Origin of the sequence: Streptococcus downei MFe28 (assembly GCF_900459175.1) — a bacterium.
GTDB lineage: Bacteria > Bacillota > Bacilli > Lactobacillales > Streptococcaceae > Streptococcus > Streptococcus downei.
This window is the reverse complement of the sequence record NZ_UHFA01000002.1, coordinates 1,496,719-1,554,389: the sequence shown is the minus strand read 5'-3', so window position 1 is coordinate 1,554,389 and position 57,671 is coordinate 1,496,719. Positions and strand designations below refer to the sequence as shown.

The following is a 57,671-nucleotide window of genomic DNA, read 5'->3' as shown; positions in this document are numbered from 1 at the left end:
TTTGTTGTAGCTGTAACGTGGTTTGGCCTTTTGGTCATCTTCGGTCGTGAAGTACATCTTCTTGCCGTCAATGGTTTGCCAACCAGTTACTCGCTTGCCATCTTGACCACAGTAGTACCAATCGTGGTCGGTTGCCAGAATATCAAAGTCGTACTCTTGTTGATTAGCGAAGCGATTAGTCCAGAGATCGCCTGTATCTTGGTCGAAGTAGTAGGTAGCACCATTATCGGTGATTTCATGTCCCTTAACTTGGCTACCATCTTCATTAAAGTAAAGCTTTTGCCCGTTGATGGTTTGCCAACCAGTTACATTTTGCTTATTGGCATCGGCATAGTACCATTTGCCGTCTTTCTCATAGAAGCTGTTTGCTTGGAGGCCGTTATCAGCTTCGGTAGCTGTCGCTTGGTCTTTAGAACCCTCTTGAGTTTGATTGGCAGCATCGGCTTGAGCGTTGTCCGTCGATGGATTGGCTTCTGATTTTTGAGCGTCTTGACTCTGGTTGTTTTGATTGGCTTGGTCAGCTTGTCCTTGGTCGCCAGCAGAACTGTCTTGATTTAGAGTGACTTCAGGAGTTTCTTGAGTCGTCTTTTGTTCAGCAGCAGGAGTTTGGTCTTGACTCGGTGTTTGAGCGGTTGCTTGTTCTGCAGAAGCTTGTGTATTTACTTCTTGATTAGCGACCTTATCAGACTGATTGTCTGTTTGAGTAGTGGTTGTTTGTTCTTGCGGGTTTGCCACTTGGTCAGCTTGAGTCTGAGCCCCGACTGCAAATAGGACTGTAGCTGCCGTAGCTGTGACTGCAATTGTTACCCAGCGTTTTTTGACCTTATGGAGTTTGTAATGTTTCTTCTCTTGCATATTAAAACCTCCTTTGTTTTGTAGTGGTATGCAATAATGAAAATTCCTTTGAAATAGGGCTTTCCACCTACAGAGAGATTGTCTGTTTTGGCAGACACCTCTATTCTAACACACTCTTAAGTTAAAATTAAAATTTACCTTAATTCGATGACAAAACGTAAAAATGCAGATAATTAGCAGACGATTGGAACTAAATTGAAAATTCAATTGGAAAAGGGTAAAATAATGGCAGAGTCTTAAATGGAGAAAGCGATGGCAATTAAAACGAAAAAACTGGCAGTAATGCCCCAGAATACAAGGATAATGGCGGTCTTTCTTGGATCGGTAGGCGGTTGTCTGGATGTCTTTTCTCACATGCGCTTTGGCACCCTGATTGCAACCCAAACTGGGAATATCCTACTTTTAATTGCCGACTGGGGGGATAGCCTGCCTCGGACAGTTGCCAGTATCCTGTCCCTGATATTTTTTACGATTGGTTTTTTGCTGGCTATTCTTTTTAAGGAGAGGGCTAAGAATGCCTACTGGCGGACTTTCGGTGTCTTGCCGCTAGCCCTAGTAACTTTTCTTTATCCCTTCTTTCCTAGTCAGGAGTTTATTTGGGTTCCTCTCTTAGCGGCTTCTACCGGTGCTATGATGTTGACCTTTACAGGAACCAAGGTTCAAGACCATGCTTATGTCATTATGATGACCTCAGGCAATTATCGCAAGATGGTGACAGCCTGGTTCAACCTCCTGCGAGGCAAGGGAAATCACCGTCAAACCAAAAGACGAGCATTGAACTACAGCATCGTCGTGGGAAGTTTTGTTGCTGGTGCCGTAATAACGGGGATTTTGACCCATTTAGTTGGAGACTATGCCATCTGGTGTGTCACCTTAGTATTGCTGGCTATCATGGTCGTTTATACGACTCTTATCAAGGCCTACCATCTGGAAGACAGTAATATTTAATAGGAGATAATTGCGAAATAAGAGCCAAATGAATATGAGTGGCTCTTATTTTTGAAATACAGTAAGTGCATAATTTGACCGTCTGAAACGTAAGGATGACTATTAGAGGCACTAAGAATACAATCAGCCCAATCCTCGATAAGTTTGTACCCAAAGAATGAAGCAGCTGAAGTTCGGGTAGCGATGAAGGAGGAATCACCGCAAAATCCTTGAAAAGACTGAATTGGAATTGTTCTCGGGTTTTGAGGGAGCAAGTCAAGCCCATAAGTTTTTGTTATAATAAGAAGTAACTTAATAAAAAATAGACTTGAGATTGAAAGAGAATTTATGAACATTCAACAATTGCGTTACGTTGTGGCCATCGCCAATAGCGGAACCTTCAGAGAAGCAGCTTCTAAACTTTTTGTCAGCCAACCTAGTCTATCGGTTGCTATCAAGGATTTGGAGGAGGAGCTGGGATTCCAGATTTTTACACGGACAACGACGGGAACAGTCCTGACCAGCCAGGGCTCTGTCTTTTATGAAAAGGCCTTGGTTTTGGTTCGGGGCTTCGATTCTTTTGAGAAGCAGTACACCAAGCCAGACGATGATCACTATCAATTTTCCATCGCCAGTCAACACTATGATTTTCTCCCTCCGCTGATGACCACCTTTTCGGAAAGGTATCCAGATTATCAGGATTTTCGAATTTTTGAATCCACGACGGTTCAGATATTGGACGAAGTCGGTCAGGGACACAGCGACCTAGGAATTATTTACCTCAATCGACAAAATAACAAGGGTATCCAGCAAAAGATGTCAAAATTGGGTCTGGAGTTGGTTGAATTGATTCCTTTTAAAACTCATATTTATCTGCGCAAAAATCACCCTCTGGCTAGTAAGGAAAGCTTGACCATGGATGACCTAGCAGGCCTACCGACTGTGCGCTTTACCCAAGATAAAGACGAGTACCCTTATTATTCGGAAAACTTTGTCGACACCAGCGACAGCTCCTTGATCTACAATGTGACCGACCGGGCAACCCTAAATGGGATTTTAGAGCGGACGGATGCCTATGCGACAGGCTCGGGATTCCTAGATAGTCGAAGCGTTAATGGCATTACGGTCATTCCCTTAGAAGATCACCTAGATAATAGGATGGTCTATGTCAAGCGAGTGGACACGAATCTTTCGACCTGTGCCCTTAAATTTATTGAGGTCATAACAGAGTATTTCAGTCGTTTCAAGCCCTGAGTAGTCAACTAAATACCATAAGTGATTTGAAGTCGGGGCAGGCTCTTGCGGATTCAGTTCCCAAGGCTTTTTTGTCCCCTAACAATTTTTATGAGGAAATCTATGCGAAAAATTATCATCCCTCTAGCTGTTTTGCTCCTGGTGGTCTTGGACCAATGGAGTAAATTCTGGGCGGTTGGCCATATTCCGAAGAACGGCAGTCAAAAGTTTTTGCCTAGAATTTTTAGTTTAACCTATGTCCGCAATTACGGGGCGGCTTTTTCCATCTTGCAGAATCAACAGTGGTTCTTCACCCTGATAACCATTCTCGTGGTTGGCCTAGCCATTTGGTATCTTTACAAGCATCTTACGGGATCCTTTTGGCTACTAGCCTCACTAAGTCTAATTATTTCAGGTGGTTTGGGAAATTTCATTGATCGCTTACGTTTGGGTTATGTTGTCGACATGGTTCACTTGGACTTTATGGACTTTGCTATTTTTAATCTGGCAGATTCCTGCCTCAGTGTCGGTGTATTTCTTTTGATTATTGCCTTTTGGAGAGAGGAGCAAGATGGAAGTCATCATTAAAGAAGAAGGTCTGCGGCTGGATAAGGCCTTGGCTGATTTGAGCAACTTGTCTCGTTCCCAAGCTAATCAAGCCATCAAGGATGGTAGCGTTCTGGTCAATGGTCAGCCCAAGAAGGCCAAGTATAGTGTCAAGGCTGGTGATGTTATTAGCTTTGAAGAGCCTGAGGAAGAAGTTTTAGATTATCAGGCTGAGAATCTTCCCCTAGAAATTGTCTATGAGGACCAGGACCTAGCGGTTGTTAATAAGCTCCAGGGGATGGTGGTCCATCCTTCTGTTGGGCACAGCTCTGGCACCCTCGTCAATGCCCTTCTTTATCATATTAAGGATTTATCCACCATCAACGGTGTTGTTCGTCCAGGTATTGTCCATCGGATTGACAAGGACACCTCAGGTCTGCTGATGGTTGCCAAGAATGACCAGGCTCATCAAGCCTTAGCTGATGAGCTTAAGGCTAAGAAGTCCCTGCGGAAATATCTGGCCATCGTTCATGGCAATCTCCCCAATGACCGAGGTAAAATTGAGGCTCCCATTGGGCGCTCGGAAAAAGATCGCAAGAAACAGGCTGTGACAGCCAAGGGTAGACCAGCCGTCACCCATTTTCATGTCTTGGAGCGTTTCGGAAATTATAGCCTCCTTGAACTGAGGCTGGAGACTGGTCGGACCCACCAAATTCGGGTACACATGGCCTATATCGGTCACCCATTAGCTGGCGACCCCCTCTACGGACCTCGTAAGACTCTGAAAGGCCATGGCCAATTCCTACACGCCCAGACCTTGGGCTTCACGCATCCAAGAACAGGCCAAGTCCTAGAATTTTCCGTCCAACCTCCAGCTATTTTCCAAGAGACCTTGGAGAAGCTACGGGCAAGAAAGGTCTAGTTGTGGGCTGGCTTTTACCTTGAACGAAACAGATAACTAGTTGGACTTGAGTCCGATAGGAGTTTTAAGATGAGTTTATTCTTGGTGTCAGCCTAAGTCAGACTAAGTCTGTTATGCGTTTCAGGCTGAGCCTTGTGTCTTACTAGACTTTTTGCTATAATACCTCTAATGAATAAAGTCCTTTAAAACTGTCCAGAGAGGCAGGCAAGGAGACACAAAGAAGCAGTAGAAGTTTTCAGGCAAGCGATTGGCTCTGGCTAGTTTTAGCAAGTCAAGAAAATGTTAGAGAGCTCCTGTATCAAGCCTGGGCTATGAGAGTATAGCTAGGTTAATTGGTCTAATCTCCTTGCGTTTGCAGGGAGATTTTTTGTTCAAAAATTATTTTATAAGGAAGGATTTCTTATGAAAACTAAAGAAGTCGTCGATGACGTAACCATGAAGCGGGCCATTACCCGCATCACCTATGAGATTATTGAGCGCAATAAGAGCTTGGATAATCTGGTTCTTGCTGGCATCAAGACTCGTGGCGTTTACATTGCTCGTCGGATTCAAGAACGCCTCAAACAAATTGAGGGCATTGACGTGCCAACGGGTGAGTTGGATACCAAGCCTTTTCGAGACGATGTCAAGGCTCAAGGCGATACAACCAGCATGCCTGTTGACGTGACCGACAAGGATGTCATCTTGGTGGACGATGTCCTCTATACCGGTCGGACCATCCGAGCTGCTATTGATAATTTGGTCAGCCTGGGGCGACCTGCCAGAGTTAGCCTTGCTGTTTTAGTCGACCGAGGTCATCGGGAATTGCCCATTCGGGCCGATTATGTCGGCAAGAATATTCCAACCAGTTCTGAAGAAGCTATCACGGTGGAAATGGTTGAAGTGGATGGTAGTGATCGGGTTATTATCAGTGACCCTAGCTAATCGAACGAAGTCCTTTAAGTCTCAAGACCCTTAGTAACTTAGTAAGGAAGCAGTTGTGGAAGAAATAAAATACGATATTAGTGATGTCCCCAAGCCTGGGCTCCTCTTAGGCTTGTCTTTCCAGCATCTCTTTGCCATGTTTGGCTCGACGGTTCTGGTTCCCATTCTAGTTGGTATTGACCCTGCCATTGCCCTCTTTTCTAGTGGGCTGGGGACCCTGGCTCATCTGACGGTGACCAAGTATAAGATTCCAGCCTATATGGGCTCTAGCTTTGCTTATATTGCCACCATGCAGACGCTCTTGAAGACAGATGGTATGCCGGCGGTGGCCCAAGGTGCCATCTCGGGCGGTCTAGTCTATCTCCTAGTTGCTCTCATTGTTAAGTTTGCTGGTAAGGACTGGATTGACAAGGTTTTGCCTCCAATTGTGGTCGGGCCTATTATCATGGTTATCGGTCTCAGTCTAGCGACTTCAGCCGTTAACAACGCCATGTTGGTCAATGAAAAATACAGCATTAGTAGCCTGGCGGTCTCTATGGTGACCCTCTTTTCGGTTATCCTCTTTAGCATATACGGCAAGAAGATTATATCTGTCATCCCGATTTTACTTGGTTTGATTGTCGGTTATCTCTTTGCTCTAGGATTAGGTGCGTTAACAGGTCAAAACCTAGTTGATTTTTCAGGGATTGCTAAGGCTTCTTGGTTGGATATACCCGACTTTCATATTTTCCTGTCAGATGGCCATTTCAAGTTTTACCCCAGTGCGATTTTGACTATGGCTCCCATTGCCTTCGTTACCATGACCGAGCACTTCGGCCATGTTATGGTTCTAAACAGTCTGACAGGACGTGATTTCTTTAAAGATCCTGGCTTGGAAAGGACCCTGAGTGGGGATGGTTTGGCTCAGATTATCGCTGGTTTCTTTGGAGCACCTCCGGTGACTTCCTATGGAGAAAATATCGGCGTTATGGCTCTCAATAAGATTTTCTCTGTCTATGTTATTGCAGGAGCTGCGGTCATTGCTGTCATCATGAGTTTTGTTGGTAAGGTCTCGGCCCTCCTCCAATCTATTCCAGCTTCCGTTCTAGGCGGAGTATCCATCTCCCTCTTCGGGGTTATTGCTTCTAGTGGTTTGAAAATATTGGTTGAAAACCAAGTGGACTTTGATAAAAAGAAAAATCTTTTCATTGCTAGTGTTATTTTAGTATCGGGTATCGGTGGACTTATGTTGCAAATCGCCGGCCTACAAATTACCAGCGTGGCCTTTTCGACCTTGCTGGGTATTATCCTCTATCAAATTCTTCCAGAAAAGGACTAAAGATTATGGTAGTAACAAATGGTATGGTTTCCCTCAAACATCTGGTGACCATGGAAACTCTCTCCAATGAAGAAGTGCTGGGCTTGATTAAGCGAGGCATCGCCTTCAAGCAGGGCCAGGCCAACTTTCACTTGGTTCGGCAGTACTTTGCGGCTAATCTCTTCTTTGAAAGTTCAACTAGGACCCACAAATCCTTTGAAGTGGCTGAGAAGAAGTTGGGCCTGGATGTTATCGACTTTGATGCCAAGACCAGCTCGGTCAATAAAGGTGAGACCCTCTATGATACGATTTTGACCATGTCGGCCTTGGGCGTTGACATCTGTGTGGTTCGCCACTCCAAGGATGACTATTATAAGGAATTGATTGACAGCCGAACCATTCAGACCTCCATTGTCAACGGAGGAGACGGCTCAGGTCAACACCCTAGTCAGTGTCTGCTGGATCTGATGACCATCTACCAGGAGTTTGGCAGTTTTGAAAATCTCAAGGTAGCCATTGCTGGTGACATCACCCACTCAAGGGTGGCCAAGTCCAATATGCAGATTTTAAAACGCCTGGGTGCTCAGCTCTATTTCTGTGGCCCCCAAGAATGGTACTCCCATGAGTTCGATGTCTATGGCCAATACGTTGACCTGGATGACATCGTTGATCAGGTGGATGTCATGATGTTCTTGCGCGTTCAGCATGAACGCCATGATGGAAAAGAAAGCTTTTCTAAGGAGAGCTACCATGAACTCTATGGCTTAACCCAGGAGCGCTACCAGCGATTGAAAGACACGGCCATCATCATGCACCCGGCCCCGGTCAATCGCGATGTGGAAATCAAGGATGAGTTGGTTGAAGCACCCAAGTCCCGTATTGTTGCCCAGATGCAAAATGGGGTTTATGTCCGGATGGCGATTATTGAGGCCATCTTGAACGGCAAAGTTTAGCCAAGAAATTCTCAGCCCTTGTCCAATTCTAACTTCAGAGCAGAAAGGAGAAAACAAGGGAATACCGTATTTCGATTGAATGGAATACGGACTAGAGACTGAGCCAAAAAGATAGTTTTTCCTAGAACCTGATGGTTCTGCGGTAAAACTCTTATTTTGGCGGTGTCTCTTAGACGCCCTTTATATCTTAATTTATGACAAAAAGATTATTAATTTTAGAAGATGGCACGATTTTTGAAGGTCGGGCCTTCGGTGCTGGTATTGACGTGACCGGTGAGATTGTTTTTAATACTGGCATGACGGGTTACCAGGAATCCATTACCGACCAGTCTTACAATGGTCAGATTTTGACCTTCACCTATCCCTTGGTGGGAAATTATGGCATCAATCGCGATGACTATGAGTCAATCAGCCCGACCTGTAAGGGTGTCGTCGTAGCTGAGAATACCAGACGGGCCAGCAACTGGCGCAATCAAATGTCTCTGGATGAATTTCTCAAATCCAAGAATATCCCTGGTATCTCTGGCATTGATACAAGGGCCTTGACCAAGATTATCCGTCAACACGGAACCATGAAGGCAACCCTGGCTAATGAGGGCGATAGTATTGAACACTTACAAGACCAGCTCAGGGCCACCGTTTTGCCAACCAATAATATTGAGCAGGTCTCAACCAAGGCGGCCTATCCGGCACCCGGTGTTGGTAAGAATATCGTCCTAGTAGATTTCGGTCTCAAACATTCCATCCTGCGGGAATTTTCTAAACGCAGTTGCAATGTGACCGTTGTGCCTTATAATACGACGGCTGAGGAAATTCTCAACCTCAATCCAGACGGGGTCATGCTCTCCAATGGACCTGGTAATCCTGAGGATGTGCCTGAGGCGCTAGATATGATTCGGGGTGTCCAAGGTAAGATTCCTATCTTTGGCATCTGTATGGGCCACCAACTCTTTAGTCTCGCCAACGGTGCCAAGACCTATAAGATGAAATTCGGCCACCGTGGCTTTAACCATGCGGTTAGAGAAATTGCGACGGGACGGGTTGATTTTACCAGTCAGAACCATGGTTATGCGGTTGACCGCGATAGCCTCCCTGATAGTCTCATGGTCACTCACGAAGAAATCAACGACAAGTCCATTGAGGGTGTTCGCCATCGCCATTACCCAGCCTTCTCGGTTCAATTTCACCCAGATGCTGCACCTGGTCCCCACGATGCTAGCTATCTCTTTGACGAATTCTTAGAGTTAATCGATGCTCATAAATTGGAGCAGGCCAAGTCTAACTAGGTCCTACAAATGGCCAATTGGCTTGTTAAGTAGAAAGTGTGTGGGCCAGCAGTTGCGATGACCCCCACACGTCTAATCCCTTTTCTATTTGAGAAAGGTCTGAGCAGGTCTGTCGCTCTTAAAACGAATCTTCAGACCAGGCTAACCACTACAGAAGCCCCCACTAGATTTTTCATGGAAAACTATTGTCCCGATGAAAAATCGTCGGAGAAACCTATTTATACTCAATAAAAATCAAAAATAGCCAAGGCAAGGAGCAATGACATCAAGTCACTAAAGTGACTGATGTCAAACGGCAATCGCTATGGAGATTGCCTAGCTCCCTTACTAACCTCACAAAGTTAGTGAAATCGACCAACTTTGCTCCGCATCGCATGGACTGCAGGTAGCTCAAAAGGTCTGGGAGACCTTTTGAGGTTGGAAATAGGGAAAGTTTTGCTTTCCTCAGCAGGTACGGCAAAGTGAGTTAACGATGGATAGTTTTGATTTTTGAAGAGTATTAATGCCGTCCTGTGAGATGGCAAAGAAGAAAGGAGCAGCATACAAAGCGTGTTCATGAATTTGAACACAGGCTAAAATCCTAGTAAAAAAGATAGATTTCCTAGTGTCTGCAGACACTGCGTCAATCTCCTATTTTTATACGGATTTTTAACGCCTTTTGTATCATAAATTTATGCCGAAACGTACTGATATTAAGAAAATTATGGTTATTGGGTCTGGTCCTATTATTATTGGCCAGGCTGCAGAGTTTGACTACGCTGGGACCCAGGCTTGTCTGGCCCTGCGTGAAGAAGGCTACGAAGTGGTCTTGGTCAATTCCAACCCTGCGACCATCATGACCGATAAAGAAATTGCGGACAAGGTCTATATTGAGCCTATCACCATTGAGTTTGTGACTCGGATTTTGCGTAAGGAAAGGCCAGATGCCCTCCTACCAACCCTCGGTGGTCAAACGGGGCTCAACATGGCCATGGAATTATCCAAGGCTGGTATTTTGGATGAGTTGGGGGTCGAATTGCTGGGGACCAAACTTTCAGCCATTGACCAGGCTGAAGACCGTGATCTTTTCAAACAACTGATGGAGGATTTGGAGCAACCGATTCCTGAATCTCAAATCGTTAATACCGTTCAAGAAGCCCTGAATTTTGCGGCTGAGATTGGTTATCCCGTTATCGTTCGCCCAGCCTTTACTTTGGGCGGTACCGGTGGCGGTATGTGTGCTAACAAAGAGGAGTTGCAAGAAATTGCTGAGAATGGCCTCAAGCTTTCGCCAGTTACCCAATGTTTGATTGAACGCTCCATCGCTGGTTTCAAGGAAATTGAATACGAGGTTATGCGCGATAGTGCTGACAATGCCCTGGTGGTCTGTAACATGGAAAACTTTGACCCTGTCGGCATTCACACAGGGGATTCCATTGTTTTTGCCCCAACGCAAACCTTGTCCGATATTGAAAATCAGATGCTACGGGATGCCAGCCTGAAAATTATTCGGGCCCTGAAAATCGAAGGGGGCTGTAATGTGCAGCTGGCCCTGGATCCTCACAGTTTTAAATACTATGTTATCGAAGTCAATCCTCGGGTTTCTCGTTCATCGGCTTTAGCCTCTAAGGCAACCGGTTATCCAATCGCCAAGTTGGCGGCTAAGATTGCAGTCGGCCTGACCCTGGACGAAATGATTAACCCAGTCACAGGCACAACCTATGCCATGTTTGAGCCTGCTCTGGACTATGTGGTTGCCAAGATTCCTCGTTTTCCTTTTGATAAATTTGAGCATGGGGAACGCCGTTTGGGAACCCAGATGAAGGCGACAGGGGAAGTTATGGCCATCGGTCGTAACATTGAAGAGAGTCTCCTAAAGGCCTGCCGCTCCTTAGAAATTGGTGTCCACCACAATGAAATGCCCGAACTAGCAGAAGCTAGCGACGACCAACTTTTTGAGAAGATTGTCAAGGCCCAGGATGACCGCCTCTTCTATATTTCTGAGGCTATCCGTCGTGGTTTCACTATTGACGAAATTGCTGACCTGACGAAGATTGACCTCTTCTTCCTAGATAAGCTACTTCATATCTTTGAAATTGAAGAAGCCCTCAAGGACAAGGTCAATGACCTAGAAGTCCTCAAGGAGGCTAAACGCTTTGGTTTTGGCGACCGCAAGATTGCCCAAGTTTGGGGCATGACGGCTGATCAGGTTCGGCAAATTCGTCTGGATAACAAAATCGTCCCTGTCTACAAGATGGTTGATACCTGTGCAGCTGAATTTGAGTCAGCGACCCCTTATTTCTATTCAACCTATGCCTTTGAAAATGAATCGATCAAGTCTGACAAGGAATCGGTTATCGTTCTCGGTTCGGGACCTATTCGCATTGGCCAAGGGGTAGAGTTTGACTATGCGACCGTGCACTCAGTCAAGGCGCTTCAAGCAGCGGGTTATGAAGCCATCATCATGAATTCCAACCCAGAGACCGTATCGACCGACTTCTCTGTCTCGGATAAACTCTATTTTGAACCTCTGACCTTTGAAGATGTCATGAATGTCATCGACCTGGAGCAACCTAAAGGAGTTATCGTCCAATTTGGTGGTCAAACCGCTATCAATCTAGCTGACCCTCTGTCAAAAGCTGGTGTTAAAATTCTGGGGACCCAAGTCGCCGACCTAGACCGAGCAGAAGACCGAGACCTCTTTGAGCAAGCCCTGCAGGACTTGGATATTCCTCAACCACCTGGCCACACAGCAACCAATGAAGAAGAAGCAGTAGCCTCAGCTAGACAAATTGGCTTCCCTGTCTTGGTTCGCCCTTCCTATGTCCTCGGTGGTCGGGCCATGGAAATCGTTGAAAATGAAGCTGACCTGCGTTCCTATATGCGGACAGCTGTTAAGGCCAGTCCTGACCACCCTGTCTTGGTTGACTCCTACTTGGTTGGTCGCGAATGTGAAGTCGATGCTATTTCCGATGGTAAGGATGTCCTAATTCCTGGAATTATGGAACATATCGAGCGGGCAGGGGTTCACTCCGGTGACTCTATGGCGGTCTACCCACCGCAAACCCTCTCGCAAGAGATTATTGATACCATTACGGATTACACCAAGCGACTGGCTATCGGTCTTAAGTGCTATGGTATGATGAATATCCAATTTGTCATCCACGATGACAAGGTTTATGTCATCGAAGTAAACCCTCGGGCTAGTCGGACCGTGCCTTTCTTATCCAAGGTGACGGACATTCCAATGGCTCAGGTAGCCACCAAACTCATTTTGGGACAAAGTCTGGCAGATTTGGGTTACCAAGATGGCCTTTATCCTGTAAGTGATCGCGTCCATGTCAAGGCGCCTGTCTTCTCCTTTACCAAATTAGCCAAGGTGGACAGCCTCCTAGGTCCTGAAATGAAATCGACAGGTGAAGTCATGGGCTCTGACAAGACCTTGGAAAAAGCTCTCTATAAGGCTTTTGAGGCAAGCTATCTCCACCTGCCAACCTTTGGTAATGTTATCTTTACCATTGCCGATGATACCAAGCAAGAAGCCTTAGAATTGGCCAAGCGCTTCGATGCTATCGGCTATGGTATCTATGCGACCGCAGGTACCGCTAACTACTTCAAGGAGCAAGGTCTAGACTCTGTCTTGGTCAATAAGCTGGGCGAAGATGATAGCAACGACATTCCAGCCTTAGTTCGCTCAGGCCTTGTCCAAGCTATTGTCAATACTGTTGGCACCAAACGAACGGCTGACGAAGACGGCCAAACCATTCGAAGCTCAGCCATCGAGGCAGGAATTCCCCTCTTTACAGCTCTAGATACGGCAGATGCCATGGTTAGAGTATTGGAAAGCAGAAGCTTCACGACTCAAGCGATTTAACAAGCACTGATTTTAAAAATCATTAGAGGACTGGGACTAAGAGTAACCAGCTAGATTAAAAAGAGCGGTTCACATTGAGTGGACCTCTCTTTTTGCTTAGGTTAGGATGAACTTTTTTAGTTTGAAATAGGCTGAGAATTTGCCTTCTAGTCTTGTCGATGACGAATGAAGGAAAATTAGAATTTCAAAATCTTCTAATAAAAGTCGCTTCAGGACATATTTTCGACCGTTCACGACTTTTTCGTGCACAAAATGAAATTTAGGGTATACTAAGGTCGTTGGATGCAATCGGTGTTGCCGTTTAAAGTTTTTTGATTGGTGATTGGTTTGACGGCCACCCTTACTCCTTCTTATTTAGGATACCTGGGGCTTTTGCTACTTTAGCCCTGGATCTAATTTTACTCCCAAATGGAAAAAGGGAGGGGCGCTTCAAAGAGAGGACCCTCCTTTTCTTTTGCTAGTGGATTTTAGAGATATAAAGGTTAGGAGGAAAAATTTTGAAAAAATGTTACAGATTTCTTGTGACTAGCTTTATTAGCCTTGCCTTGATTATTTACCTGGGTTTCCTTGGTTTCCTTTTGGCTCTTGCCTTATGGAAAATTGCATTTTTAGGTCTCATCAGTCTTATCTCGCACTATTCCATTTACCGATATACCTATCACCTAATTCCCGATAGAGACTTAAGTTTGCAAGAAACATTACAAGGATTTTATGAACATTTTAGAAAGAAATCAACCCTGTTTTCTTTTGGACTGATGTTGGGCTTGACGGCTTGTGGCTATTGGTGGCATGTGTCAATCAGCACGACCTATTTCTTTATCAGTGCCTCCAATGGTGGTCCGTGTAAGAGCAACTAGCCTTTTTAATAATTTAATCCCTCTAATCTTATTTAATAAAATTAACAAAAATAAGTAATTGATATGTTATTTTGCAGTGGTAAATTATTAACCATGACTAAGGGCGGATGCTAAGTGCTCAAGCAGGAGATTTGCTGGATGCCCCCCGTCTTACGATTTGAAAAGTTTGATAACCTCTAGAGCGATGGAGAAAAGTGATGAAAGCGAGTTATAAAGGAAAATTAATTGATGTTTGGCGCATTAGCCAGACAGCCCCCTATCCTAACTGGGTCATAGATGCCTTCAAGAAGCAGTGCCTAACCTGGCTAGATAAGCAGAACTTACAGGTTCTGATTCCAGCCTTAGACCCCAACTGGGCCAGTGATAGCCATTTCTATGGCTACGGCATGTATGCGACTGCTCAAGTTGGCGATGTCATTGACCATACCAATGGACGGATTATTACGGCTGAGCGCTTTGACAAGGCTTATCGTACTATTGGCGATTGGTAATGAGTCTTGGAGGAGTGGGGCTTTTGCGAGCCTAATCGGACAAGAGGCAGGCAATTTTTGAAATTTTAAAGTAGAAAAGGGGAAACTGAGTAGCAACTTGCTCAGTTTTTTTTTGCTTGTCTTGAACCGTTCAGGACGAATTTAGGACCTTTCACGACTTTGACCATCTTTGTGGCCTCTTTCTTGCTATAATTGACTAAAGCGACTTTTAAGTCAAGCTATGGTGTTCAAGTGAGTTTTTACTAGCCCTATGGAAGTTTTCTTGTGACTTTTGCAACAGATTTCTTTAAATCATGTGGCTGAAAAGAAAGGAGTAGTTCGTATGAAACTATCACAAATTTCCAATAAGACTTTGCAAGGATTGAGAATTCTCGTTTCGGTATTGACCTTGATTCCCTTGTATTTTGCCCTTAAATTTGAGGATTTTCCAGGTCTGCCTAAATGGTCGGTCTATGTCTTTTGGTTCCTGTTCTTCTTAGGCTTCATCTTTACCTATATTCTCAGAAGAGAAAGTGAGCGCAGGCCAAGAGTGGTGAAGGAAAAGAATCAATTTTGGGCTCAGGTCGCATTTACCCTTCTAACTTCCCTTCTTTTTCTAGCGACTGTTTACGGGGCCCTAGTAACGACTGATAGTTTGAGTCGCATCATCAGGTTCATTGGTGCAGGCATCTTTCTACTTATGACCATCCTCTTAGCTTGGGGTCTGGTCTACCTTAAGAAAAAAGACAGAGAAAGATAGTTTTAGCTATCAAGCTCAGTGCCTTCTAGCCTTGTCAAGACCTATTTGTCAGGGTTTGGCTAAAAATCGTAGGATTTCATCAGAATACCTCAAAATAGTATAGGTCAATAGCCTTTAATCATGTTATACTCTAATCAAATAGAAGGGAGCGCAGGATGATTAAGGTGATTGCAACCGATATGGATGGAACCTTTCTAAGGGATGATAAGACTTTTGATGAAGAGCGATTCAAGAGGATCCTGTCAGTCCTAGAGAAAGAAGTTATTAAGTTCGTTATCGCTAGTGGCAATCAGTATCGGCAGCTAAGACTTAATTTCCCTGCCTATGATGGTCAGTTTGCCTATGCGGCGGAAAATGGGGCTCACATCATCTCGCAAGGACAGACCCTCTTTGAACATTTTATCGACCGGCGGACGGTCCTGGCTTGTCTAGATTTTCTCCAGACAAACTACCCTCAGTCCCTGCATACCGTGGCAGGTAAGGAGTCAGCTTATATGTTGAAGGATTCTGATCCTGAGCTGGTTTCTTTGCTTAAACACTACCTGCCTAAGATTGAGCTCTTAGAAAATTTTGCTGAGCTTCCCTAGGATGATGCCTTCTTCAAGCTAACTAGCCTGGTTCCCGAGGAGGAGACCCAGACAATCATGGCGCGGATTTCACAAGAGTTTGCCAGCTATGGGCTGACGGGGACCTCTAGTGGCTTTGGCTGCATTGATATTATTCAAAAAGGCATCCACAAGGGCAAGGGCCTTAGTCAACTCCTTGATTATTGGGGTTGCAAGCCTGAGCACTTGATGACCTTTGGTGACGGGGGGAATGATATTGAAATGCTGGAGCTATCAGGTCATCCCTATGTTATGGCTAATGCTCCAGAGTCCCTGAAGTCTTTGGGGAAGGAGGCTCCCTCTAATAATGAGGACGGCGTCTTTGTGATAATCGAAAACTACCTCAACTCTTAAAAATTTGACTGGCCTTATCTTGATCTTGCTTCTCACCAGGGCAGGGTCTAGAGAGGATGAGCTCTAGTCTTCATGGAGACATATGAAGCAGGTCTACTTGGCTTCAAAGGGCCAGCGAGTTTTGGCATCATACCTACCACAATTAACTCTAAAAAAGAAGGAGAACATTATGAAAATCGAGCACCTAGCCATTTATGTTAACGATCTCGAAGGAGCTAAGGAATTTTTTCAAAGCTATTTTCAAGCTTCGGCCAACCAACTCTACCATAACCAAAAGACAGGTTTTAAATCCTATTTCTTGAGTTTTGAAGATGGTGCCAGACTGGAAATTATGACCAAACCTGATACCGTGGATCTGGAAAAGGAGACTAATCGGACAGGCCTGGCTCATTTTGCCATGAGTTTGGGAAGCAAGGAAGCAGTTGATGCTCTGACCAAGCGTCTGGATGCTGACGGTTATAAGTGCATCAATGGTCCAAGGATCACCGGTGATGGCTATTATGAATCTGTCGTTCTGGGCTTTGAAAATAATACCATCGAATTGACGGTCTAACTGCTAACTGGCTTTCATTATTATCTTACTATTAGTTTAATCTTTGGCTGGTGCATGTGCATCAGCTTTTTTTGTCTTATCGTCGGATAGTACAAGTTCCTAGGAGGATTCTACAAGAAAAGGCTTTCTGAAAATTTTATAATATTAGTATGACTAGTGTATAATAGAAAGGAGTAGGGCTGGGCCCTAAAGTAATTATGACAAAAGCATTTCCGAAAGATTTTTTATGGGGTGGGGCAACAGCTGCCAATCAATTTGAAGGAGGTTGGAATTTGGATGGGCGTGGTCCAGCAACCTCTGATACAGCTAGGGCAGTTGCACCAGAAGAGCGCAAGACCATGGGTGGGGAATTTACCACGCCCATGAACCAAGAATGCTTGGATTTCGCCCTCAATGATAAGGAGGACATTGCCTTCTACGCAGAAATGGGCTTCAAGACCTTCCGTCTCTCTATTGCCTGGTCGCGGATTTTCCCTAAGGGTGACGAGGAGCTGCCTAACGAGGCTGGTTTGGCCTTTTACGATAAGGTTTTTGACGAGCTCAAAAAATATGGTATTGAGCCTCTTGTAACCCTCTCCCACTATGAATTTCCCATCGGCCTGGTAAAGAAGTACGGGGGCTGGAAAAATCGCAAGGTCATTGATTGTTTCGTCCATTACGCTGAGACTGTCTTCAAACGCTATCAGAACAAAGTTAAATACTGGCTAACCTTCAATGAAATCAACATCATCGGCATGACCGGCTACCTTTCAGGTGGTCTCCTCTTTGAAGATGGCAAACTCCACCTGCAAGACATGTATCAGGCGGCCCACCATCAATTCTTAGCATCGGCTCTGGCTACCAAGCTAGCTCATGAAATCAATTCTGACTTCAAGGTCGGCTGTATGCTAGCTCGGATGCAGGCCTACCCAGCTACCTGCAATCCTGAGGATGTCATGGAAGAAATTAAGAAAGACCACGAAAATCTTTTCTTCTCAGATGTTCAAGTGAGGGGAAATACCCAAGCTATGCTAAACGCTTCTTCAGGGAAAATCATATTCAACTGGAAATAGCAGATGGAGACCTAGAGATACTGGAAAAGTATCCAGTCGATTTCATGTCCTTCTCTTACTACATGAGCTCCATTGCTCGCAAGCAAAAGTCCGACCAAGAAACAGGTGGCAATCTCATCTTATCAGAGCCCAATCCTTATCTGGAAGCTTCTGACTGGGGCTGGCAGATTGACCCAGTCGGTCTACGCATCACCCTCAACAATCTCTATGACCGCTATCAGGTTCCACTCATGGTGGTTGAAAATGGTCTGGGAGCTCTAGACAAGGTTGAAGCAGACGGTTCCGTTCATGATGACTATCGGATTAGCTACCTCAAGTCTCATGTCCAACAGATGTACGAAGCCATAGAGGACGGGGTTAATTTGATCGGCTATACCTGGTGGGGCTGTACGGATTTGGTTTCTGCCTCAACCTCAGAAATGTCTAAGCGCTATGGCTTTGTCTATGTAGACGCTGACGACCAAGGAAATGGTTCTTTTGATCGATCACGCAAGGATTCCTTCTATTTTTATAAGGAACTCATTGCTAGTCAAGGGGCCAATGTGCTCAATGATTGAGGGGGAAGGAATGAAGAAGTTTTACCTTTTGAGGCACTGCCAAACCCTCTTTAATCGTCAGGGCCGAATCCAAGGCTGTAGTGATTCTCCTTTGACGCAAAAAGGAATCCAACAGGCCAAGGAATCTAGAGATTGGTTTAAGATTAAGGGCGTGGACCGCCAGGCTATCTACGCCTCAACCCAGGAAAGGGCAAGCGATACGGCACGTCTAGTTGCTGAACATAATGTGATTAAGCCAATCAAGGGGATCAAGGAGATGAATTTTGGGATTTTTGAGGCCCAACCCGAAAAAATCCTGCCCAAGTTTCGTCTAGGTGCTCGTTCTTTTGAGGATTTGCTGGTACCTTACGGGGGCGAAGATATTCTTGAGGTCGGTAAGCGGGTCCATCGGGCTATTCTGACGGTAGCGGAGGAAGATCCTGCCCAAGACATCATCATGGTTAACCACGGAGCCGCCCTCTGGGGTCTGATTCAGTATTTGGATATCGCCTTCCCAGAAGGCCTGGGCTTTGGTAACTGCAATATCTGTCATTACGACTATGAAAACGGTAGTCTCATACTAAAAAGGGTCATTGACCCCCTCAAGTAGAAAGAAGTGATACTATGAAGACGCTCTATCTCATGCGTCACGGTCAAACCCGTTTTAATGTCCAAAAACGGATTCAAGGGGCGTCGGATTCACCCTTGACCGAGCTGGGCATTGAGCAAGCTAGAAAAGCTAGACAATTTTTTGCAGACCAAAAGATTAGCTTTGATGCGGTCTATGCCTCAACTCAGGAAAGGGCCGGTGATACCGCCCAAATTGTCAGTGGCAGAAGTGACATCATTCGGCTCAAAGGACTCAAGGAGATGGATTTTGGCTCCTATGAGGCCCAACCTGAATACCTCAATCCGCCTCTACACAAGGATGGAACCGGCTACCGGGATGCCTTCGTCTTCTTCGGTGGTGAGGATACCATGGCAGTTCGTCGGCGGATGGTTGAAACGGTGACCAATCTGATGGAAGGCTTGGAAGAAGGGAGCCAGGTTCTGGCGGTCAGCCATGGGGCAGCTATTGCCCAATTTTTCCGAGGAGCCTTAGAAGAGGCCCCCGATGTGCGTGGGATGAGCAACTGCGCCATCCTCAAATTTACCTATGACCAGGGCCAATTTGACATGCACTATATTTATAATCCAACCCAAAATGAATATATTTATCGAAAATAGTTGAATAGCATCTTGGGGGGACTCTAAGTGAGCCTAAAATTTCTTAGAATGCTTAGAGCTTTTAAAAGACTAGAATTTGGCGACAAGATTTTCAGGCATTCTCATAAATCCCTAGGATAGTATCAAAACTTCTAAGGATAAATGAGGTTTGTGGTCTTCTAGTAGCCTATAATAAAGACAAGAAATAAAGAAGAACGAGGAGTATTGACATGACAAAATTACCAGCATTTCCAGATGGTTTTCTCTGGGGCGGGGCGACCGCTGCCAACCAATGTGAAGGGGCCTACAATGTTGATGGACGTGGCCTAGCTAATGTTGACGTGGTGCCAGTCGGTCCTGACCGTTTTCCAATCATCGCCGGCCAACGCAAGATGTTTGATTTTGAGGACGGTTATTTCTATCCAGCCAAGGAATCCATTGATTTTTACCACCACTACAAGGAGGACATTGCCCTCTTTGCGGAAATGGGCTTCAAGACCTACCGTATGTCCATTGCCTGGTCGCGGATTTTTCCTAAGGGTGATGAAGCAGAACCCAATGAAAAGGGTCTGACCTTTTACGAGGATGTTTTCAAGGAATGTCATAAGTACGGCATCGAACCTCTGGTAACCATCACCCACTTTGATTGTCCTATGTACTTGATTGAGCACTACGGTGGTTGGCGCAATCGCAAGCTGATTGATTTTTATGGCAATCTCTGTCAGGTTATCTTCAATCGCTACAAGGGTCTAGTCAAATACTGGTTGACCTTCAATGAAATCAATATGATTCTCCACGCCCCATTTATGGGAGCGGGTATCTGCTTTGAAGAAGGCGAAAACCAAGAAGAAGTCAAGTATCAGGCCGTTCATCACGAGTTGGTAGCCTCAGCCTTGGCAACCAAGATTGCCCACCAAGTTGACCCTGAAAATAAGGTCGGTTGTATGTTGGCGGCAGGTCAATACTATCCTAATACGCCTAATCCAGCTGATTACTGGCAGGCTATGCAGGATGACCGAGAAGCTTATTCGCTTATTGATGTTCAAGCCCGTGGTTACTATCCAAACTATGTACTTAAGAAATTCCAAAGGGATAAGCTGGACATTAAGATGACTGAGGAAGATTTGGAACTCTTGAAAGATCACACGGTCGATTTCATTTCCTTCTCTTATTATTCTAGCCGAGTGGCTTCAGCTGACCCAAGTTTGACCGACACGACCTCTGGCAATATCTTTGCCTCTCTTAAGAATCCTTATCTCAAGGCTTCCGAATGGGGTTGGCAAATTGACCCATTGGGTCTGCGCATTACCCTCAATACTATCTGGGATCGTTATCAAAAACCTCTTTTTATTGTGGAAAATGGTCTGGGGGCAGTTGACGAGCCTGACCAAGATGGCTATGTTGCCGATGATTATCGGATTGACTATCTGCGCGAACACATCAAGACCATGAATGCGGCTATCAATGAAGATGGTGTTGAGCTTTGGGGTTACACCACCTGGGGCTGTATCGACCTCGTTTCAGCTGGAACAGGTGAGATGAAGAAGCGCTACGGCTTCATCTATGTCGACCGCGACAACCAAGGAAATGGCACCCTCAAGCGCTCCAAGAAAAAATCTTTTGACTGGTATAAGCAGGTCATCGCTTCTAATGGGACGGATGTTGACTAGGAGCAGTCAGTAGGACAAGTAAGAGCCAAACTCTGAGCCTTTTTATACTTAGTAGGGAAAATAGCTATCTTATCTTGGCATAAAATTTAAAGAGCCAGCAATCATCTAACTGCCTGCAGATATCTTTAAAAATCTTAGTCAAAGTATTCGCCAAAAAGGACTTTGTGAATCTTGTTGCAAGGTCCTTTTTGTGCTATGCTGTAGCTATCAATATAGCCATAAAGGAGAGGCCGACATGTCTAGTGGAAAAATAGGAGTCTTATTGCTGAATTTGGGGACACCGGATGCACCTACCCCAAAAGCTATCCGAGCTTTCTTGCGTCCCTTCTTATCTGATCATCGGGTTATTGATTTGAATCCTTGGGTCTGGTTGACAGCCCTTAATGCCTTTATCTTGCCCAGACGGCCTCATAAAATTCGCCACCTCTACGAAAATATTTGGACCAAGGACGGCTCGCCCCTGCGGGTCATTTCCCAAAAGCAGGAGGAAGCTCTTCAAGCTTATCTGGATAAGGATGGGCTCGATACCCTAGTCAAGGTGGCCATGGTTTATGGCAAGCCTAATATGTCTCAGGCCCTAGACCAGATGATGGCGGCTCATATCAGCAAACTTATTATTTTACCCCTCTTTCCCCAGTATAGTTCGACGACAACGGCAACTGGCCTTGATGCTTTCGCCCGCTATATCTATCACAAGAAGGGTCTACCTCCTTTCCAACTCATTCATAATTATCATGATGATCTGGCCTATATTCAGGCCTTGGCCGATAGCATCATCCTTCAAGAGGGGGAGAAACTGGTCTTTTCCTTCCATGGTATTCCAGCCCGTTATGCTAAAGAAGGCGATTATTATCCTGAACAATGTCAAAGGACAGCTAGCTTGGTTGCGCAAAAGCTGGGCCTAGCAAAAGAGGACTGGTATCTGGCCTATCAGTCTCGCTTTGGTCGGGAGGTCTGGCTAAAGCCTTACACCGATGAATTGGTGAGCTCTTTACCTAAGGAGGGAGTTAAGAAGCTAGCCGTCATCTGTCCTGGCTTTGCGGCAGACTGCCTGGAAACCCTTGAAGAAATAGAAATCACCAATAAGAAGAATTTCTTAGAAAATGGCGGCCAAAGTTACCGCTATATCCCAGCGCTCAATGACAGGCCAGACCACATAGCCCTATTAGCCGACTTGGTCAAAGAAAGATTATAAGTGGAGAAGGATGGAGGTGGCCAAAGGGCAAAGGAATCTGTTGATATAACAGTGAAGTATGCCCCCTCAAAAAAGGATTGACATAGCATAAGAAAAGTCATATTTTTCTTTTCCCAAAGGGTGCTGTGCTATAATTTTCTTATGAAAACATTAGAAGAGATTTATAATCAGCATGCTGAAATGCCCTACATTTGGCCTAAGTATGAGGAAGAGTTAAGACGAAAACCTATTCCTAAGCGCAATATGGAGAGAACTAAAGAAGGACTTCTACCGGGGCACATTATCCTCCTCTGGCGGATTAATTTTGGCACCTATACGACCCAAAGTCCCCTGCACAAGTATTTCTATACGACTTATGGCATCAATGCTCAGAAGGAACTGGATTGGTTGATTGAGCAGGGCTATATCCGTCTCATGACAGACCAAGAATCCCTGATTTATTTGCGGGCTGGTCAAGTAAAAGATTTTCTCAAGGCTAAGGATGTCAAGGGGCTGCCCAAGATGAAGCGACCAGATTTGGACCAAAAGATGGCAGAGGTCTATAGCGAAGAAAATTTAGCGCCCCTCTTTGATCTGCGGGGTTATGTCCTGACCGAGAAGGGACAGGAGACCTTGGCAGCTCATCCCGAAATTGTTGAGCGTCATCCACAAAAGAAGTTCTAAGCTTAAGCTCAGAAGGCCCTGTCGCTTAGATTTGACTAGTCCTATCGACTTTAATTAATTTGCCGAGAATGCCCCTGTGGCATTTTTTACTGGGTATTTTTGCTCTTGGCTGACTTTCGGCCCTGTAGTTTTTTCTAGAATGACCGTTTGTTGACTGTCTGTGACTGGGAAATATTAAACCAGACAGGTCATAAAAACACGTCAGACTGGTTTAAAGCCCTTTGAAGCTAGGGCGAAGTATGCTATAATAAGCTAGTTAAAAGATTCAAATTAGGAGAAGAAATAATGGAATTAACACGTGATCAAGTATTCGTCAATCAATATCACTACGATGCCCGCAACCTAGAGTGGGAGAAGCAAAACGGTGAACCCAAGACCAATGTCGAAGTCACCTTCCAACTGGTCAGCAAGGATGAGGCTAAAAATGAAACGCATTTAGTCGCTGTCCTTCAGTTTCAAATTGTTCGTGAAGAATTTGTTATCGCAGGGGTTATCTCACAAATGGTCCATGTCCACAACCGCCTGGTCAATGAGCCTAAAGAATTTTCTCAAGAAGAAGTTCAAAGCTTAGCTGGACCACTCTTAGAGACTCTGCAAAGGATGACCTACGAAGTTTCAGAAATTGCCCTTGATCGTCCAGGTATCACTCTGGAATTCTAAGATGAAATTAGCTGTTATCACAGATTCTTCGGTCTATTTGCCCCAGTCTTATCATGGCCATCCCGACCTCTATGTGCTGGATATTCCCATTATGATTAGTGGGGAAACCTATGTGGAAGGTAAGAATCTGACCATTGAGGAGTTTTATCCTAAGATGGCTCAGGCTAGTACCTTACCCAAGACTAGTCAGCCCAGCATTGCTGATTTGGACGATACCCTAACCAATCTAGAAAAGGGTGGCTATACCCACGTCTTGGGAATTTTTCTCTCTAGTGGCATTTCAGGCTTTTGGCAAAATATCCAATATCTGATTGAAGAACACAGCCAGCTAACCCTGGCTTTTCCTGATAGTAAGATCACCTCTAGTCCTATGGGCTATATGGTGACAAGAGTTTTGGATAGTGCTCAGGCGGGTCAAAGTTTTGACCAGATACTGTCCCAGGTTGAGGCCATGATTGCAGGTACCGAAGCCTATATCATGGTGGACGACCTCAATCATCTGGTCAAGGGGGGTCGTCTCTCCAATAGCGCTGCCCTCTTGGGTAATCTCCTCAACATCAAGCCTATCATGTATTTCAATGATGGCGTGATTGAAGTTTTTGAGAAGGTGCGCACAGAAAAGAAGGCCCTCAAACGTCTGATTGGGATTTTAGATCAGAGAGCTAGTCAAGGCTCCTACAAGACCTGGATTATTGAAGCCAACGCCCAAACAAAGGCGGAGCGTTTCCGGCAGGAGCTCTTGGCTAGTGGATTTGAGGGGGATTTGGACATCGTTCCTTTCTGTGGTGTCATTTCGACCCACCTAGGTGAAGGCGCTATTGCCGTCGGTTTCACACCAAAGCTGGATGGCAAGTAGGCAAAGCGCCATTCGTGATTGTTGTTAGGGACTTGATTAGCATAGTCAATTTAGGAGGAAACACAAATGAGTATTAAAGTAATTGTTGCAGGATTTAAGGGTCGGATGGGCTCAACAGCTGTCGATATGGTCAAGGGAGATGCGGAATTAGAATTGGCAGGTCTCCTAGACCCCTTTGCTACTGAAAAAGACCTTGACGGTGTGCCAGTCTTCAACAAGAAGGAAGACCTCCTTGGACTTGATGCCCAGGTCTGGGTTGACTTTACCATGCCCAAGGTGGCCTATGAAAATACTCGTTTTGCTCTAGAGAATGGCTTTGCGCCTGTTGTCGGAACAACTGGTTTTACGCCCGAACAAATCACAGAATTGACCGAGCTTTCCCGCCAGAAAAAAATTGGTGGTCTGATTGCTCCAAACTTTGCTATCGGAGCTATCCTCCTTATGGAATTTGCGGCCAAGGCTGCTAAGTATTTCCCAGATTTGGAAATCATTGAACTCCATCACGATAAGAAGAAGGATGCGCCAAGCGGAACAGCTATTAAGACAGCTGAGTTGATTCAAAAAGTGCGTGCTACCAAAAAACAAGGGGCTCCTGATGAAGAGGAAACACTTGCCGGTGCTCGTGGTGCTGACTTTGATGGTTTTCGTATCCACTCTGTTCGTCTGCCAGGTCTGGTTGCCCACCAAGAGGTCATTTTCGGGGCTGAAGGCCAGGGCTTGACCCTTCGTCATGATTCCTATGACCGTGTCTCCTTTATGAGTGGGGTTAATCTAGGGATTAAAGAAGTCGTCAAGCGAGAGGAACTCGTTTATGGGTTGGAAGAATTGCTATGAGATTGAAAGAGTTGCCTTCTGAGTTTCAGGAGGCTTTGCCAGTCTTAGAGAAGATAAAGGCCGCTGGTTTTGAGGCCTATTTTGTTGGTGGCTCGGTCAGGGATGCCCTCCTAAATCGTCCCATCCATGATGTGGATATCGCGACCAGCTCCTATCCTCAAGAGACCAAGGCTATTTTTGAGCGAACGGTGGATATCGGCATTGAACATGGCACCGTTCTCGTCTTGGAAAATGGTAGGGAATACGAAGTGACCACCTTTCGGACCGAGGATGTCTATGTTGATTTCCGTAGACCCAAGAGTGTTTCCTTTGTTCGCTCCCTGGAAGAAGACCTCAAACGTCGGGATTTCACGGTCAATGCCTTTGCTCTAGCTAAGGATGCCCAGGTGATCGATCTTTTTGATGGCCTAAAAGATTTGGAGGCTCAGGTTCTTCGGGCGGTCGGAAAGGCCCAGGAACGCTTTAGTGAAGATGCCTTGCGAATTATGCGGGGCCTGCGTTTTGCGGCTAGTCTGGATTTTGCCATTGAAGACCAGACTTTTGTTGCCATGAAGACCTATGCCCCGCTCTTGGAAAAGATTTCCGTTGAGCGCTCTTTTATTGAATTTGACAAGCTTCTCACAGCGCCTCATTGGAAAAAAGGACTAGAGGCTCTGATTGAGATTCAAGCCTACGACTATCTTCCTGATTTATCTAAGACAGAAGTGGGACTAAGGAGTCTCTTGACTGACTTTAAGGATGATTTTCTCTTTAAAACAAGTGAGCAGGCCTGGGCAGCCCTCTGTCTATCCCTCAATATTAAGGATTGCAGGTCCTTCCTCAAGAAGTGGAAGACCTCCAGTCACTTCCAAAAGACAGTCAGTGACCTAGTTGCCATCTATAGGCTACGCATGAATCAAGGCCACGACAAGCAGAGTATATACCGCTATGGTAAAGAACTAGCTCATCTGGCAGAAAATCTGCGGCAGGGCCAAGGCAAGGCCGTTGACTTTGACAGGATTGACCACTTGGATGCTAGTCTCTTGATTCATCATAAAAAGGACATTGTCGTAAATGGTGGCATCCTCATCAGCCAGTTGGGTCTAAAACCAGGACCAGCCTTAGGAGAGATATTAGACCAGATTGAAACCGCCATCGTTGAGGGCGACTTGGCCAATGAGAAAGAAGCAATTCTGGCCTTTGTCAGAGATAAGGTCATGTAAGTCCAGAAGTAAGCAACATAAATATGATTATGTAAACTATAAGAATTTATTCTCTAAAACTGACAAAATAGTTTGATACCAATTGATGCTAGCCGATTTGTTTTTAGGAAACCCTCGGTTTATTTTAAAGATTGTTAACTATCCGGAATTTCTAGTCCCAAGGAGGAAATATGAGTGATTTTATTGTTGAAGGATTGACCAAGTCGGTTGGCGATAAGACCGTTTTTAAAAATATTTCCTTCATTATCCATGAGTTGGATCGCATCGGTCTGATTGGAGTGAATGGGACAGGTAAGACGACCCTCTTGGACGTCTTGGCAGATAAGATTGGTTTTGATGGGGATGTCTCCCCTTTTTTAAAGGCCAGAGATTATAAAATTGCCTATCTGACCCAAGAGCCAGATTTTGATGATAGCAAGACGGTTCTTGATACTGTTCTTTCTTCTGATTTGAAGGAAATGGCCCTGATTCGTCAGTACGAGGAGCTTATGCTCCATTATGATGAGAACAATCAGGCCAAGTTAGAGCAGGTTATGGATCAGATGAACAGTCTGGATGCCTGGACCATTGAGAGCGAAGTCAAGACAGTTCTAAGTAAGCTTGGGATTTCTGATTTGACCCAGAAAGTTAGCCAGCTCTCAGGTGGACTTAGACGTCGGGTGCAATTGGCTCAAGTCTTGTTGGGGGATGCTGACCTCTTGCTTCTGGATGAGCCCACCAATCATCTGGACATTGAGACCATCGCCTGGCTGACCAATTTTCTCAAGAACTCCAAGAAGACCGTTTTCTTTATCACCCATGACCGCTATTTCTTGGATAATGTGGCCACTCGGATTTTTGAATTGGACCAAGCCCAACTGACCGAGTATCAGGGGAATTATCAAGATTATGTCCGCCTCAAGGCAGAAAAAGATGAGCGAGAAGCAGCCAGCCTCCACAAAAAGCGCCAACTCTATAAGCAGGAATTGGCCTGGATGCGAACTCAACCCCAGGCTCGGGCGACCAAGCAACAGGCTAGGATCAATCGTTTCAAGGAGCTCAGGGGTCAAGTCCAAACTGGCCAATACGACCAACGATTTGGAAATCAATTTCCAGACCAGCCGAATTGGCAAGAAGGTCCTGAATTTTAAGGATGTTTCCTTTACCTATCCTGGCAAGCCTATTTTGCAAGATTTTAACCTCTTGGTGCAAAATAAGGACCGCATCGGCGTTGTTGGTGATAATGGGGTTGGAAAATCGACCCTACTTAATCTCATCAATGGTGATTTGCAACCAGACTCAGGCCAATTAGAAATTGGTGAGACCGTCAGAATTGGCTACTTTTCCCAGCAAATCAAGGACATGGATGAGAGCAAACGGGTCATCAATTACCTACAGGAGGTAGCGGATGAGGTCAAGACGACCGTAGGGACGACCAGTATTACAGAGCTACTGGAACAGTTTCTTTTCCCCCGTTCTAGTCATGGAACTCAAATTGCCAAGCTCTCGGGCGGTGAGAAGAAGCGACTCTACCTGCTCAAGATTCTGATTGAAAAGCCTAATGTTCTCCTTTTGGACGAGCCGACCAACGACCTGGATATTGTGACCCTGACTGTCCTAGAGAATTTCCTCCAAGGCTTCGGTGGTGCTGTTATCACCGTCAGTCACGACCGTTATTTCCTCGACAAGGTGGCCAATAAAATTTTGGCCTTTGAAAATGGTGGTGTTCGGGAATTTTTCGGCAATTATACCGACTATTTGGATGAACAAGAATTCTTGAAAAATCAAGCCAGTCAAGTTAGTCAGAAATCTGAAAAGACAGATCAGGAAGTTTCCCAAGAAGAGCTAGCCAGCTCCTCAAAGAAACGCATGTCCTGGCAGGAAAAGCAGGAGTGGGCTACGATTGAAGATGATATTGCCAATTTAGAGGAAAAGATTGCCTCAGTTGAAGTTGATATGCAAAATTACGGAAGTGACTTCACCAAGCTGGCTGAGCTGCAAAAAGAACTGGACCAACTCAATCAGGACCTGCTGGAAAAGTATGAGCGGTTCGAGTGTTTGAGTGAGTTGGAGAACTAATACTCTTCGAAAATCAAAATTTTCCGTCGTTACCTCACCTTGCCGTACTTACTGAGGAAAGCAAGGCTTTCTGCATCTCCAACCTCAAAAGGTCTCCCAGACCTTTTGAGCTGTCTTCAGTTTGTGAGGTTAGTAAGGAAGCTAGGCAATCGCTATAGAGATTGCCGTTAGCTATCAAGCCACTAAAGTGGCTGATAGCTTTGCTCCTTACCTCGGGTCTTTCGATTTTCATTGAGTATATATAAAATTAGTATGGCAATACTGACTGGGTGATATTATATCCCATGCCCTTGAATTCAAGTTGTTTTGCGACAGTCAGATAGTAGAGCCGACAATGCTCTATTATCCGACTTATTTCTTGCTCATTTTCTTAAGTTATCGAAAGGAAACCAAACTTTTTATGAACCTTATTTGGTCTTATTTTAAAAAGTATCCCAAGTGGTTGGTTTATGACCTCTTTGGGGCCCTCTTATTTGTCGTGGTCAATCTAGGCCTGCCGACGATTCTGGCACGGATGATTGACCAGGCCATCAATCCCAAGGACAAGCAAGCCTTGACCTTCTGGGCTTTGATCATGCTGGCGGTGGTCATTGCCGGGATTATTGGTCGGGTAACCCTGGCCTATGCGACTGGGAAACTGTCCACCAATATGGTCCGAGACCTGCGGCGGGACATGTATGCCAAGTTGCAAGATTATTCCCATGAAGAATATGAGAAAATTGGTGTCTCTTCCTTGGTGACAAGGATGACTAATGATGCCTTTGTTCTCATGCAGTTCACGGAAATGAGTCTGCGCATGGGAGTGGTAACCCCGCTCATGATGGCTTTTTCTGTAGTCATGATTTTAGTGACCAGTCCATCTCTGGCCTGGCTCGTGGCTCTCTTTATGCCTTTTTTGATTGCGACCATTGCCTATGTAGCTTTTAAAACTAGGCCTTTGTCGGAACGCCAGCAAAAGACCTTGGATAAGATTAACCAGTATGTTCGAGAAAATCTGACTGGTCTGCGGGTCATTCGGGCCTTTGCTAGAGAATCTTTCCAAGAGGAACGTTTTGACGAGAAAAATCAGACCTATGCTAGTATTTCAACTCGACTTTTCACTTTGACTGGTCTGACTGAACCCATGTTTATCCAGATTATTGTGGCTATGATTGTGGCTATTGTCTGGTTTGCTCTAGAACCCTTGAATAAGGGAAGCCTGCAAATCGGGGACTTAGTGGCCTTCATTGAATACAGCTTCCATGCCCTCTTTTCCTTCCTGATTTTCGCCAACCTCTTTAATATGTACCCCCGCATGGTCGTTTCCAGTCGGCGAATTAATGCGGTCATGGACATGCCCCTCTCAATTTCGCAAAATCCTGACGGGGTGACCGAAACCGCCAGCAGAGGCTATCTGGAATTTGACCATGTCACCTTCGCCTACCCAGGTGAAACTGAAAGTCCCGTCCTTCATGATATTTCTTTTAAGGCGGGACCTGGTCAAACAACGGCTTTTATCGGTTCGACGGGTTCGGGGAAATCCTCCTTGGTCAGCCTGATTCCTCGTTTCTACGACGTCACTCTGGGTAAGATTTTAGTCGATGGGGTTGATGTGCGAGACTACAATCTCAAGGCCCTGAGACAGAAGGTCGGCTTTGTCCCCCAAAAGGCTCTGCTTTTTACCGGCTCCATTGAGGAAAATCTCAAGTATGGTAAGAGTGATGCTGACCTTGAGGAATTGGACCAGGCAGCAACGGTAGCCCAGGCCAAGGAATTTATCGACAGCCGTGAAGAAGGATATGCCACCCACCTAGCCGAAGGTGGTAGCAACCTTTCTGGTGGTCAAAAACAACGTCTGGCCATCGCCCGTGCCGTTGTCAAAAAGCCTGATATTTATATTTTTGACGATTCCTTCTCAGCTCTGGACTACAGGACGGATGCTCAACTGCGAAAACGCCTCAAGGAAGTCACTCAGGATGCCACAGTTTTGATTGTTGCCCAGCGGGTGGGAACCATCATGGATGCTGACCAAATTATTGTCCTTGACGAAGGCCAAATCGTCGGTCGAGGCACCCACGAGGAACTCATGCAGACCAACGACATTTATCGCCAAATTGCTGACTCCCAGCTTAAGTCTGGCAAACTCTTAGAAGAAGAATAGAAGGGAGGAACTTATGTCAAAAAATGTCTTTGTCCGTCTGTGGGACTATCTCAAACATTATCAAGCCACCCTCTATCTAGCAGTTTTTCTCAAGATTGTTGCTGCGGTTGCCGGCGTTCTCGAGCCCTTTATCTTGGGGCTCATGGTGACCGAGCTGACTTCCAGTCTTTTAGCAGGTCGGCCTATCAATGGTGAGAAGATTCTCTTTCTGATTGCCATTTATGTCATTCGGGGTTTGCTCTCAGAAATCGGTAGTTACGGTTCCAACTACTTTATGACTCGGACAGTTCAACGTTCCATCCATGATTTGCGGCACGACCTCAGTCATAAAATCAACAAGATTCCTGTCTCTTACTTTGATAAGCATAAATTTGGCGACATGCTGGGGCGTTTTACCAGCGACGTTGAGACTGTCTCCAACGCCCTGCAACAATCCTTCCTGCAGGTTATCAACGCAGTCTTGACCCTAGTCATGGTCATAGCCATGGTTCTCTATCTTAACCTTCAGTTGGGACTCTTTGTCATTGCGACCATCCCTATTACCTATTTTTCCGCCTCTTATTTGCTAAAAAAGTCCCAGCCTTATTTCAAACGCCAGGCTGATGTTCTGGGGAATATGAATGGTTTTGTTCAGGAAAATCTGACCGGCTTCAATGTCATCAAGCTTTACGGTCGAGAAGAAGCTTCCGCCAAGGAATTCAATGGTATTCTGGATGAGCTCCAAGAAGTCGGTTTTAAGGCCAGCTTTATCTCAGGTATTATGATGCCGGTTCTCAATGCCATTTCGGATTCCTCTTACTTGATTATTGCCATCTGGGGTGGCCTCAAGGTTATCGCTGGTAAATTGACCATCGGTAATCTGCAGGCCTTTGTCCAATACCTCTGGCAGATAGGTCAACCCATCCAGACCCTGACCCAATTGGCTTCCATGCTCCAGTCAGCCCGCTCCTCCTTAGAACGGATTTTTGCTGTGCTAGATGAGGAGAATGAAGTGGCAGAAGTCACTGAGCACCTTTTTCATGACCTGACCGGACAAGTTTCCTTCAATCATGTGGATTTCCAATATGTGGAAGGCAAGCCTCTGATTAAGGACTTCAATCTGGATGTCCAGCCTGGTCAAATGATTGCCATTGTTGGTCCAACGGGTGCCGGTAAGACCACCCTCATCAATCTACTCATGCGTTTCTATGATGTGACCAAGGGAGCCATCACGGTAGATGGTCATGATATTCGTCACCTTTCTAGACAGGAATATCGTCAGCAATTTGGCATGGTTCTCCAGGATGCCTGGCTTTATGAAGGGACCATCAAGGATAACCTCCGTTTTGCCAAATTGGATGCGACAGATGAGGAAATTATTGCTGCAGCCAAGGCAGCCAATGTCGACCACTTTATCCGCACCCTACCTGGTGGCTATAATATGGAGATGAACCAAGAATCTAGTAATGTCTCTTTGGGGCAAAAGCAACTCCTCACCATTGCCAGAGCCCTCTTAGCAGATCCTAAGATTCTGATTTTGGATGAGGCTACCTCATCGGTTGATACACGTTTGGAAATTCTCATTCAAAAGGCCATGAGTCGTCTTATGGAAGGCCGGACCAGCTTTGTCATCGCCCACCGCCTCTCCACTATACAAGAGGCCGATAAGATTCTGGTCCTCAAGGATGGCCAGATTATTGAGCAAGGCACTCACGACAGCCTCCTAGCCGACAAAGGTTTCTACCACGACCTCTATATGAGTCAATTCAGCGACCAAGCTGGCTAATACTATCAAAAAACAGCGTTCCAATACGAAGCGCTGTTTTTTGATACCTGCTGATTGCCATATACTCAATAAAAATCGAAAGATCCGAGGAAGGGAGCAATGACATCAAGTCACTAAAGTAACTGATGTCGCAGTAGGTGTCTGCTATCTTTGCGCCACTTTGTGGCACAGCAGACAGCTAGTCACCTTTGCTGGGGTAAGACGACGAAGATTTTGGCATCTGTCAAAGCCCTTCTGTCTTACTCCCAAACGGCAATCTCCATAGCGATTGCCTAGCTTCCTTACTAACCTCACAAAGTTGGTGAAATCGACCAACTTTGCTCCGCATCGCACGAACTGAAGACAGCTCAAAAGGTCTGGGAGACCTTTTGAGGTTGGAAATAGGGAAAACTTCGCTTTCCACAGTAAGTACGACAAGGTGAGTTAACGATACGACACGAGGTAGAAACTGTCGTTGCCACAGTTTCTACAGAGTTAGTCAGGGATATAGAAAACTACAGTCGTAGTTTTCGTAGTTTTCGTAGTCACTCTAATGAGAAATTATAGAGTGACTTTATCCGTGGGATAGTTTTGATTTTTGAAGAGTATTAGTCTACATTCAAACTAAAGAAGATGGATAGCAGAATCGATCCGACAAAAAGGAAAACGAGGGCGACCAAGAAGCCGATGACGCTGGCAGAAAATAGTGGTGTTCCAAGTAGGACTAGTCCAAAGATGATGGTCAGGATTGCTGAGGAGATGTGCAAGGAACTGCTTGGAAACCTTAGCTTGCGCAATTGAAGACCTGTCAAAAGTCGCAGGATTCCTGAGAAGAGAACCCAGTAGGCGATGATGGTCATAAAGGCGATTGCTAACGAAAAAACTGAGCTAATCAGCAAGATGAAGCCTATGACTATGGAAAAAATACTCTGAATCAGTTGCCAGAAACTGCGGTTGTCTCGGTGATTGATATACTCAAGAAAATTTGAAATCCCACTAACGAAAATGACCAGAGCAATAATCCAAGCAATCGTTGCCACGCTGGTCAAAGGATGAGCAAAGAGGAAGAAGGCGTAGAGGATGGATAATATTCCTCCCGCCAAGGGAAACCATTTCATAATAATACCTCACATTTCTACTGTCATTATACTGTAGAAGGAGACCAAAAGCAAAAATCTTTCCCCAAAATCAGGGGTAAAAACCAAACAATCATCGAAAATTTGTCGCTTTTTCAATCTTTTTACTAAAAAATGCAAAAAATATTTGACAAAATATTCAGAAAATTTATAATAGAGACTGTAATTAAAAATTACTAATTATGTCATATCGGAGGTAAGATGAATGACAAGTGGAAAAGCATATGTTGATAGCGTTTTTGAAAAAGTAAAAGAACAAAACCGTCATGAACCTGAGTTCTTGCAAGCGGTAGAAGAAGTTTTCCAATCCTTGGTACCTGTCTTTGATAAGTATCCTAAGTATGTGGAAGAAAACCTTTTGGAACGTCTGGTTGAACCAGAACATATCGTTTCCTTCCGTGTTCCATGGGTTGATGATAAGGGACAAGTGCAAGTCAACCGTGGCTTCCGTGTTCAATTCTCATCTGCCATTGGCCCTTACAAGGGTGGTCTTCGTTTCCACCCATCTGTAAACCAATCCATTATTAAATTCCTTGGATTTGAACAAATCTTTAAAAACTCTTTGACTGGCCAACCCATCGGTGGTGGTAAAGGGGGCTCTAACTTCGATCCTAAAGGTAAGTCAGATAACGAAATCATGCGTTTCTGCCAAAGCTTCATGACAGAATTGTCTAAGCATATTGGGGCAGATACCGATGTTCCTGCAGGGGATATTGGTGTCGGCGGTCGTGAAATCGGCTACCTCTATGGTCAATACAAACGCCTGCGCAACGAATACACTGGTGTCTTGACTGGTAAGGGCTTGACTTGGGGTGGTTCTTTGGCTCGTACCGAAGCTACTGGTTATGGTGCAGTCTACTTTGCTGAACAAATGCTCAAGGACCGTGGCGAAACCTTCAAGGGTAAAACTGCTGTCGTTTCAGGTGCTGGTAATGTCGCTATCTATGCCGTTGAAAAATTGGAAGCTCTCGGAGCAAAAGCTGTGACCGTTTCTGATTCATCAGGTTTCGTTTACGATCCAGATGGTATCGATGTTGCTCTCTTGAAAGAAATCAAGGAAGTAAAACGCCAACGCATTGTTAAGTACGCTGAAGCTCGTCCAAATGCAACCTTCACCCCTGCAGGTGGCGAAAAGACTGTCTGGTCTATTAAGGCTGACTTGGCCTTCCCATGTGCCACCCAAAATGAATTGGATGAAACCGATGCTGAAACCCTTGTAGCTAATGGTGTTCTAGCTGTTTCTGAAGGGGCTAACATGCCTTCTACCTTGGGAGCAATCGATGTCTTCCTTAAGGATGGTGTTGCCTTTGGTCCTGCTAAGGCTGCCAATGCCGGTGGTGTTGCAGTATCTGCCCTTGAAATGGCTCAAAATAGCCAACGCACCGCATGGAGCTTTGAAGAAGTTGATGGCAAGCTCTATGATATCATGAAGAATATCTACGAAAATGCTGCCAGCGCGGCTAAGGAATTTGGTCAAGAAGGCAACCTTGTCGTTGGTGCCAATATCGCCGGTTTCCTTAAAGTAGCAGATGCTATGTCAGCACAAGGAATTGTTTAGCCGATAGCCGTTGCACCTTTAGGTGCTTACGGATATCGCTACATTGCGATAAAATCAATTTTGATCCTCTCAATAAAATATAAGAAGGAAGTCCAAGCGGGCTTCCTTTTGCGTTACGGAATAATTTTCCTCAGGGGATTTACTTTGATTTATTGCGGAAGGCAAAGTAGCCAATCGTCCAAAAAGCAAGTCCGAAAGCAGCAAAGACAGCAAATACTAGGAGAACATCACTGAAGCTGCGGATAGGAAACCAGCCACTAACCAAGACAGTCGGCAGGACAAAAATAACCATAACGGTAAAATGGACAAGGCTGCGCTTTCTCAGGGACCAGGAATTGATATCATAAATATTCCAAGCACCGCCGATGGCAGCCGAAATAATACCAGCACAGAAAATTTCCCAGGCTAGTTTAGGATTATGGTTAAAATATACAATGCTAAATGAACAGATAGTAAACAGAAGGAAAATAATTATGACACGAATAATGGTTGGTTTGAGATACTTTTGAAATTCCTTGTTCATAGCAACCCCTCCTTTAATCCTATTATATACCTTGACACTTGATAGCACCAGTGACAAAAGTCATTGTCCTCATTTTAGGATAAGATTTTTAATCAAGGATTGATGAGCCTAGGTTCTATACTGTCTGAAAGAGCCTATTGCATCTTACCCGATAAATATGCAACTTAAGTAACTTTGGAGTTGTGCTCAATAATTTTCTGTTATAATAATCGCAAAGGAGAAGCGCAGTGAAGTTACGATTAGAGCAAATGTCTGATGGCGAGGAGGAAGTACTTGTTCGTTATCGGCAGATGACCCCCAAAATTCAAGCTATCTGCGACTTGGTAGAAGAGGGCCGACCGAAAATCCTAGTCAGTCATCAAAGGGAGAATAGCTACCTTTTTCTGGATGATATTTTGTATTTTGAAAGTGTTGATGGCAAGACCTTCGCTTACACGCAGGCTGCTGTCCATGAGGTCGGACGGACTTTAAAGGATTTATCAGCAAGCTATGCCAATAATGGCTTCTTTCGAGCGTCTAAATCTCTCTTGGTCAATATCTATCATATTGCGAGCTTTAAAAGTCAGTCTTTTGGTCGAATAGAGGCGCTCTTAGATAATGACGAAGTCGTGGTTATTTCCAGAAAATATGCTGGCCAGCTGAGGCAGGTCTTAGAGGAGGGCGTTCAAGATGAAAGTTAAATGGTTGAAATTTTTAAGTCGAGAGATTGCCCTTGAATATAAAACAGGTATTTATTGTCTCTATCTGTATTTCTTCTATGCTTGCCGTCAACTCTTACGAGAGGGTGGTAATCTTAGCATTTTAACCCTTTTTCAGATGGCTTTTGTGGCTTATTTTGTCACCCTGTTACAGTTCTACCTTTTTGAAAACTTCGATGAAGCTGACCAACTTAGAGGTAGAAAATTCCTAAGCCTACTTGTTTGCTCGCTTTTATACATGGGGATGGCTTCTTGGTTTAATTGGTTTGGCCACTCCTGGCCAATCTTGTTAGCTTTTCTTGGTTTTATGATACTAGCCTATTTAGTGACCTTCTTCTTTAATCGCCTCAAGCGCAGAATTGACAGTAAACATCTGAACCAACTCTTGCAAGAATATAAGGAAAGACGGTGAAATTATGTCTCAGACTACTATTGAAGTTAAGCATTTACAGAAATATTATGGCAAACATATGGGCGTGGAGGATGTTTCACTTAGGGTCGAAAAAGGGGAAATCTTTGGCTTTCTGGGTTCCAATGGAGCTGGTAAATCGACCACCATCCGCTGTTTGCTAGGTTTGATTCGTCCAAGCCGAGGAGAAATCACTCTGCTGGGAAAGAAGGACACCATTTTAGCTCATGAACTGAACCATATCGGTTATATGCCCTCAGAAGCTCAGTTTTATCCTTCCATGAAGGTAAAAGACGTGATAAAGTTAGCAGCTCTTGCCCACAGGAAGGATTGTTCCAAGGAAGCTAAGCGCCTTTGCCAAATCTTGGAAGTTCCCCTCCAAAAGAGAATCAGGGATTTATCCTTAGGGAATCGCAAGAAAGTCAGTATTGTTTGCGCTCTGCAACACCAGCCCCAACTCTTGATTTTAGATGAGCCGACCTCTGGTCTAGATCCGCTCATGCAGGAGCGATTCTTCGAGCTGATTAAGGAGGCCTGTGCAGCTGGGGCTAGCTGTCTTTTGTCTTCACATGTTCTGTCAGATATTAAAAATTATTGTGACCATGTTGCAATTATCAAGGATGGTAGGATTCTTAAGGTCGATACGATTGAACATCTAACCCGCAGTCAGTCCAAGCAGGTGACTTACTGGAAGGATGGTCAAAACCAGAAATTTGATTTTTCAGGAAGTGGTCGCCAACTCCTAGATAGGCTGGCCAAGCTTGAACCTGACGATTTTCTTGTGGAAGAACCTTCCTTGGAAGATTTCTTCTTACACTACTACGAGGAGGAGAACAATGATTTTAATCAAGCATGAATTGAGGCAATCCTTTAAAAGTCTTTTGATTTGGAGTATAAGTGTCGGTTTGATTTGTTACGGCTGTATTCTTCTTTATGGAGGCATGGCTGGTCAGTTTTCACAGGTGGATGATGTCTATAAAAACATGGGGGACCTGACCAAAGCCATGGGGATAGACAAAGTTAGCATAACAACCTTAAATGGCTATTTTGCAACTGAGATAGTCCTCATGTTTGGCCTTGGTTCAGCCATGTTTGCCAGCATGATGGGAGCCAGTTCTCTAGCGAAAGAAGAAGAAGGTCACACCAGTGAATTTCTTTTCACCCTACCTTTTCGTCGCTCTAGTATTTTAACCTACAAGCTCCTAGCCCTGATACTGAGCCTGATGTTTTTCAATGCTGTTTGCATCGGTTTAGAAGCTCTGGCTGTCTGGCAAATTGACTTGGATTTTTCTTGGAAGTATTTTTTGACCTATCATGCTCTGGCCTTTCTCATGCAGCTTGAGATTGCTAGTCTAGCCTTTGCGATTTCAGCTCTGAGTTCTAAGAAGCAAATCGGCCTATCTATCGGTCTTGTGTTAATCCTCTACGTTATGGATATTTTCTGTCGGATTATTCCAGACATCAAAAATCTCAAGTATTGGACGCCTTACTATTTAGCTAATGGTTCTGATGTCTTTACAGCCAGTAAAATTAATGGTCTTGCATTTGGCATTTCACTTACTTTAATCCTCTTTAGCTTACTAGGAGCCTTCCTTATCTATGAGCGCAAGGACCTGACAGCTTGATACTCTTCAAAAATCAAAACTATCCATCGTTAACTCACTTTGCCGTACTTACTGAGGAAAGCGAAGTTTTCCCTATTTCCAACCTCAAAAGGTCTCCCAGACCTTTTGAGCTACCTGCAGTTCGTGCGACGCAGAGCAAAGTTGGTCGATTTCATCAACTTTGTGAGGTTAGTAAGGGAGCTGGGCAATCGCTATGGAGATTGCCGTTGGACATCAGTCACTTTAGTGACTTGATATCCTTGCTCCTTGCCTTGGCTATTTTTGATTTTTATTGAGTATGAGAAATGGGAAATGCATTTAGACCGAAAAAAAGAATGAAGCTTTTCCTCAAAAAGAGAGAGAAAGAGAAGAAGGGCTTCATTCGTTTTTTTATGCTTAGAAGTCTAGAGGTTTTAATCCTCTTTGCGATTTTTTCTCAGAAAGACTCCAGCTGTTAGGCTGACTAGGAGGCCGATGAGGCTGAGGGTTCTTTCCTTGGTCAGGTCAGAGCCTGTCTCTGGCAGGTTTTCCTTGCTGTTAGCGTTAGCTTGGGCAGTCTTTTGGGTTTGGCCTGCTTTTTGGCTTGCTAGGGCAGGGTATTGCAGGCTAATCATATGAGGAGCTTGGCTACCAGCCTTAGGACTAGCAGATTGGTCTTGTGAAGATTTGTCTTGGACAAGCTCATCCTTGATAAGGCTTTGGCTGGCTTCTTGTCCTTGGCGGTCCAAGTAGATTTCCTTGGTTAGGCGGTGGCGACCGTCTGGTCTGTCTTCATAGCTAGTTGCCCTTTGGACAGTCACATAGGTCTTGTGGTTTAAAGTTGGTTGGTCAATGGTTTTTTCATCTGCCTCTTGCTTTTTGAGGTAATTAATGAAGGTTTCAGTATCAGGGTCAAGCGCTCCAAGACGACGAACATCTCTTAATGCTGAAAAGCCATCGCCGCCTCCAAAGAGGAAGTCGTTGATGACGACCTTGTAGGTCTGATTGGGGTCAATTTCGCTACCGTCATCCTTATAGGCCTTGACAACCTTATAAGGACTTTCCTTACCTCCGTCAGGATTGTCGGTATAGAGATAGTGGAGACCAGCCATTTGTAAGAAGTAGCGTTCCTCTTCATCATATTGCTGGTTGAGGGTATCGTAGACCTGTTGACCAGTTAACTCCACGACTTGCAGGACATTCCCGAAAGGTTGAACAGCTTGGGCAGCTCCCCAAGTGATTGATTTATCAGGGTTGACAATCAGGTCAGAACGGACACCACCGTTATTGGTCAGAGCGAAGTCTATATCTGGATAGCTTTGGCGAGCCATGGCAAGTTGGCCTTGGGTAACTAGGTCGCCGACGGCAGTTTCCTTATCCTGGTTGGTGGTACGAGTAATGGCTTGGGGAGTCGTCGCCGTGGCGATTTTCGCCTCTGTAACGGCCTTAACCCTTTGATTGGCATCATCAACGATGGCCTGAATATCAGGACTGCCAGCAGCATCATGCAGGACAGGTATAATCTGAGCTGTTGGAATATCGATAAAGTCGCCAGTATCGGTATCTAAAACGCCTCGGACATCTTCAAAGGCCTTGCCTTGGGAAGTGGCTTGAACCACACGGGTTTTACCAACCACTCCGTTGGCATATTTGTGGCTATGGCCGGCAAAGAAAATGTCGACACTATTTTCTGGATAAATCTGATTGAGTTTATTGATGATTGGGACGGCATCACCTTCCAGCTCACCCTTGTCATTGTCAGCAGCAACATGGGCAATGACACCGATAGCGTGCACGCCCTGGTCGTTGAGCTCTCTAGCGTACTTGGCAATGGTTTCCGCTTCGTCTAGGAAGCTATAGCCTTCCAGATTCTTACGCAGGACTAGGTTAGGAATCTCTGTGGTCACAATACCGATGTAGCCCATTCTGACTTGCTTATCCCCAACCTGAATGGTCTTGATGGCATAGGGTTGCCAGCCGAAGGGAATCTGGTTGGTCTTTTGGTCAATAATGTTAGCTGCTAAAATCTGTTGTTTGGCAGGTTCTTGTTGGCCATCGGTCGAATACTGGTCGACGATAGCATCAAATTTACCAGGTTCTGGGGCTTGGCCTTGAACAATCCGATTGTATTCCGAGAGGCCTTCATCGAATTCGTGGTTCCCGACGGTCCCATAGTCAACATCCATGTGATTAAAGACCTTGACGGTAGGTTCATCCTGCAGGAGCCCAGAATTGGCTGGGCTGGCGCCGACCATATCCCCAGCCTGAACGCGAGTGGTATCACCTTGGGGATGTTCTGACTGGAATTGAGCCTGGGCCTGGTCCATGCCGGCATCCAGTTGGGCAGCTCCTCCAGTGTTTTTGACAGCACCTTCTGGCATATTAGCTGTTCCTGAAGTATCTAAAGCTCCGTGGAAATCATTGACCCCTAGGACCTGAACATCTACCTGATCTGCCAGGGCAGGAGTAGCCAGCAAGGTCACTCCTGCGGCCAGAGCCAAGATAGAGCTCTTAAAAAATACGTGTTTATTCATGTACACCTCCAAAATATTTTTCATTTCTACCAGTTTACAATGAAAACCCGAATATTTCAATAATAATTTGTTTTATCGTTCAAATAATAACGGATAAACCAGCTCGTGAAGTAGGTTTTGTGAAATGGTTTTCATGAGAATCTATTTCTTGACTTTGGATTTTTATGGGTTTATACTAATTTCCATAGGAACTATTTATTGGTTTTCAGAAATGTGAGGTATTTTCATGAAAGATCCCTTTAGCATTTTCAGAACCCTTATCAATACCATGGAAAGTCAGATTCAAGAGCTAGCCAAAGCCCAAGGCGTTGAGCATTTAGCTGGCCCCCAAGGCTTTACGGTCTCTTATCTTTTTGAAAACCGAGACAAAGAGGTTTTCATCAAGGATATTGAGGAGAGACTGAGGATTTCCAAGTCGGTCGCTAGTAATCTCATTAAACGCATGGAAAAAAATGGCTTTATTGAGGTGAGACCCTCACTCAGGGATAAGCGCTACAAGCAGATTGTCCTAACGGAGCTGGGCTTGGACAAGGCTGAGAAAATCAAGGTTTTTCGTAGCCAAATCCAAGACTTAATCTTCAAGGATATTGATAAGCAGGATCTGGCGGCCACCCACCGGGTTTTTATGCAAATTAAATCTAATTTAGAAAAGTAGGAAAAGTATGTTCAAAATTTTTAAACGCTTAAGCGCTAAAGAGTGGGGCATGATTCTTCTATCCACCATCTTTATCTGTTTGGCAGTTTGGATGGATTTGAAGACACCTGAATACATGTCTAAAATCACCACCCTCTTGCAGAACAAGGGGACAACGACATCAGACATCATGGATCCAGGTTCCAAGATGCTCATCTTCTCCTTTGGTAGCTTTTTGATGGCTGTCTGTGTCGGCTTCTTGGCTGCCAGAACAGCAGCAAGCTTCACCACCCGCTTGCGCTCTGATATTTTCAATCAGGTTGCGGATTATTCCCAAGCGGAAATCAAACGGTTCTCGGTCCCAAGTCTTTTGACTCGGACAACCAATGACCTGACCCAGCTGCAAATCATGATTACGATGGGGATGCAGGTGGTCACTCGGGGGCCAATCATGGCCGTCTGGGCTTTGACCAAGATTTGGGGCAAGAGTAGTGATTGGACAAGCGCTGTCGGTGTTGCTGTCCTTATCGTTTTCATCCTCTTGTCAGTCTTGCTCTTTCTGGCCTTTCCACGTCAACGTAAGGTTCAAGGCTTGACCGATGCCCTCAATGCCACGACCCGTGAATCTCTGACGGGGGTTCGGGTTGTTCGGGCCTACAATGCCGAAGACTATCAAGACCAAAAATTCCGCAAGGAAAACGAGAACCTGACCAAGCTCAACCTCTTTGTTTATCGCCTCATGTCGCTGATGAACCCAGTCATGACCATGGTTTCAAGTGGTTTGACTCTGGCCATTTATTGGATTGGGGCTCACCTCATTTCTGATGTTTCAGTTCCTAAGGTTGACAAGACCAGCCCTATGGTTATGAAGATGGTGGCGCAAGCAGCTAAGGCTGTGAAAGATCGTGTCTCAATCTTCTCAGATATGGTGGTCTTCTCATCTTACGCCATGCAAGTCGTTATCGGCTTCATGATGATGGTGGCTATCTTTATCATCCTACCTCGGGCCCTGGTTTCTGCTAAACGGATTAATGAAGTTTTGGCCCTTGAACCTTCTGTCAAGTTCAAGAAGGACCCTAAGACAGGAAATGGTCAAGTGGGTCAAGTGGAATTCCACGATGTCTCTTTCCGTTACAGCAAGAACTCTGCTGCAGCTATCGAGCATGTTTCCTTTAAGGCGGAAAAAGGCCAAACGGTCGCCTTCATCGGTTCAACTGGTTCTGGTAAATCGACCCTGGTCAACCTTATTCCACGTTTTTATGATGCCACAGAAGGCTGGATTAAGGTGGATGGGGTTAAGGTTGAAGACTATAGCCATGATGACCTCAACAATAAGGTCGGCTATATTCCTCAGACAGCTGTCCTCTTTAGTGGCACCATCCGATCCAATATGCAGTTTGGAGTTAGCGCTCAAGGACATTTGAGTGATGACGCTATTTGGGAAGCCCTCGAATTAGCTCAAGCCAAGGACTTTGTTGAAAGCAAAGACAAGGGCTTGGATACTGAGGTCACCCAAGGCGGTACCAACTTCTCAGGTGGTCAAAAACAACGTTTGGCCATTGCTCGAGCCCTAGCTCGTAAGCCAGAAATTCTGATTTTTGATGATTCCTTCTCGGCCTTGGACTACAAGACCGACCGTGTCTTACGTGAGGAACTCAACAAGAAGACCAGCAATTTGACCAAGTTAATCGTGGCCCAAAGAATTTCAACCATCATGGATGCCGATCAAATTATTGTCCTTGACCAAGGTAAGGTCGTTGGTCAGGGTAATCACAAGGAACTCTTGGCCTCAAATTCTGTCTACCAAGAAATTGCCTACTCACAACTTTCAAAGGAGGAATTGGAAAATGAAGACTAACAAGAAATCTCTAATCAGCCAAATGACTCCTTACTTGAAAGGTTATAAGGCACTCTTTGGTCTCGCTATTATTTTCACCATTATTTCCAGCACCATTACGGTTATTGGACCTGACAAGCTTAAGGAAATGACCGATACCATGACCAAGGGCTTGACAGGAACTATTGACCTTGACAAGATTGGCTCCATTGCCTTTACCCTAGCTCTCATGTACATCGGTGGGGCCCTGGTTTCATACTCAGCCAGCTTCATCGTCTCAACCCTGATTCAACGCTTCTCCCAACGCTTGCGGGATGCTATCGCTGATAAGATCAACAAGATTCCTTTGAAGTACTTTGATAGCCACGCCCAAGGGGATACCCTTTCTCGGGTTACCAATGACGTTGACCTTATGACTCAGTCCTTTAACCAAAGTCTGGTGACTATGGTGGCTTCCATTGTGCTCCTAATTGGTTCTATCTTTATGATGATTAAGACCAATGGCCTTTTGGCCGCAACAGCTATCGGATCAGTCTTCGCTGGTTTCCTCCTGACAGGTCTGATTATGGCTCGCAGTCAACCGCTTTTCAAAAAACAACAAAAGAACTTGGCTGACGTCTCTGGTTATGTCGAAGAAATTTATAGCGGACACAATGTCGTGACTAGCTACAATGCCCGTCGAGAAAGTAAAGAAGCCTTTGAAAAACTGAATCAAGACCTCTTCTCAAGTATGTGGAAGTCACAATTCTTCTCTGGTATTATGATGCCTATGATGCAGTTTATCGGTAACTTCGGTTATGTCATGGTCTGTATCGTTGGGGCCCGCATGGCCATCAATGGTGACATCACCATGGGGACCATCGTCGCCTTCATGACCTATGTCCGTATTTTTACCCAACCGGTTTCGCAAATCGCTCAAGGGATTACCCAACTCCAATCAGCCAACGCTGCTATGGGACGGGTCTTTGAATTCCTGGACGAAGAAGAAATGGAAGTGGAAGATGCTAAGGCTAAGCAATTGGATAAGGTCAAGGGGGATGTCGCCTTTGAAAATGTCTTCTTTGGTTACAACCCAGACAGGACTATCATCCACGACTTCTCAGCCCATGCCAAGCCTGGTCAAAAGATTGCCATTGTCGGACCAACCGGTGCTGGTAAGACAACAATCGTCAACCTCCTTATGCGCTTCTATGAAATCAATAAGGGTAAGATTTCCATCGATGGGGTTGATATCCACGACATGAAGCGTTCAGAAGTTCATGATGCCTTCTCGATGGTTCTCCAAGACACTTGGCTCTTTGAAGGAACCGTCAAGGAAAACTTGATTTTCAATCAGGACCATATCTCAGACGAGCAAGTTCTAGCGGCTACCAAGGCTGTCGGTGTCCACCACTATATCAAGACCCTGCCTAAGGGCTATGATACGGTGCTGGATGATTCGGTCACCCTGTCCGTTGGGCAAAAGCAATTGATGACCATCGCTCGGGCCTTGCTCAAGGACTCACCGCTCCTGATTTTGGATGAAGCGACTTCATCTGTCGATACCCGTACTGAAGAATTGATTCAAAAGGCTATGGACAAGCTGATGGAAGGTCGGACCTCCTTCGTGATCGCCCACCGTCTATCAACCATCCGCAACGCTGATCTGATTCTAGTCATGAAGGATGGTAACATCATCGAACAAGGTAATCACGATGAATTGATGGGCCAAGATGGCTTCTATGCAGATCTCTACAATTCTCAATTCGTATCAGCTTAATGCTAACAGTCAATCCCTAGTCCAAGTGGCTGGGGATTTTTTTTGGTTTTGAAAAACAATGAAAAACAATTTTGAAATTTCGTATCGTTTTTAAGGAAAAATAATTTTTTTCAGAAAAAACACTTACGAAAACTATTTTATTTTGCTAAGATGAATAGTGGACCGTCTAACGGTCAAAATTCACAAATAATAATCTGTAAAAATGAGCTTTTTCGAGGAGGCCTAGGAATGAAAATTCCTCCAGTTTTCCTCCCTTTTTGAAAGGCTCTTTTTTCTTGCAGTGACACTTGAGAGGAGAAGATTTTGGAAGAAAATAAAAAAATGACTTCTGGTCAGGCAGCAGTGCCTGTCCAACACCCCTGGTTGGCTATGACTGGTCTCTTGATTGGCGCCTTTGTCGGTATGCTATCAGAGACCTCACTCAACATCGCCCTGCCCAAATTGGAAGTAGCTCTAGGTGTGGGAACCTCATCCCTACAATGGCTGGTAACTGGCTATATGCTGGTCATCGGGATTGTCCTGCCCTTGTCCAGCCTGATTTCTAAATGGTTTACAACCAGACAGACAGTCATCTTTGCCCTGCTGGCCTTTATCGCGGGATCGGTGATTTCTGCCCTGGGCTCAGACTTTGCTATGGTTCTAGCAGGTCGGATGATTCAAGGTATCGGAACTGGTCTGATTGTTCCCTTACTCTTTACTGTGGCTATGAAAATATTCCCCATGCAAAAGCTGGGGGCAGCCATGGGAGTCAATGCCCTAGTCATTATGTTTGCCCCAGCAGTAGGGCCAACCTTAACAGGACTGCTCCTAGCGAAACTGTCTTGGCGCTATATCTTCTGGGCTTTTGCCGCTTTCTTGCTGATTGCCTTGATTTTCTCTCTGGCCTTCTTGAAGAATATCGCCGACTTGAGCAAACCAAAGGTAGACTACCTGTCTGTTCTGGCTAGTATGCTTGGGTTTGGAGCCCTGGTTGTTGGTGTCAGCTTTGCCAGCGAGAATGGTTGGGGCTCACCAATCGTCTTGGGCTCGCTCTTAATTGGTCTGCTGATTTTGGCCTTCTATACCTATCGTCAGTTACATTTGGAACACCCTATTCTCAATCTGAAAATTTTCGCCAAGTTGGATTTTAGTACAGCAGCAGTATTGGTCATGCTGGACTTTGCCATCATCCTGTCAGCCATGTACCTCTTTCCACAATTCATTCAAAATGGGATGGGGCTGCCCGTTGCCATGACAGGGATTATCATGCTACCTGGTGGTATTGTCAATGCCATTGTTTCAGCCATTTCTGGTCGACTCTACGATAATTTAGGGGCGCCAGTTCTGGCTAGACTGGGCTTTGCCATTACCATTATCGGAGCCATCATGCTGATTTTTGTAAAACCAAGTTCTTCGGTAGCTTTCATTATTACAGCCCACATCATCCTGATGATTGGTTGTCCCTTGGCCATGTCACCTGCTCAAACCCACGCCCTCAATAGTCTTAGAGGAGCAGAGTCAGCTGATGGCTCAACCATTATGAACACCATGCAACAAATCGTTGGTGCCATTGCCACAGCTCTAGCAACTAGTTTCCTAGTTTTGGGTCAAACTCATGTCCAAAATGCAAGCAAACCTGAGGCCTTCACCAATGGTGTCCACTTTGGATTTTATTTCACCCTAGCCCTGGCCTTTCTAGCTTTCCTACTTAGCTTGAGCCTGAGACGGCATAAGAACCGTTTGGGATAGAAGTAGCCAAAGGACGAAATTAAAGGGAGTTCCAACCTCCCTTCACAGAAAAAGGCAACTGGAGCTTGTTTCAGTTGGTTTTTCTATGTGCCTTGGAGAAATGAGGCAGTATTGCCAAAGTTAAGCAAAGGCATATTGATGCAGTTCGAGCAGGAGTGAGAGCTAGATTCCGAAAAAACCTTGGCGATTGCCAAGAAGAGCTTAGCGGTATTGACCTAGTTTGATTCATAGCGATAACTAGAAACCGACAAAAGCGTGTTAAATCCTTACCCTTATCCAGATTTTGTGGTATTCTAGGGGAAATTCAAAAAAGTATTGACAAATTGCAGGGAAAGCCTGAGAGTGCTTGCTAAAAGGAATTGGTCCTTTGGACCAAAAAGTAGCAGAACCAGATGGACTTTCCTATCCAACTAGATGAATTTTTAAAAGGATAACTTCTAAATTTTCTATTTACCCTTTTTTGTGGGCAGAAAGTTGTTCCTTGAAGAATAGTCAAGTGGGAGGGACTATTTGCTAAATCAAATCATCCATTATTTCCAGATTAATGCTGCCAGTTACTGGCAGGCTGTCTGGCAACATATTTCTATCAGTTTGGAAGCCTTATTGATTTCTGTCCTTCTGGGGCTGGCCCTGGCTTATTTGGCCTACCAACATCCTAGGATGCAGAAGTGGATTACTTCCTTTTCCCAGGGGCTGAGAGTTCTGCCCAGCCTAGGCGTGCTCTTTATTTTGATTCCCTTTCTGGGAGTTGGGCATTTTCCAGCCCTACTGGCTTTGATTTTCCTTGGATTAGCACCCGTTTTAATCAATACCGTTCTGGGTCTCAATCAGGTCCCTGCTAGTTTGGTCGAAACGGCTCAAGCTATGGGAATGACCCCAAGACAGTTGACCGTCAAGCTCTCCCTGCCTCTGGCTCTTCCCTATATTTTGACTGGGGTCAAATTAGCCCTAGTGGAAATTATCGCCAGTGCTACCCTAGCCACCTATATCGGTGCTGGAGGTCTGGGAAGCCTGATTTTTACAGGTCTGGGTCTCTATCGTTACGACCTCCTGGTCATTGGTGGGGCTAGTGTTGCGCTCTTATCGCTCATCAGTATGTTACTACTGGACTTCTTGATTAGATGGAGTAGACGTTATGCAGCCTAGAAAAATCTTTTTATCCATTATCTTAGCCTTGGTCTTGCTCCTGTCTGCTGGTCTTTATAGTTATGGTCAAAAAATGGTTGGTCCCAGCCAATCCAAAGGCACCATTCGTGTGGGCTCCAAGGATTTTACAGAAAGCTCTGTTGTGGCTGAAATCTATGCTTTGGCCCTTGAAGACCACGGATACAAGGTGGAGCGCAAGACCAATATTTCCAGCTCTCTGATTCATGATAGTCTGATTCATGATGAGATTGACCTTTATCCAGAATATACAGGGACTGGCCTCCTGACTATTCTTAAGAAGCCTGTGCAAACCGATCCCAAGAAGGTCTACCAGACGGTTAAGACGGACTACCAAAAGAAATTTGATTTGACCTGGTTGGACTATGCCCAGGCCAATGATGGTCAGGGGCTGGTCATTCGAACCTCAGTCGCCAAAAAATATGGCATTTCCACCATATCTGATCTGCAAAAGCAGGCCAAGAACCTCCGCTTTGCCTCCCAAGGGGAGTTCAACGAGCGCCAAGATGGCCTAGCTGGTCTGGAGAAGACCTATGGCAAATTCGCTTGGAAGTCCAGTCAAGTCTATGACAATACCCTTAAATACAGGGTACTGGAGAATGACGACGCCGATGTAACACCGGCCTATACGACCGAAGGGCAGTTGGCTCAGACGGATAAGTTTACCCTCCTTAAGGATAACAAGTCCTTCTGGCCTCCCTATAATCTGGCCCCTGTTGTGAGAAATCAGATTTTGCAAGACTACCCTGAAATTCGACCCATCCTTAACAAGATTAGTGCTGGCTTGACCACCAAGAAAGTTACCCAGCTCAATGCCAAGGTTGATGTCGACAAGGAAGACTACCAGAAGGTAGCCAAGGACTATTACCAATCCATCAAGAAATGAGAAACCATGATTCAATTCGACCATGTTAGTAAAATCTACGGCCAGAGGGCTGTAGTTGATGATATATCTTTTAAAGTCAATAAGGGGGAGTTCATTACCATCCTTGGAACTTCTGGTTCTGGGAAAACGACCACCCTCAAGATGATTAATCGCCTCTTGGAGCCCAGCAAGGGTAAGATTTCCTTTGCGGGCCAAGACTTATCGAACCTTGACCCGATTGAACACCGCCGCCATATTGGTTATGTGGTTCAAGAAATCGGGCTTTTCCCCCATCTGACGGTCAAGGATAATATTGCCACCGTTCCCAAGCTCCTCAAGTGGGATAAGGAAAAGATTGACCAGCGAGTAGAAGAGCTCTTAAACTTGGTGCAATTACCAGCCCAGGAATTCGCCCACCGCTACCCAGCCCAATTGTCGGGAGGTCAGCAGCAAAGAATTGGAGTGGCTAGAGCTCTGGCAGCTGACCCAGAAGTCCTCTTATTTGATGAGCCTTTTGGTGCCATTGACCTGCTGACGCGAAATGACCTCCAAGAAGGTCTGCTAAAGATTCACCAGGACCTCTCAAGCAAGACTTTTGTCTTTATCACGCACGATATTAACGAGGCCTTTAAATTGGGCTCTCGGGTCATGATTATGGATCAGGGGAAGATTTTGCAGTTTGATCAACCGCAGGCCATTTTAGAGGCTCCAGCCCATCCTTTAGTTGAGAAGCTGATTGCAACAGCCCGGGCTCAAGAATTGGGGAGGAGGGCACCAGAATGATTGCCTACTTAAAAGAAGCCCCAGAAAAGCTCATTCAGGCCGGTCTGGAACATGTCCAGTTGACAGTAGCCAGCCTCTTTTTCGCCCTGCTTTTTGCTTCTGTCCTGACAGGTCTCCTCTATTTTTTGCCCAAATTAAGGGAAGTGTCGGTTTATCTTCTTTCCCTCTTTTATGCCATTCCTAGCTTTGCTCTCTTTGCCCTCTTGATTCCCTTAACGGGATTGAGCAAGACTACGGTCATCGTTGCTCTAGTCGCCTATGCCCAATATATCTTAGTTAGGTCTTTTCTCGCTGGTCTCTTGGAGGTTGAGCCCAGCCAGATAGAAGCAGCACAAGGGATGGGTATGACCAATTGGCAGATACTCAGAAAAATTCGTCTCCCTCTAGCAGTTCCGGCACTTGTGTCCGGCCTGCGTTTAGCTGCCACCTCCATCATTATGATTGCCACTATCGGGGCAACCATTCAGGCGGGTGGCCTGGGAACTCTGCTCTTTGATGGTTTGAGAACCAATAGTATTCCCAAACTAGCCTGGGGGATTATTCTCTCCCTTGCCATAACCCTTTGGGTCAACCTGATTCTTTATCTGATTGAGGAAATTTTCAAGCCCCAGACCCTATCCTGATACCTAGCCACCATCAAACCCAGCATCGTTTTAGTCGTGGAAGGAGTTTCTTATGATTTCTGGTTCCTGTTTATGTGGAGCAGTTGCCTATCAGGCGCAATCTGTCCACCCACTCGTGACCTATTGTCACTGTAATTTTTGTCGCAAGGCTGCTGGCACAGCTTTTTCCAGCAATATCTTGGCCGATAAGGAAGGATTTACCATCCTTAAAGGAGAAGAAGTGCCATCCTTTTACCAGTCCTCACCTGGTAAAACTAGGGTCTTTTGTTCCAAATGTGGCAGTCCCCTCTATCACACCAAGGAGGACCAACCAGATCTTATCACCATTAAACTAGGAACCCTGGATCAAACCGATGAAGACTTTTCAAACTGGTCCGCTTGCCATATCTGGACAGAGTCTGAGAAGCCTTGGCTGGACTATCAAAAAGGCGACTTTTTCAAACAGACTAAAAACTGATTGTCAAAAAAGCTTATCTTTCCAGCAAAGCAAAGATTGATAACGCAAAGGGCAATTTTTGGAACAAACAAGATCTAGAAGCTGGGACATTGTCTCAGCTTCGTTTATTTATGCAGAATTAAATGCTTGACGCAGTGGTTGATTGGAGGTCCTTATCCCTTGCTAAGCAAGTGATAGCGGCCATCCTAATCAACTGTGCGGAGGCGGGACAACGAAATCAATTTGACGAAATACTGATTTCTGTCCCGCTCTCTTTTCTCAACTTTTTATGCTATAATAGACCCATTCTGATCCTAATAAGAACTGTGATGAGGTTTGAAAAAACGATTAGTCAGTTCAGGTTAGGAAAGATTAGAAAGAGAGCTTGGTATGTCAACGATTTATGGCGACTATGAGGTCTATCTCCCGCAAATTATGGAAGGTTTGACCGATGAGATTAAGCTGGCCAATAAAAGACAGAAGGAAGCGACGGGCTTTAAGCTCTATGAACATCTGCTGGCAAGGGTTAAGAAGCCTGATAGTATGGTCGAAAAATGTCAGCGCAAGGGCTTGCCACTAACACCTCATTCTGCCCTCAAGGAAATTCGCGATAGTATCGGCATTCGGGTGGTCTGTGGCTTTGTGGATGATATTTACAAGACTGTTGCCATTCTCAAGAACTTACCTGGTTTAAGAATTGTCAAGGAGAAGGATTATATTGCCAGGGCCAAACCTAATGGCTATCGTTCTTATCACTTGATATTAGAGCTAACAAGTGATTTTCCTGATGTTGAGGGCAATAGGCCTGGAAAGTATTTTGCGGAGGTCCAACTGCGCACCATCGCTCAGGACTCTTGGGCTAGCCTAGAGCATCAGTTGAAGTACAAGCATACCATTAAAAATCCCGAATTGATTACGCGAGAGCTCAAGCGCTGTGCGGACGAATTAGCTTCCTGTGACCTGAGTATGCAGACCATTCGAAATTTAATTGAGGAAGGTGGTGATTAGATGACCATGAAAATTCTCTTAGCCGAGGATGAAGAACAACTGGGACGGGTTTATCGGGCAGCCTTGGAGCATCAAGGCTATCAGGTTGATCAGGCCGTCAATGGCCAGGAGGCTGTTGATTTAGCTAGAGAAAACGCCTACGATCTCATGATTTTGGATATTATGATGCCTGTCAAGACAGGGCTGGAGGCTCTGAGCGAAATCCGCGACTCTGGAGATCGCACCCATGTCATTATGCTCACGGCCATGTCTGAAATTAATGATCGGGTGACCGGCCTTGATGCCGGTGCTGATGAGTACCTGACCAAGCCGATTTCCTTAAAAGAATTATTGGCTCGCCTGCGCTCCATGGAAAGGCGTCTAGATGATAGCTTTACCTCTAGGACTTTAGAATGTGGCTCCGTGAAGTTGGATGTTTCCGAGCAGGAAATCACAGCCAGTAATACCGTTCGCCTAGCAGGAAAAGAAAACAAGCTGATGGAATTTTTCATGCTCAATCCTGCCAAGAAGCTTTCCACCCAAGAAATCTACCAACAGGTTTGGGGCAAAGACGACGAAGAGGCCAATCAGGACTATGTCTACGTCTATGTTTCCTATTTGCGCCAGAAACTCCAGGCCATTAAGGCTGATATTGAAATTGTCGGGGAAAAGGATGGCGATTTCCAACTCATCCCAGTAGGTGAGCGCCATGTTTAAGCATCTGCGGATCCGAATTATTTTGATTGCGGCGGGTGTCCTGGCCATTGCCCTTTTCATGTTTGCCGGTATCCTAAGCTCTGTTTTTTACTTCAATACTAACCAACAAATTGATAGTGTCTTGCAGGTTCTTTCGGACAATCATGGCCAGCTCGATTACAATAATCGGACATCCAATCAGCTGGGCATAGACTCGCCTGATGCTCTCTACCAGTACCGTTATTTCAGCCTACTAGTTGATAAGAATGACCGCCTCGTCTCGGCCCAGACCGATAATATTCGCTCCATTGGTACTGACGATGTGAATCGAGTTCTAGATGAGGTCCTTAAGCAAAAATATGATCATGGGCGTGTTACTGTCAATGGGCTGACCTTCTCTTATAAGAAAACTAGCCAAAAGAATGGCGATAATTTGATCGTTATCCTGGATACGGGTCAATTTTATCAGAATGCCCAAGCCTTGAGACGGGTAACCTATATCCTATCGGCTGCCAGCTTTGTCCTATTTTTGGTGATTTTTACGATTTTCTCTGGTAAAATTATTCGCCCTTTCATCAGAAATATGGAGAAGCAAAGGCGCTTTATCACCAATGCAGGCCATGAGCTCAAGACTCCTCTAGCGATTATTCAGGCTAATACCGAGTTGCAGGAGCTAATGACTGGCGAAAACGAGTGGTCCCTTTCGACCAAGGACCAGGTGACCAGACTGACAAACTTGATTAATTCCATGGTGGCCCTGGCCAGATTGGAGGAACAACCAGAGGTTGCTCTCTCAGATGTTGATTTTTCAGCCATAACGCAAGATGCGGCGGAGGATTTTAAGGGGCCGGTCCTTCGGGATGGCAAAGACTTTCTCATGGAAATTACCCCCGACATTCATATCCAGGCGGAAGAAAAATCCCTCTTTGAGTTGGTTACGGTTTTGGTTGATAATGCCAATAAATACTGTGACCCTGGTGGAAAGGTAAGGGTTCGTCTTAGCCAAGTTGGTCGCACCCGTAAGCGAGCCCGTTTACAGGTTTCCAACACTTATAAAGAAGGCAAGGATAGGGACTACAGTAAATTTTTCGAACGCTTTTACCGAGAAGAAGAATCGCATAACAACAAGAAGAAGTCCGGCTTTGGTATTGGGCTCTCCATGGCTCAAAGCGTGGTCAAACTCTTTCGTGGCCGTATCTTTGTCAACTATAAGGAGGACACCATTATTTTCACGGTGACCTTTCCTAAACTATAACTACCAAGACCTGCTAGAGTTTGAAAAAATTCTAGCTTTTTTCATAGAGAGAGGTAAAAAATGACGAAAGAAGACTGGATCCAACTCTTTAAGGAAATCAATGGACGAGCACCTGAAAGTAAGGAAATTGAAGTGGCGATTAATATGGGGACCATCAAGGAAGGGGCTGCTCCACTAGCATCACGCCAGGAGACTGGCTCAAAGGAAGGTCCGCAGGTTGCCCCCCTAGCCAAGCCAATTACTGCCGAGCCAGATCAAGGCCTGTTTGAGGATGACCCTAGCCAGAAGGAGACGTCAAGTTCTAGCCAAGAAGTCAAAGGTCTTGCCAAACTAGCCAACTTAGACTGCTATCGAAATTTCTCCTAGTCCTAAAAATCCAAGGGAAAGAGGAAGGTACAGGTTAGAATTAGACATCCATAGAAAGTCAGAAAAAAATTCTGGCTTTTTTAATGGCTTTTGTGTTATAATATTTAAGAATTTTTTAAGTAGTGAAAGAAGGGAGCTTATGACAAAAGAAGAGTGGATTGAATACTTTGAACTCGTTTACGGTCGACGCCCCAGTCGACTAGAAATTAACCAGGCCAGGCAGGCGGGTGAGATTAGGGACCTGACAAATCAGGCTAATCCTAATGCTCTTGCCCCTTCCAGTCAAGGGAGGACCGATGATCAAGGGCAAAATGTTAGGCCTCTGTCCCAAGCTAGCCAGAAGCCTAACACAGCCTGGTCCTATCCTAGTAAAGCCAACCTATCTCAGGGTTATCCAGTTGCCACAGCTCAGGCGGGTAGTCTTGCTAGGCTCCGTCGCAAGCCAAAATTATGGTTGATTCTCACCCTGGCCGTTTCTGGCTTTTTGCTTTTTTGTCTCTTGGGCTCGGCTGGCTTTGCTACCTGGCATTACCAAGCAGGCAACATCCAGGGAGACTGGCACCGGGTCAAGGGTAAATATTATAATGAGGACATGAAGAAGTGGTCCTATTATGATGAGAATGACGATTCCGACGACTCAGATGATGACCAGCAAAGTGATGAATACTATCTGACCGTCCACAAGGATAAGACAGTTCAGTTTTATGGCTATTCTTTCATGGATGAGGATTATTCTGACAGTGATGATCTCCTAGATGGTGATGATGACTACGACGACTATGACAAGGATGATAGCGACGCTGAAAGCCATCGCTATAAGGGCCCAAACAGTCGAAGGGACAGCGACGATTATGATTCGGACGATGATTATGACAGCGATGACGACTACGACGATTACGATGACGATGATGACGAGCAAGATGTCCCTTTGATTTCACTGAGTGATTATATAGCGGGAAGTTTCAAGGTTGATCAGTGGCATCGAACCATTATTCCTAGTTACAGTCGTAGCCAATATCGCAAGAAAGTGAAGGCTCTCTTTGATGGAAAGTTTAAGGACTACCTGGAAGATGGTAGCGATGATCTTGTTGATGACATGGTGGATGATTATGCTAGTTATATAGGTAAAAATGGTAGCAAGCACCAGACTATTTCCTACCAAATCAAAGGAAAAAAACTGATCTTAACATGGCATAGTAAGACGGGCAAAATGGTGGCTCAGGTTACCTATGAAAAGTTGAGCGATTCCCAAGCCCAGGACGCTAAGGATACCTACTCTCAAGAGAAAGAAAAGTTCGAAGAAGAATACGATATTAACTAATTCTCAAGGAAAAAGCGATTTGAGCTTACGAAGACGATCTATAAGCCGTTGGGATTCCTAATCGCCCTTTGAAAGGTAAATTGGGAATAGATCTGTTTGGGAATCAAATTCACTAACCTCAATCTCCCTCTTTCAGAAGAAGCGATAGAGATATTTAATTTGTTAAAGTTTAGAAGAGGAGGTGAACGAAGTGAACTTAGACGATACTTTCGCCGTAGTGGTATTATTAGCAACGACTTTTTCGTTGCTAATAACGGATTTTTTTAGACTTTAGACTAAAAAATAGGAATGGAACGCCTTGGTTTTAAGAAATCATCCACTGGATAATTTCTTCTTCCGTCCGCACTACTTAACGACAAGGAATTTTTAAAATCAATGTTATTTTGAAAATGGAATTAGTAAGGTGGCTGGTAAGTCGCTATAGCGATTACCGTAGTTTATCAGCGATTTTTAATCGCTGATAAACTTGCTACGTTAGAAAGTATCAAAAAACAAGTTTGAACTTAATCAAGCGTAGTATCTCAAACAGATCTAATAAAAATTAAAAGAGGTAAATCATGACAAAAAACGAATGGTTAGAATATTTTCAATTGGTCAATGGCCGCCAGGCCAGTCTTGAAGAAGTCAAGCAGGCCTTGGAAAGTGGCGACTTTCAGGCAGAGGATGTTGCGGATGCCCCTCAGGTTGCTGAAGCTGCTAGCCTAGGAACAGAAACCGAGCCAGTTACCGACCTTGATCAGGCAAAAGAAGTGTGCCCAAGTCCTCAAGTGCCCTTCTCTAGCGAGTCGTCTCAAGCTGGTCAAGTAGAGGTGGGTCCAATCCAAAATCAAGGAGAAGCCCCAGCTCCAAGTAGTTTTGGACCAGCGGAGAGTCCACTAGCTCAAGCAGAGCCTCTTAGTCAGGCTGAAAATCCTGGTCAAGGGCCAGCCCATACGAATCAGGCTCAGACTCTTGGGGGAGGTCAAGGACCAGCACCTCAAGAGTCAAGTCCCCTTCCTATCAATCCTGACACAAGCAGGGGAGAAGGGGCAGGAGTAGAAAACGTCAATCCAGCCCCAGCAGGAACAGGGAATCAGACTAATATCGGAAACCAAGCCCAACCAGTCAATCCAGCCGGGGTGACCAATCAGGCTACTCCTGACCAGAATCCTAGCCCAGTTCCAGCCCAGCAGGTCGCTCAAGGATTTGGGAATGCTCAGTCACAAGGCTCACAATATCTTGGCCAAGCTCTCCCTCCTAAAAAGACCAACAAAAAGCTCAAATGGACTTTGATTTCCCTTGCCGCCTTTATTGGTGCCCTCTTGCTCCTTGGTGGCGGTTATTCTACTTGGCGCTACACTTCGGGCAATATCGAAGGAACCTGGCAAATGACCGACTATAAGGTTTATGATGAGGACAGAGAGCGTTGGTCTAGCTCCAAAGATGATGATGCGCCTAAGGATTTTCATTCTTATTTGAAGGTCCAGAAGGACAAGTCTGTCCAACATTTCGCTTATTATACAGCCAAGGACTATATCTATAATTACTACGATGATTCTTCTAAGAATTATTTGGATACCCAAGAATACCCTGCTGTAACGGTTGCTAGCTATTTAGGTTATGTTGAAAAAATTGATCAATGGAACAAAAAAATCAAGCCTTCCCTGTCCAAGTTTGACTACCAAGATAAAGTAGAGGAGGCCTACAAGAATAAGCTGGACTACAACAGTTCTGACGCTGAGGATCAAGCTAAAATTGATGCTAAAAACTACTCCGAGCTTATGGGCAAGAAGCCTAAGTATGAATTGACCTACAAACGCGAGGGGGACAAGCTGACTGTCAAACGCATCAAGGTCAGCACTGGTAAAGAAGTCTACGTCGCCCACTATAAACGCCTCTCCAAGGACAAAGCCTCCTCTGTCGAAAACGATATTAAGGACAAGAAGACCGAGTTTAAGAAGCATATGGAAGAAGCTGACGATTCCGATGATTAATACTAAAAATCAAAAGTTTACCATTTGATACTTGTTGAGTAGGCGACTGACCTGCCAGCAAGTGGGCGTGGCAAAAGCGACAATTCATAAAGAAAAACACTAGGAGTCCATTGTCTCCTAGTGTTTTTGTGATGAAAAAAATGAAGGGATTAGCCCAAGAAAATATGGGCTAGGACAGTCAAGATGGCTAGTCCACCTTGGGTCAAGAGGATCTTAGGGTTGGAAGTCGCTGCCCCATAAGCTGCAACTGCAATGATGTAAACCATGATAGGCAAAATCATGCTGGGATTATAAACCAAGGAATAAAGGATGCCCAGCCCAATCAAACCGTTATAGACTCCTTGATTTTTGAAAAGGGTATTGAGATTTTTATTTTTGAGCTCTTCTTGGCTCATGCCGAAAACTCGGGCCGTTGAGGCCGAAGCCGTGGCAAAGGTCTCCAGATACATGATGTAGAAAAATTCCAGGGCTACCAAGATAGATAGAACAGTCGTGAAAATAGACAAATTAGCTTTCCTCGCTTCTTATAAATTCTTATCTATTATAGGTTGCTAGGCCTCTATTTGCAAGGGATTCGACTCTGGACCTAAAC

General features: G+C 45.1%; 48 protein-coding genes and 4 pseudogenes (1 of these 52 running past the window's edge). 47 read left to right on the top strand and 5 right to left on the bottom strand.

The window, feature by feature from the left end:
• Nucleotides 1-855: pseudogene (locus DYE66_RS07465) on the bottom strand (KxYKxGKxW signal peptide domain-containing protein); it reaches 1,149 nt to the left of the window's first position.
• Between the two features lie 252 nt (nt 856-1,107).
• On the opposite strand from DYE66_RS07465, the gene DYE66_RS07460 reads away from it, so the two are divergent.
• From DYE66_RS07460 to DYE66_RS07330, 27 genes and pseudogenes are all read left to right on the top strand, one after another.
• The gene (locus DYE66_RS07460; protein ID WP_019768715.1) at nt 1,108-1,803 is read left to right on the top strand and encodes a YoaK family protein; all 696 of its coding nucleotides are present in this window, start codon (nt 1,108-1,110) and stop codon (nt 1,801-1,803) included.
• 327 nt (nt 1,804-2,130) lie between these two features.
• A complete protein-coding gene (locus tag DYE66_RS07455) occupies nt 2,131-3,036 on the top strand; it encodes a LysR family transcriptional regulator (protein ID WP_115325082.1) in 906 nt (301 codons plus the stop codon).
• Between the two features lie 102 nt (nt 3,037-3,138).
• The gene (lspA, locus tag DYE66_RS07450) at nt 3,139-3,603 is read left to right on the top strand and encodes a signal peptidase II (RefSeq protein ID WP_115325081.1); all 465 of its coding nucleotides are present in this window, start codon (nt 3,139-3,141) and stop codon (nt 3,601-3,603) included.
• Entirely contained in the window at nt 3,587-4,483 is an 897-nt protein-coding gene (locus DYE66_RS07445) for an RluA family pseudouridine synthase (protein ID WP_115325080.1), read from the top strand. Before lspA ends, DYE66_RS07445 begins: the two co-directional genes overlap by 17 nt.
• Before the next feature lie 402 nt (nt 4,484-4,885).
• Entirely contained in the window at nt 4,886-5,407 is a 522-nt protein-coding gene (gene pyrR / locus DYE66_RS07440; RefSeq protein ID WP_019783202.1) for a bifunctional pyr operon transcriptional regulator/uracil phosphoribosyltransferase PyrR, read from the top strand.
• A gap of 55 nt (nt 5,408-5,462) precedes the next feature.
• Entirely contained in the window at nt 5,463-6,725 is a 1,263-nt protein-coding gene (locus DYE66_RS07435; RefSeq protein WP_115325079.1) for a uracil-xanthine permease family protein, read from the top strand.
• A gap of 5 nt (nt 6,726-6,730) precedes the next feature.
• The gene (locus tag DYE66_RS07430; RefSeq protein ID WP_019783200.1) at nt 6,731-7,657 is read left to right on the top strand and encodes an aspartate carbamoyltransferase catalytic subunit; all 927 of its coding nucleotides are present in this window, start codon (nt 6,731-6,733) and stop codon (nt 7,655-7,657) included.
• Between the two features lie 194 nt (nt 7,658-7,851).
• On the top strand, nt 7,852-8,943 hold the full coding sequence (locus tag DYE66_RS07425; protein ID WP_115325078.1) for a carbamoyl phosphate synthase small subunit: 1,092 nt from the start codon (nt 7,852-7,854) through the stop codon (nt 8,941-8,943).
• 673 nt (nt 8,944-9,616) lie between these two features.
• Nucleotides 9,617-12,796 carry a carbamoyl-phosphate synthase large subunit gene (gene carB, locus DYE66_RS07420; protein ID WP_115325077.1) on the top strand — a complete coding sequence of 1,060 codons (3,180 nt, stop codon included), beginning with the start codon at nt 9,617-9,619 and terminating at the stop codon, nt 12,794-12,796.
• A 497-nt stretch (nt 12,797-13,293) separates the two neighbouring features.
• Entirely contained in the window at nt 13,294-13,653 is a 360-nt protein-coding gene (locus tag DYE66_RS07415; RefSeq protein WP_115325076.1) for a hypothetical protein, read from the top strand.
• A gap of 197 nt (nt 13,654-13,850) precedes the next feature.
• Nucleotides 13,851-14,144 (top strand): hypothetical protein, encoded by a 294-nt coding sequence (locus DYE66_RS07410; RefSeq protein WP_115325075.1) that lies wholly within the window; start codon nt 13,851-13,853, stop codon nt 14,142-14,144.
• Between the two features lie 322 nt (nt 14,145-14,466).
• Complete coding sequence (locus DYE66_RS07405; protein WP_115325074.1) at nt 14,467-14,883, top strand: hypothetical protein; 417 nt, start codon at nt 14,467-14,469, stop codon at nt 14,881-14,883.
• A gap of 155 nt (nt 14,884-15,038) precedes the next feature.
• A pseudogene (locus DYE66_RS07400) lies at nt 15,039-15,842 on the top strand (Cof-type HAD-IIB family hydrolase).
• Between the two features lie 169 nt (nt 15,843-16,011).
• Nucleotides 16,012-16,395, top strand: coding sequence for a VOC family protein (locus DYE66_RS07395; protein WP_115325196.1), 384 nt, complete (start codon nt 16,012-16,014; stop codon nt 16,393-16,395).
• A 197-nt stretch (nt 16,396-16,592) separates the two neighbouring features.
• A pseudogene (locus DYE66_RS07390) lies at nt 16,593-18,004 on the top strand (glycoside hydrolase family 1 protein).
• A gap of 10 nt (nt 18,005-18,014) precedes the next feature.
• On the top strand, nt 18,015-18,593 hold the full coding sequence (locus DYE66_RS07385) for a histidine phosphatase family protein (RefSeq protein WP_115325195.1): 579 nt from the start codon (nt 18,015-18,017) through the stop codon (nt 18,591-18,593).
• A gap of 14 nt (nt 18,594-18,607) precedes the next feature.
• A complete protein-coding gene (locus DYE66_RS07380; RefSeq protein ID WP_115325073.1) occupies nt 18,608-19,210 on the top strand; it encodes a histidine phosphatase family protein in 603 nt (200 codons plus the stop codon).
• A 209-nt stretch (nt 19,211-19,419) separates the two neighbouring features.
• On the top strand, nt 19,420-20,859 hold the full coding sequence (locus DYE66_RS07375) for a 6-phospho-beta-glucosidase (protein ID WP_115325072.1): 1,440 nt from the start codon (nt 19,420-19,422) through the stop codon (nt 20,857-20,859).
• Nucleotides 20,860-21,094: 235 nt separating this feature from the next.
• The gene (hemH, locus tag DYE66_RS07370; protein WP_115325071.1) at nt 21,095-22,054 is read left to right on the top strand and encodes a ferrochelatase; all 960 of its coding nucleotides are present in this window, start codon (nt 21,095-21,097) and stop codon (nt 22,052-22,054) included.
• A 141-nt stretch (nt 22,055-22,195) separates the two neighbouring features.
• Nucleotides 22,196-22,717, top strand: a complete 522-nt coding sequence (locus tag DYE66_RS07365) for a hypothetical protein (protein ID WP_167410114.1) — start codon at nt 22,196-22,198, stop codon at nt 22,715-22,717.
• 285 nt (nt 22,718-23,002) lie between these two features.
• Nucleotides 23,003-23,377, top strand: a complete 375-nt coding sequence (locus tag DYE66_RS07360) for a DUF1149 family protein (protein WP_002997701.1) — start codon at nt 23,003-23,005, stop codon at nt 23,375-23,377.
• Nucleotide 23,378: 1 nt separating this feature from the next.
• A complete protein-coding gene (locus DYE66_RS07355; protein WP_115325069.1) occupies nt 23,379-24,233 on the top strand; it encodes a DegV family protein in 855 nt (284 codons plus the stop codon).
• 66 nt (nt 24,234-24,299) lie between these two features.
• Entirely contained in the window at nt 24,300-25,067 is a 768-nt protein-coding gene (gene dapB, locus DYE66_RS07350) for a 4-hydroxy-tetrahydrodipicolinate reductase (protein ID WP_002998056.1), read from the top strand.
• Complete coding sequence (locus DYE66_RS07345; RefSeq protein WP_019787643.1) at nt 25,064-26,269, top strand: CCA tRNA nucleotidyltransferase; 1,206 nt, start codon at nt 25,064-25,066, stop codon at nt 26,267-26,269. Before dapB ends, DYE66_RS07345 begins: the two co-directional genes overlap by 4 nt.
• Before the next feature lie 170 nt (nt 26,270-26,439).
• Nucleotides 26,440-28,327, top strand: a pseudogene (locus DYE66_RS07340) (ABC-F family ATP-binding cassette domain-containing protein).
• A gap of 400 nt (nt 28,328-28,727) precedes the next feature.
• Entirely contained in the window at nt 28,728-30,467 is a 1,740-nt protein-coding gene (locus DYE66_RS07335; protein WP_044123796.1) for an ABC transporter ATP-binding protein, read from the top strand.
• Nucleotides 30,468-30,480: 13 nt separating this feature from the next.
• Nucleotides 30,481-32,232, top strand: coding sequence for an ABC transporter ATP-binding protein (locus tag DYE66_RS07330; RefSeq protein WP_115325068.1), 1,752 nt, complete (start codon nt 30,481-30,483; stop codon nt 32,230-32,232).
• A gap of 587 nt (nt 32,233-32,819) precedes the next feature.
• On the opposite strand, the gene DYE66_RS07325 is transcribed toward DYE66_RS07330, so the two are convergent.
• On the bottom strand, nt 32,820-33,329 hold the full coding sequence (locus tag DYE66_RS07325) for an HdeD family acid-resistance protein (RefSeq protein WP_002997937.1): 510 nt from the start codon (nt 33,327-33,329) through the stop codon (nt 32,820-32,822).
• Nucleotides 33,330-33,552: 223 nt separating this feature from the next.
• Here DYE66_RS07325 and gdhA point away from each other — a divergent pair, with 223 nt between their 5' ends.
• Nucleotides 33,553-34,905: an NADP-specific glutamate dehydrogenase gene (gdhA, locus tag DYE66_RS07320; protein ID WP_002998343.1), complete on the top strand. Its 1,353-nt coding sequence runs from the start codon at nt 33,553-33,555 to the stop codon at nt 34,903-34,905.
• 139 nt (nt 34,906-35,044) lie between these two features.
• Here gdhA and DYE66_RS07315 read toward each other — a convergent pair whose 3' ends face one another.
• Nucleotides 35,045-35,428, bottom strand: a complete 384-nt coding sequence (locus tag DYE66_RS07315; protein WP_002998239.1) for a DUF3021 family protein — start codon at nt 35,426-35,428, stop codon at nt 35,045-35,047.
• 227 nt (nt 35,429-35,655) lie between these two features.
• Between DYE66_RS07315 and DYE66_RS07310 the strand changes: the two genes are divergently transcribed.
• The 4 genes from DYE66_RS07310 to DYE66_RS07295 are packed head-to-tail and all read left to right on the top strand — an operon-like array spanning nt 35,656 to nt 38,160.
• Nucleotides 35,656-36,108, top strand: coding sequence for a LytTR family DNA-binding domain-containing protein (locus DYE66_RS07310; RefSeq protein WP_002998369.1), 453 nt, complete (start codon nt 35,656-35,658; stop codon nt 36,106-36,108).
• Nucleotides 36,098-36,538 (top strand): DUF3021 family protein, encoded by a 441-nt coding sequence (locus DYE66_RS07305; protein WP_002998392.1) that lies wholly within the window; start codon nt 36,098-36,100, stop codon nt 36,536-36,538. The genes DYE66_RS07310 and DYE66_RS07305 overlap by 11 nt, the downstream gene beginning before the upstream one ends.
• Before the next feature lie 4 nt (nt 36,539-36,542).
• Nucleotides 36,543-37,391, top strand: a complete 849-nt coding sequence (locus tag DYE66_RS07300) for an ABC transporter ATP-binding protein (protein WP_002998276.1) — start codon at nt 36,543-36,545, stop codon at nt 37,389-37,391.
• Nucleotides 37,372-38,160: an ABC transporter permease subunit gene (locus tag DYE66_RS07295; RefSeq protein WP_002997965.1), complete on the top strand. Its 789-nt coding sequence runs from the start codon at nt 37,372-37,374 to the stop codon at nt 38,158-38,160. Before DYE66_RS07300 ends, DYE66_RS07295 begins: the two co-directional genes overlap by 20 nt.
• Before the next feature lie 392 nt (nt 38,161-38,552).
• Here the strand turns inward: DYE66_RS07295 and DYE66_RS07285 are convergent, their stop codons facing one another.
• On the bottom strand, nt 38,553-40,652 hold the full coding sequence (locus DYE66_RS07285) for a surface-anchored 5'-nucleotidase (RefSeq protein ID WP_002998440.1): 2,100 nt from the start codon (nt 40,650-40,652) through the stop codon (nt 38,553-38,555).
• A gap of 226 nt (nt 40,653-40,878) precedes the next feature.
• Between DYE66_RS07285 and DYE66_RS07280 the strand changes: the two genes are divergently transcribed.
• The 15 genes from DYE66_RS07280 (at nt 40,879) to DYE66_RS07210 (ending at nt 57,079) form a co-directional block, all read left to right on the top strand.
• Nucleotides 40,879-41,307, top strand: a complete 429-nt coding sequence (locus DYE66_RS07280; protein WP_002997920.1) for a MarR family winged helix-turn-helix transcriptional regulator — start codon at nt 40,879-40,881, stop codon at nt 41,305-41,307.
• Nucleotides 41,308-41,314: 7 nt separating this feature from the next.
• Entirely contained in the window at nt 41,315-43,144 is a 1,830-nt protein-coding gene (locus DYE66_RS07275; RefSeq protein ID WP_002997740.1) for an ABC transporter ATP-binding protein, read from the top strand.
• Entirely contained in the window at nt 43,134-44,882 is a 1,749-nt protein-coding gene (locus DYE66_RS07270; RefSeq protein ID WP_115325067.1) for an ABC transporter ATP-binding protein, read from the top strand. The genes DYE66_RS07275 and DYE66_RS07270 overlap by 11 nt, the downstream gene beginning before the upstream one ends.
• Nucleotides 44,883-45,185: 303 nt before the next feature.
• A complete protein-coding gene (locus DYE66_RS07265; protein WP_002998153.1) occupies nt 45,186-46,610 on the top strand; it encodes a DHA2 family efflux MFS transporter permease subunit in 1,425 nt (474 codons plus the stop codon).
• 510 nt (nt 46,611-47,120) lie between these two features.
• Nucleotides 47,121-47,756: an ABC transporter permease gene (locus DYE66_RS07260; RefSeq protein ID WP_002998416.1), complete on the top strand. Its 636-nt coding sequence runs from the start codon at nt 47,121-47,123 to the stop codon at nt 47,754-47,756.
• Nucleotides 47,746-48,660 (top strand): glycine betaine ABC transporter substrate-binding protein, encoded by a 915-nt coding sequence (locus tag DYE66_RS07255; protein ID WP_002998453.1) that lies wholly within the window; start codon nt 47,746-47,748, stop codon nt 48,658-48,660. The genes DYE66_RS07260 and DYE66_RS07255 overlap by 11 nt, the downstream gene beginning before the upstream one ends.
• A 6-nt stretch (nt 48,661-48,666) precedes the next feature.
• The gene (locus DYE66_RS07250) at nt 48,667-49,422 is read left to right on the top strand and encodes an ABC transporter ATP-binding protein (protein WP_002998063.1); all 756 of its coding nucleotides are present in this window, start codon (nt 48,667-48,669) and stop codon (nt 49,420-49,422) included.
• Nucleotides 49,419-50,045 (top strand): ABC transporter permease, encoded by a 627-nt coding sequence (locus tag DYE66_RS07245; protein WP_002998332.1) that lies wholly within the window; start codon nt 49,419-49,421, stop codon nt 50,043-50,045. Before DYE66_RS07250 ends, DYE66_RS07245 begins: the two co-directional genes overlap by 4 nt.
• A 52-nt stretch (nt 50,046-50,097) precedes the next feature.
• Nucleotides 50,098-50,502, top strand: a complete 405-nt coding sequence (locus tag DYE66_RS07240) for a GFA family protein (protein WP_002998518.1) — start codon at nt 50,098-50,100, stop codon at nt 50,500-50,502.
• A gap of 369 nt (nt 50,503-50,871) precedes the next feature.
• Complete coding sequence (locus DYE66_RS07235; protein WP_002998514.1) at nt 50,872-51,489, top strand: GTP pyrophosphokinase; 618 nt, start codon at nt 50,872-50,874, stop codon at nt 51,487-51,489.
• The gene (locus tag DYE66_RS07230) at nt 51,490-52,185 is read left to right on the top strand and encodes a response regulator transcription factor (protein ID WP_002998309.1); all 696 of its coding nucleotides are present in this window, start codon (nt 51,490-51,492) and stop codon (nt 52,183-52,185) included.
• A complete protein-coding gene (locus DYE66_RS07225; protein ID WP_115325066.1) occupies nt 52,178-53,419 on the top strand; it encodes a sensor histidine kinase in 1,242 nt (413 codons plus the stop codon). The genes DYE66_RS07230 and DYE66_RS07225 overlap by 8 nt, the downstream gene beginning before the upstream one ends.
• A gap of 60 nt (nt 53,420-53,479) precedes the next feature.
• The gene (locus DYE66_RS07220; RefSeq protein WP_002997830.1) at nt 53,480-53,785 is read left to right on the top strand and encodes a hypothetical protein; all 306 of its coding nucleotides are present in this window, start codon (nt 53,480-53,482) and stop codon (nt 53,783-53,785) included.
• Nucleotides 53,786-53,924: 139 nt separating this feature from the next.
• Nucleotides 53,925-55,106: a hypothetical protein gene (locus DYE66_RS07215; RefSeq protein WP_115325065.1), complete on the top strand. Its 1,182-nt coding sequence runs from the start codon at nt 53,925-53,927 to the stop codon at nt 55,104-55,106.
• Nucleotides 55,107-55,663: 557 nt separating this feature from the next.
• On the top strand, nt 55,664-57,079 hold the full coding sequence (locus tag DYE66_RS07210; RefSeq protein ID WP_002998148.1) for a hypothetical protein: 1,416 nt from the start codon (nt 55,664-55,666) through the stop codon (nt 57,077-57,079).
• A 149-nt stretch (nt 57,080-57,228) separates the two neighbouring features.
• Here DYE66_RS07210 and DYE66_RS07205 read toward each other — a convergent pair whose 3' ends face one another.
• On the bottom strand, nt 57,229-57,585 hold the full coding sequence (locus tag DYE66_RS07205) for a DUF1304 domain-containing protein (RefSeq protein WP_002998268.1): 357 nt from the start codon (nt 57,583-57,585) through the stop codon (nt 57,229-57,231).
• Nucleotides 57,586-57,671: the final 86 nt, after the last annotated feature.

Bases quoted from the DNA above. Each gene is read 5' to 3' on its own strand.
- DYE66_RS07460 (WP_019768715.1), top strand. From the start codon at position 1,108: ATGGCAATTAAAACGAAAAAACTGGCAGTAATGCCCCAGAATACAAGG.
- DYE66_RS07455 (WP_115325082.1), top strand. From the start codon at position 2,131: ATGAACATTCAACAATTGCGTTACGTTGTGGCCATCGCCAATAGCGGA.
- lspA (WP_115325081.1), top strand. From the start codon at position 3,139: ATGCGAAAAATTATCATCCCTCTAGCTGTTTTGCTCCTGGTGGTCTTG.
- DYE66_RS07445 (WP_115325080.1), top strand. From the start codon at position 3,587: ATGGAAGTCATCATTAAAGAAGAAGGTCTGCGGCTGGATAAGGCCTTG.
- pyrR (WP_019783202.1), top strand. From the start codon at position 4,886: ATGAAAACTAAAGAAGTCGTCGATGACGTAACCATGAAGCGGGCCATT.
- DYE66_RS07430 (WP_019783200.1), top strand. From the start codon at position 6,731: ATGGTAGTAACAAATGGTATGGTTTCCCTCAAACATCTGGTGACCATG.
- DYE66_RS07425 (WP_115325078.1), top strand. From the start codon at position 7,852: ATGACAAAAAGATTATTAATTTTAGAAGATGGCACGATTTTTGAAGGT.
- carB (WP_115325077.1), top strand. From the start codon at position 9,617: ATGCCGAAACGTACTGATATTAAGAAAATTATGGTTATTGGGTCTGGT.
- DYE66_RS07410 (WP_115325075.1), top strand. From the start codon at position 13,851: ATGAAAGCGAGTTATAAAGGAAAATTAATTGATGTTTGGCGCATTAGC.
- DYE66_RS07405 (WP_115325074.1), top strand. From the start codon at position 14,467: ATGAAACTATCACAAATTTCCAATAAGACTTTGCAAGGATTGAGAATT.
- DYE66_RS07395 (WP_115325196.1), top strand. From the start codon at position 16,012: ATGAAAATCGAGCACCTAGCCATTTATGTTAACGATCTCGAAGGAGCT.
- DYE66_RS07385 (WP_115325195.1), top strand. From the start codon at position 18,015: ATGAAGAAGTTTTACCTTTTGAGGCACTGCCAAACCCTCTTTAATCGT.
- DYE66_RS07380 (WP_115325073.1), top strand. From the start codon at position 18,608: ATGAAGACGCTCTATCTCATGCGTCACGGTCAAACCCGTTTTAATGTC.
- DYE66_RS07375 (WP_115325072.1), top strand. From the start codon at position 19,420: ATGACAAAATTACCAGCATTTCCAGATGGTTTTCTCTGGGGCGGGGCG.
- hemH (WP_115325071.1), top strand. From the start codon at position 21,095: ATGTCTAGTGGAAAAATAGGAGTCTTATTGCTGAATTTGGGGACACCG.
- DYE66_RS07365 (WP_167410114.1), top strand. From the start codon at position 22,196: ATGAAAACATTAGAAGAGATTTATAATCAGCATGCTGAAATGCCCTAC.
- DYE66_RS07360 (WP_002997701.1), top strand. From the start codon at position 23,003: ATGGAATTAACACGTGATCAAGTATTCGTCAATCAATATCACTACGAT.
- DYE66_RS07355 (WP_115325069.1), top strand. From the start codon at position 23,379: ATGAAATTAGCTGTTATCACAGATTCTTCGGTCTATTTGCCCCAGTCT.
- dapB (WP_002998056.1), top strand. From the start codon at position 24,300: ATGAGTATTAAAGTAATTGTTGCAGGATTTAAGGGTCGGATGGGCTCA.
- DYE66_RS07345 (WP_019787643.1), top strand. From the start codon at position 25,064: ATGAGATTGAAAGAGTTGCCTTCTGAGTTTCAGGAGGCTTTGCCAGTC.
- DYE66_RS07335 (WP_044123796.1), top strand. From the start codon at position 28,728: ATGAACCTTATTTGGTCTTATTTTAAAAAGTATCCCAAGTGGTTGGTT.
- DYE66_RS07330 (WP_115325068.1), top strand. From the start codon at position 30,481: ATGTCAAAAAATGTCTTTGTCCGTCTGTGGGACTATCTCAAACATTAT.
- DYE66_RS07325 (WP_002997937.1), bottom strand. From the start codon at position 33,329: ATGAAATGGTTTCCCTTGGCGGGAGGAATATTATCCATCCTCTACGCC.
- gdhA (WP_002998343.1), top strand. From the start codon at position 33,553: ATGACAAGTGGAAAAGCATATGTTGATAGCGTTTTTGAAAAAGTAAAA.
- DYE66_RS07315 (WP_002998239.1), bottom strand. From the start codon at position 35,428: ATGAACAAGGAATTTCAAAAGTATCTCAAACCAACCATTATTCGTGTC.
- DYE66_RS07305 (WP_002998392.1), top strand. From the start codon at position 36,098: ATGAAAGTTAAATGGTTGAAATTTTTAAGTCGAGAGATTGCCCTTGAA.
- DYE66_RS07300 (WP_002998276.1), top strand. From the start codon at position 36,543: ATGTCTCAGACTACTATTGAAGTTAAGCATTTACAGAAATATTATGGC.
- DYE66_RS07295 (WP_002997965.1), top strand. From the start codon at position 37,372: ATGATTTTAATCAAGCATGAATTGAGGCAATCCTTTAAAAGTCTTTTG.
- DYE66_RS07285 (WP_002998440.1), bottom strand. From the start codon at position 40,652: ATGAATAAACACGTATTTTTTAAGAGCTCTATCTTGGCTCTGGCCGCA.
- DYE66_RS07280 (WP_002997920.1), top strand. From the start codon at position 40,879: ATGAAAGATCCCTTTAGCATTTTCAGAACCCTTATCAATACCATGGAA.
- DYE66_RS07275 (WP_002997740.1), top strand. From the start codon at position 41,315: ATGTTCAAAATTTTTAAACGCTTAAGCGCTAAAGAGTGGGGCATGATT.
- DYE66_RS07270 (WP_115325067.1), top strand. From the start codon at position 43,134: ATGAAGACTAACAAGAAATCTCTAATCAGCCAAATGACTCCTTACTTG.
- DYE66_RS07255 (WP_002998453.1), top strand. From the start codon at position 47,746: ATGCAGCCTAGAAAAATCTTTTTATCCATTATCTTAGCCTTGGTCTTG.
- DYE66_RS07250 (WP_002998063.1), top strand. From the start codon at position 48,667: ATGATTCAATTCGACCATGTTAGTAAAATCTACGGCCAGAGGGCTGTA.
- DYE66_RS07245 (WP_002998332.1), top strand. From the start codon at position 49,419: ATGATTGCCTACTTAAAAGAAGCCCCAGAAAAGCTCATTCAGGCCGGT.
- DYE66_RS07240 (WP_002998518.1), top strand. From the start codon at position 50,098: ATGATTTCTGGTTCCTGTTTATGTGGAGCAGTTGCCTATCAGGCGCAA.
- DYE66_RS07235 (WP_002998514.1), top strand. From the start codon at position 50,872: ATGTCAACGATTTATGGCGACTATGAGGTCTATCTCCCGCAAATTATG.
- DYE66_RS07230 (WP_002998309.1), top strand. From the start codon at position 51,490: ATGACCATGAAAATTCTCTTAGCCGAGGATGAAGAACAACTGGGACGG.
- DYE66_RS07225 (WP_115325066.1), top strand. From the start codon at position 52,178: ATGTTTAAGCATCTGCGGATCCGAATTATTTTGATTGCGGCGGGTGTC.
- DYE66_RS07220 (WP_002997830.1), top strand. From the start codon at position 53,480: ATGACGAAAGAAGACTGGATCCAACTCTTTAAGGAAATCAATGGACGA.
- DYE66_RS07215 (WP_115325065.1), top strand. From the start codon at position 53,925: ATGACAAAAGAAGAGTGGATTGAATACTTTGAACTCGTTTACGGTCGA.
- DYE66_RS07210 (WP_002998148.1), top strand. From the start codon at position 55,664: ATGACAAAAAACGAATGGTTAGAATATTTTCAATTGGTCAATGGCCGC.